We start from the raw sequence: 57,671 nt of genomic DNA on the forward strand, positions 1-57,671 counted from the left end.
GTGGTGTTCCAGGACTGCTACGGCAACAAATGGGACCTGCTGGAGCTGAGACAACTATAAGCAGAGTTGGCTTAAAAAATACGGCGTGCTGCCTATAGTCCCAGCAGCTCACCGGCCGCCCCGAACGGGGACTGCTGCCCGGCCTTTACCCGCGCCCGCACGGTTTCGAGCCGCTGCTGTACGGCGGGGCGGGCATAGAAACGCTCTTCCAGCCCGGCCCGGATGGCCTCGTGCAGCCAGTGCAGGTTTTGTTCCTGTCGCCGCCGCTGAAAGTAGCCGCTGGCCTGGGTCTGCTCCACGTACCGCTCCACCACCGCCCACACGTCGGGCACGCCGGCGCCGGTCAGGGCCGAAGACGTAGTCACCACGGGGCTCCAGCCCGACAAAGCCAGGGGGAACAGGTGCAGGGCATTCTGGTACTCGCGCCGGGCCCGGCGGGCTGCCTGCTCGTTGCCGCCGTCCGCTTTGGTGATGGTCACCGCGTCGGCCATTTCCATGATGCCTTTTTTGATGCCCTGCAGCTCGTCGCCCGCCCCAGCCAGCATCAGCAGCAGGAAAAAGTCGACCATGCCGTGCACGGCGGTTTCGCTCTGGCCCACGCCCACGGTTTCGATGAACAGCACGTCGAAGCCCGCGGCCTCACACAGAAGCATGGTTTCGCGGGTGCTGCGCGTGACGCCGCCCAGGGAACGGCCGGCCGGGGAAGGGCGGATAAAGGCGGCGGGATGGGCGGCCAGCAGGTTCATGCGGGTTTTGTCGCCCAGGATGCTGCCCCCGCTGCGCTGGCTGCTGGGGTCTACGGCCAGCACCGCGAGGCGCTTGCCCAGGCTGCCTACCAGATGCAGCCCCAGGGCCTCGATAAAGGTACTCTTGCCCACGCCCGGCACCCCCGTGATACCCACCCGGACCGAGCGGCCGGTATAAGGAAGCAGCCGGTTAAGCAACTGCTGGGTGAGGTCCTGATCGGTGGGTAACGTGCTTTCGGCCAGGGTGATGGCCCGGCTGAGCAGCACCCGGTTGCCGTTCAGGATGCCTTCGGTGTACTCGTCAACGGTGAAGCGCTTGGCCAAGGAGTAGAGGTAAAAGGAGAAGGTGGCCGGAACCGGCGGCGGATTAGAGAACGGGGCAGGCGGGAAAAAGGCCGGGCAAAGGGCTAAAACCTCCCTCCGGCTTGGCCCCGACGAATAAAATTAGCTAATTGGCTCCGTTTTAACCGTTGTAACTCTACCCCGTCCTCGTGAACTTCAAATCTACTGCCTCGCTGGCGGCTCTGCTGCTGGGCGCGCCCCTTATGCTTCGTGCCCAGAATGAGTTGAGCAACTTCACGGCCACCGGCCGGGGCGGCGTCGCCAACACGTTTGCTTCCGACTATCAGGCCATCGGCATCAACCCCGGCAACCTCGGGCGCATCGGCGGCGCTAAAGTTGCCTTTACCGTCGGGGAGTTTGGGCTCGGCGCCGGCACCCAGTCGCTGACCCGGGACCAGTTCAGGAATTTTATCTACGACTACGAGAAGGGCCTGACCCGGGACGATAAGCTTGCCCTGGCAAAAGCTTTTACGTCGGATAACGCTCTGAACGCGAATGCTGACGCCACCACCTTCGCCCTAGCCGTGGCCATTCCGAGCCTGGGTACGGTGGCCATCAGCAACCGGCAGCGCATTGCCAGCCACGTGGCCCTCAACCAGAATGCGGCCGAGATTATGTTCCTGGGCAAGAACGCGCCCATTGTTACCAACAACTTCAACCCCGACGGCACGCCTAAAAATGTCGCCACGCTGCCCCAGCTGTCTTCGGCACTCGACGGGACGGCCCTGCAGCTGGCCTGGTACAATGAGTACAACATTGCCTACGGCAACCGGGTCATCGACAAGCCCACGTTCCAGCTATCAGTAGGCGGCGGGTACCGCTATATTCAGGGCATCGGCGTCGTGGATGTGCGCATCGACGGCGGCGCGGTAGAGGCGTACAGTGCCCTGTCGCCGTTGTTCAAGATAAACTACGGCAGCCTGCAAACGAACCCTAATGCCTCGGGCTTCAACTACCGGACAAACGCTGGGGGCCTACAGCCCGTGGGCACCGGACACGGCTTCGACTTTGGCGTGGCAATGGAAGCCGGTAAGGCCTTGCGCCTGGGCCTGTCGCTCACGGATATGGGAAAGATGACCTGGGAGGGAAACCTGCTCACGGCCAACGACCAGAAGCTGCGGTATCTGGAGTCAGAGGGGGTAAACAGCTACAACTTTATCAAGGAAGCTGCTCAGCTCTTTGCCGGCGGCACGGAAAGCCTGTTTCAGTACCAGGCCCAGTCGAAGCGCACGGCCTCTTTGCCCACCAAGCTGCGGGCCGGCGCGGGCTTCCGCATCAGTGAGTACTTTGAAACCGGTCTTGACGTGACCCTGCCCATGAACAAGGTAGCTGGCAACCTCTCGTCGCCCTTCGTTGGACTCGGCGTGGACTACAAGCCGACGCGCTGGGTACGGCTGAGCAGCGGCGTGACGGCGGGCGCGGGCTACAGCGTGAGCGTGCCGCTGGGCGTCACCTTCACGGCCGGCCCTTACGAGGGCGGCATCAGCACCCGCGACCTGACCGGCCTGCTATTCACCGAGCATCCCTACATCTCCATGGCCGCCGGCTTCCTGCGTTTCAAGTTCGGCAAAGTCGAGTAGGGTCCTGTCTTTTCGGCCCTATATCCACCAAACCAAAAAGCTGATTCCGGCCCGCTGCGTACTGCAACGGGCCGGAATCAGCTTTTTGGGCTCAGGAGCCGGATGCGGGTGGGTGCGTCAGTATAGAATAGATGCTGGTTCGGGTACGCTTCCAGAAGCCTAAGCCCGTTACGTCATCACGTCAGGGCTTTACCACTTCCCGAATGAAGTTCGGAAGGCCCAGCTTGCTGCGGCGTCCCTCCAGCTTTAGTCCCATGTCGACAAACCCGCACTTGAGGCCGCTGGCATTGGGATTCTCAATCACGCCCAGGTAAGGGTTGTCTTCCCGCGCCACGTAGATGCGGCCATCGGGACCGAGCTGCAGGGAGCCAATCTTGCGGCGGCCCGGGCTGCCGACGGCCACGGCCTGGCCGCTTTTAAGGTCAATCTGCCAGATCTGCGCCTTTTCGGGCTGGCCCGTGCGGTTAATTTTGGCGTTGCTGGTGCCGTAGAGCTTGGTACCGTCGGGCGAGAACTCCACGCCATAGGCGGCTTCGTAGGGACCAAACGAACGGGGCTTGCTGACAACGCCGGTGCTGGTATTAAAGTCGAAGACCTCGAACTTGTTGTTTTCCCGCCACAATGCGGCGGCCAGCTTGGTACCGTCGGGCGAAAACTTCAGGCAGCCGATGGCGTTGCGGCCCGGGCCGGCGTTCATGCTGCCCACGTTGCTCATCAGCGGCTTGCCCACTACGCCATCGGCCGTAACGAGGTAGGACACGAAGGCATTGGAGTTCCAGCGGTGCGCCACAACCCAGACGTCGCGGCCGTTCTTGTGGCGTACGGCGGCCAGCTTTTCCGCTACCGGCGTGATGAGCAGGATGTTGGAGCGGGGCAGGTCGCCAAAGCCCCCATCCCGGGTCATGTCCACCACAGAGTAGCGCAGGCCGTTGCTGTTGCCCTCGGCGGTGGTGGTAAAAATGTAGAAGATGTTGCCGCTGCCGGGGTCGGGCACGATAAGCGCACTCTGGCTGCTCGATTTGCTGCCCATCAGGTTGCGGCCGTTCGGCATCACCTCGTGCTTACGGTTCCAGACGGTGACGCCATTGGTATAGAACAGCAGCTGACCGCCTTTGGTGGTAGCCACGGCGCAGCCTTCGTCGGTGGTAAGCTTGCCGTCGCCCAGCGCTTCTGCCGGGCCGTCGCCGAAGGTGACGCCGGCCTCACTGCCGAAGTACCAGATTGATTGCTCGCCCTGGGCCCGGGCCACGGCTGCCGGCAGGGTGAGGAGCAACGTCAGAAAAAAGAAAATTCGCTTCATACGGGGGAAGTACGCGGAATTAAGCAGGCCGCGTCCTCAAAGAAACACAAAACACAATTCCGTGCCAGAAATGCCCGTCGGTCTGCCTTACACCTCCCATTCGCCGGCCTGCAGGCGGGGCAGCAGCTCGCGTACAATCCGGTAGCTCACGCCCCACAGGTAATACTCGCCGATCCGGTAAAACGCCACCAGCAGGGGCCGGCTCTGCCCGGGCAGCAGCACCGACTCAGCCGCGTGCCGGCCGGGCAGCAGCAGCTCGGCCAGGGATACTTCGAGCACTTCTTCAATCTCCCGAGCCTGCCACTGCCACTTTTCCGGCCGGGTGATGCGGCCCAGAAACGGGCTGATCCGGAACCCGGTCGCCCGGGTTTGCACCACCGGCAGCTCCGCCAGCAGCTCCACCGCGGTAGCCGGCAAGCTGATTTCTTCTTCCGCTTCCCGCAGGGCCGTGGCCCGGGCGGAAGAATCGTTCGGATCCCGCTTCCCGCCGGGAAAAGCCAGCTCCCCGCCGTGGGCCCCGTGCATGGTACGCCGGATTAGTACCAGGATCAGCTCTCCCGCCGCATTGCGATACACAGGCACCAGAACGGATGCTTCGCGCAGTGGGATAGTCGGTTCAGAAGATGATGAGCCGGAAGTCATATGCTAAAGCTACACTTGCGCCGGAGTAGCCAGAACTGCCAGCAGCCGGGCCGGCTCGTCGACGTACAAAGCCAGGTGCGGGGCCTTTTTACGCAGGCCATACGGGCCGGACGCAGCCACGGGTTCGTGCAGGGTAAGCAGCACGTTCGGGGCAGTTACCAGGGGGCCGGCCAGGTTCAGCAGCTCCGGAAGGGCTGGCAGCTCGCGGATAGGAACAGCGCTGGCAATGGCCGCCCGGGGCAGCCTGACCCGCCACAGCAGCCCAACCCGAAGCATGAGCACCTGTTCCTGAACCAGGACCGGCCGCTGCCGCACGGCGTGCAGATGGCCCAGCACGAACAACAGGCTGTAGGCGCTCAGCCCCAGCAGCGCCCACGCCGCGCCCGGATGCCAGCGCATCACCAGCAGGTGCACCACGGTCATTTCAACTACGGATACCAGCAGCAGGGTAGCCATGATAGCCGTAAATGCCGATTCCCGATGCATGGAAAAAGAATGGGTGCTTTGGCTGGCCGGCAGCGGGGCTGGCGTCAGCCAGAACAGCAGGGCATAGCGGAACATGGCTACTTCGCTTACCACGGGGGCCAGCGCCGAGCCGAATACCGTTCGGAAGCTGCTGGCGAGGTTGTCGGTGAAGTCGGGGTAGTGGAGCCGGGCCGCCCGGTAGGCGCGCAGCACCCCCCGCAGCCGGACGAGTACCAGCACCGTGAGCAGCGGCTCGGCCACGAGCAGCAGGTTGCGCAGCCAGCCCACGTACTGCTGCCCGTCCGGAGGCAGCAGCCAGGCGGCCACGCCCAGGGAAAGTGTAAATACGACGGCGACAGTGCTAAGCGGCAGCTGGTAGCGCCGGGCCACGAAAAAGTAATACAGCGCCGGAATGCCCACCGTCAGGTCGACCGTTACGGCCAGGGCCATCACCGGGCCGCGCAGCTGGAACGCAGCGGAGTGGGTAACCAGCCATTCGGCAGCCCCCACGAGCAGGCTCAGGAAAAGGAATTGCAGCAGGTACCGGCTGCGGAAAGTGAAGGGGACCGTCATGGCTGGGCAGGAAGTGAGCGGGTTCCGCTGCATAGATAGGTACCGTTGCGCAAAACTTCCCTAAATGCCTACCGGGGCTTCGATGCTGGACCCGCTGCCGGCAGGTTCAGGGTGTAGTCGCCTTGTTCGGGTACCAGAATGGGGGGGAGCGTGCGGTGCAGCTCGAAGTAGGCGTAGCCCGCCACCAGGGACTGCCAGAACGCCGCGTGCCGGCTCAGGGGCCGCGCAGCCAGGGCTTCGGGCGTCAGGGCAAACGGAAAGATGTGCACCGGCAGGCTCTGCTGACCGGCCGCCCGGGCTTCCAGGGCCAGCAGGTACACTTCCTCGATGCCGGCGTCGGTGATGGGCAGGCACCCGATGGTGACGTTGGAGCCGTGGATGAAAATGTCCCCGCCGGGCTTGGCGCTGCCCAGCTGCCGGTCCACGGCGTTGGGGTAATCGAGCCCGAGCGACAGGTGGTAGAGGCTGCTGGGGTTGAACCGGTCGATGGTGTAGAAGCCTTCGGGCACCTGACCGTCGCCTTCGCGGCGCTTTGGGCCCAGGCTGCCCGAGCAGGCCGCCAGCGGGTAGCTTTTCAGCAGCGCAAAGCAACCCTCACCCTGGTTGCGGGCCCAGACTTCGAGGTGGGGCTCGATCTTGAATACCCGAATAAAAACTTCCAGCCGGGCCGGGTCGATATGCTGACTAACCAGGCGCCGGCGCAGCGCCGGCCAGCAGCGGGCGTAGGCCGACCGCACCCGGGGGTACATTTGCTGCTGGAGCCGGAAAGCCGGTTCGGGGGTTTGGCTGCTCAGCAGGGGCAGCAGCAGAAAGGCCAGGATCAGGCGCCGCATGGTACAGGTGGTCCGCACGCCGCGTTCGGGTTGCTACCGCAGCAAACCCAAGGGGTGCGAGAAACCAGGAAACGGACAAACCTGAATATTCTGTATACCAGTGCTGCTATATGCCGGGGTATAGGTTTAGCGGACTTGGAACGGGTAAGCTGGCAGGATAAGACCAAGCAGAAATCAGGAGTGCACGGTTGGAGTGGGTTAAGTTTTAGGAGGCTTCTGCTGCAGCGGCCCGGCGGGGCAGCGGGCTTCCGGGCCGGTAAGAGAAACCCGGGGCGTTCCTCGTTTTGCCTTATTGTACTTGTCCAGTTAGCAAATCGGCCTTTTGTTGGCTTACTTGGGGCTTCTGATTGCCTTACTACACGAGTAATACCGGCTAACTGCCGTTTTACGCTTCAAACACGAATGCCCTTACGAGAAGAATTTGAGCAGCAGGGAAACTGGCTGTTCCGGAGAAGAAGCTGGCTGCCCGTTGTGGTTTTGTACCCGTTGGCCGGAGTCCTGATGGTAGCGTACCCGGAGGCTACCTACGACCATATTACCAGCCCCACGTGGGGAATCGTCTGCCTGCTGGTGGGGCTGCTCGGCCTGGCCGTGCGGGCCCTGACCATTGGCTGCACGCCCGGCGGCACCTCGGGCCGCAACACCGACGAGGGGCAGGTGGCCGAAACGCTCAATGAAACCGGCATCTACTCCGTGGTGCGTCACCCGCTGTACCTGGGTAACTTTCTGATGTGGCTGGGACTGTTTATGATCCTGGGCGTGTGGTGGTTTGTGGCGTTGTGTACGCTGGCCTACTGGCTGTACTACGAGCGGATCATGTACGCCGAGGAAGAGTTTCTGCGCCGCACCTATTCGGCCCGGTACGAGGCCTGGGCCAGCCGCACGCCGGCTTTCGTGCCCCGCCTGACGGGCTGGCAGCCAGCCTTACTGGAGTTCTCGTGGCGCAACGTAATGAAGCGCGAGTACAACGGCCTGTTCGCCATGGTCGTTTCCTTTGTGCTTATCAACGCCATCAGCCACCTGCTGGTCGACAAGCGGTTCTACATCGATCCGCTCTGGCAGCTGGTGCTGGCCGTCGGGGCGGTGATTTTCCTGGTGCTGCGGACCCTCAAGAAGAACACCCAATTGCTGGAAGTTCCGGGCCGCTAGCCCTGGCAGGTGCCCGTTCGGCCGAACAGTGGCGGGAGTGCGGGCGTATGGAACGCGGCGGCTGCCACTGGCCGTTGGTGGACTCTTGCCATGACTACTCCGCGCGGATGGGTGCTGCTGGGCGCTCTGCTGAGCTGTATTAGCTGTTTTTGCGGATCAACCCGGGCGCAATCGGCAAGCAATCCGCTCCGGCGTTCGCCCGGGCAGCTGATGGTGGTCGGCCATGCCGGTTCGGGCTTCTTTACCCCCTTCAACCCGTTCAACCCCCTACCGCCCAGCAGCCTGCGCAGCGTGCTGCAGGCCCTGGACCGGGGTGCCGAAGGAATAGAAGTAGACCTTGAGCTGAGCCGCGACAGCGTGCCCGTCCTGTACCACGACGTGACGCTGGAAACCATGACCAAAACCGGTCGGGGCTGCGTGAGCGAGCAGACGGCCGCGGCCCTCATCCAGCTGCAGTTTCAGGGCGGCTGGCCCTACGATTGGTTTCACCGCGAAAAGATGGTGACGCTTGACACGTTGCTTGGCCGGCTGGAAAAGCGGGGTCGGCCGTTCCCGTATCTGCACCTCGACCTGCACGAAGACCTGCCCTGCCTGAGTCCGGTCCAGCGCCAGCGCCACTCGGCGGCCCTGGCCCGGCAACTGGTGGCTCTGCTGCGCCTCTACCACGTGCCGGCCGAGCGGGTGCTGGTGGTTTCCGACCAGCCGGCCACGCTGGCGCGGGTGCATCAGCTATGGCCGGCCGCGACGCTGGGCTTCGAAGTCACCCACGACTTTGAGTCCCAGCTAACCCAGGCGCTGGCGCAGAAGGTGCAGGCCGTGGTGCTGAGCCAGGACCTCACCACACCCGAAAACGTAGCCCGGGCCCACGCCGCGGGCCTGGCTGTCATCACCTTCGGAGGGCGGTCCGGTCGCCTGATGCGGCGGCTGATTGCTGCCGGGCCCGACGGCTATGAGGCCGACAACGTGCCCAAGCTCCTGAAGCTGCTGGGCCGCCCCCGGCCCCGGCGGTAGGAGAGAAGCCGGGCGAAGCGGCCCAGGCTCAGCTTGCAGGAGCGCCGGGTTCTGTGCTTCTTGAGCGATGCCTTTATCTGCCGCACCTGCTTACCTGCCCGACGTGCTGGGCCCGGACTTCGAGCAGCTCACCCTGCCTCAGCCCGACGACTACGAGGGTACGGTCCGCAGCACCCTGATCCGCCGCCGCTTTACCGGCCCGGCTTCCGACCGGGCCGTGCTGTACATCCACGGCTTCACCGACTATTTTTTTCAGCGGGAGCTGGCCCGGCAATGGGAGAAGCATGGCTACCGCTTCTATGCCCTTGACCTGCGCAAGTACGGCCGTTCCCTGCTGCCCCACCAGCGTCCCAACAACGTGCGCGACCTGACGGAATATTTTGCGGACCTCGACGCGGCCCTGGCCCGGATCGGGGAGGAAGGCGCCCGAACGGTGGTGCTGAACGGCCATTCCACCGGCGGCCTGATCACCGCATTGTACGCCCGCTCCGGTTCGCGTCGGGGGCAGGTTTCGGTACTGGTTTTAAATAGCCCGTTTCTGGAAATGAATCAGCCCTGGCTGCTGCGCAAGGTGGCTATGCCGGTTATCAGCCGGCTCGGGGCGCTCTATCCTGATTTGCCCATACCGGCCCGGCTGCCGCCCGGCTACGGCGAAAGCCTGCACCAGAGCCGGCACGGGGAGTGGGACTACAACCTGACCTGGAAGCCGATTGAGGTGTTCGCAGTGAATGCCGGCTGGCTGCGGGCCATCCGCGCCGGGCACCGGCAGGTAGCCCGGGGGCTCGGTTTGCCGCAGCCGGTACTCGTGCTGCATTCAGCGCGCACCGTGCAGCGCTATCATCCCTTCAACGACGAGTATTTCAGCGCCGACGGAGTGCTCAATGCGGAACACATCCGCACCCTGGCTCCGCAATTAGGCTCCCGCGTGACGGTGCAGGGCATCGAAGGCGGCATGCACGATCTGGTTTTGTCCCGCCCGGCCGTGCGGGAAAAGGTGTACGAGGCGATGTTCCGCTGGCTCGCAACGGTGCCCGGGTAAACAAGGGGCAAGCCAATATTGTCCTGTAGCGGGCGTTACGATGCCGACCAGTGGCCGGGAGTTAGTATCTACGCATCCGACTCATCCTTGCGGGCCCCGGGTGGTTTACTATCTTAAGGGCCTCGGCTCTTTCATGTTACACGCAGACCTGATTCGACTTTACGCAAGCGTATGCAGAATTATTATCGGGTGCTGGGGGTAGCGCCCACGGCCACGGCCGCCGAAATCCGGCTGGCGTACCAGCAGCGTAGTGCTTACCTGCAGCCTCTGGTGGCCGACCCCGCTTTCCGCACCCAGCTGGAGGACCTGAAGATCGGCTTTGAAATCCTGGCCGACCCGGGGCGGCGCTACGCCTACAACCTGCTGCTGAGCCAGGAGCCCCCGCCGCCCCCGCCCGTCCGCCGCCTCGATCCGGTGCGCCAGCTGATGCAGCGCTACGCGCCCATTGCCCGCTGGGTGAACCTGCTGTTTCTGGCCTTCTGCCTGTTGCTGGCATTGGATTGGGCTCTGCCCCTGCGCGAACACCAGGGCGAAGAAGTCGTGGGCCGCGAGGTCGTGTCGGTGTCCTCGTCGGTGTCGGACCCGCAGTCGGCGTACGACATCAAGACGCCGCACACCAGCTTTCGTCTGCACAGCGACGAAGCCTACCGCGTGCGGGAGGGAGACCGGATTACGGTGTGGAGCACGCCCATCCTGCACATTGTGCGGGAGCTCAGCGCCCCGTCCTCGCCCGATGGCCCCGAGCCCTTTCTGCCGTACAGCGGTATTATCTACAACAGCACCCTTAGCCTGATGCCCGTCTTGCTGGCCGTGGTGGCGGGTATCGGCCTGCTGCCGCGGCGCTCGGCCGAAACGCAGGTGAACACTGCCGCGGCCGGGGTGCTGCTGTTCGTGCTGACCCTGCTGGTGGTGGTGTGGTTCTGAAGGCAGGCCAGTATCCGTCTGAACCCTGAGCAGAACGAACCGTTAAACCGGTCAGCCTTTTTCAACCGATCTGACCACCGTACCGATGAATTCCAACTTCAACTATGCACCGCACCTGTACGCCCTGCTGCGTATCGTGGTCGGGCTGCTCTTTGCCATGCACGGCAGCCAGAAAATCCTGGGCTTCCCCGGCGACAAGCCTCCGGTAGAGCTGGCCTCCCAGATGGGCCTGGCGGGCATTATCGAGCTGGTGGGCGGGCTGCTCATTGCCGTGGGGCTGCTCACCCGTATATCCGCCTTTCTGTGCAGCGGCCTTATGGCTGTGGCCTACTTCATGGCTCACGCCGGGGATGGACCCCTGCCGATTCTAAACCACGGCGAGCTGGCCGTCATCTACTGCTTTGTGTTCCTCTACATTGCCGGGCGGGGCCCGGGCCCCTGGAGCATCGACAGCATGATTGGCCGCAACCGTACCGTGGATGCCAACCGGGTAGCGTAGGCCGCTGGCCTTCTTCCAAAAGCATTCCGCTGACCAGCCCCGGCTGCGTGCTGCCGCGCACGGAGTCGGGGTTCTCTGTTGCCCCAGTTCCCAGCCCGCAGTCCAGGGTTACCGCCGGCAGCTCAAATCCATTTCCCGGATTTGCGGTTATTGCAGCAGGAGGCTGATGCCGGCACATTATCCGATCCGCGCCGGCCGCCGTCCCTGTCTGAACCTATCAACCAAACCCTTGCTGACCCGCTATGTCTTTTACCTCTGCCCGCCCCGAAGATCTGCTCATTGATGCCGCCCGCCGGGGCGACGTGCCCTACCTCCAGCAACTGCTGGCCGACGGCACCGTGGATGTGAACGTTCAGAACGGCAAAGGCTTCACTGCCCTTATCGTGGCCGCCTACGACGATCAGGTGGAAGCCACCAAAGCCCTGCTCGCCGCCGGCGCCGACCCCAACGTGCAGGACGTAAGCGGCAACTCGGCCCTGATGGGCGTTTCCTTTAAAGGCTACCCCGAGGTGGCCCGCCTGCTCATTCAGCACGGCGCCGACCTCAACCAGCAGAACGGCAACGGGGGCACCGCCCTGATGTTTGCCACCCTGTTCGGCCGCCACAACATCGTGCCCATTCTGCTCGAAGCCGGCGCCGACACCACCATCCGCGACGTGCGCGGCCTGTCCGCCCGCGACCTGGCCGTGCAGCAAGGCAACGAAGAAGCCCTCAAGCTGCTGCCTCAGGAATAAGCTAGGATTTGAATAACAATGCCCGCCCGCGCTCCTCTCTGAAACGCGGACGGGCATTTTGCTTGCCTGTAAGTGAGTGTGTACAAAAGCTAGGGCAGGGGCTCCCAGGTGACGTCGGCTACGGCGGAGGTATTCGTGGAGAGGTACTCGTTGTAAAGCTGCTGGGCCGGGCCCTGTTCGGGCTCACTGCCATCGGAGTGCAAAACCAGCAGCAGGTCCTGGGCACCCAGGCCCAAGCGGGAGGTAAGCTGCTGGCGCAGGTCGTCAAACGAGTTAGAGAGTCCGTCCTGGAGCTTTACGACGGTGAGGTGCCGGCCGCCCTGCTCGACACGGGCAAAGACGCCCGCGGGTCCGGTAGAGAAAGTGTCTGAGGTCATAGCGTTAGTAGGGGTTGTTTTCTCCGGCATACGCAAGGACCGCGGGGCGGTATGGGAAAAGCACGCCGGACCAGGGGTAAGTAGTTCGCGCTGCTATTAGCAGGGGTGGGGCCTCCATATGAATACTGGCGCCTTTTGAGGTAGTAAGACTAGCCAACAGTAAAAGAGCATCTACCTGCTTAGGTAGATGCTCTAAATAATCAGCTTACTGCCTTTATACGCCGGTAAGAAGTAATGTGTAGCTGGGGAAGTTGGAAAGCGTATAAAATCTATTGCTCTTTCAGCTTCTGCAGAATCTCCTGCGCCGCTACGGCAATGACCGTTCCCGGCCCATAAACCCCAACCACGCCGGCCTGATACAGGAAGTCGTAGTCCTGGGCGGGGATGACGCCGCCGGCAATGACGAGGATGTCTTCGCGGCCAAGCTTGCGCAGCTCCTCGATCAGCTGGGGAATCAGGGTTTTGTGGCCGGCGGCCAGGGAGCTGACGCCCACCACGTGCACGTCGTTTTCGGCGGCCTGCCGGGCTACCTCGTCAGGCGTCTGGAACAGGGGTGCGATGTCCACGTCGAAGCCCACGTCGGCAAAGGAGGTGGCAATCACCTTGGAGCCCCGGTCGTGGCCGTCCTGGCCCATCTTGGCGACCATGATGCGGGGGCGGCGGCCTTCGCGGGCGGCGAAGTCGTCGGTCATCTGCCGGGTGCGGGCAAATTCCTCGTCGTAGTTCATTTCGGAAGAGTACACGCCGGAAATAGCGCGAATCGTGGCCTGGTGGCGGCCGTACACTGCTTCGAGGGCATCGGAAATCTCACCCAGCGTCGCCCGCAGGCGGGCCGCCTGCACGGCCAGGTCGAGCAGGTTATTGTTGATTGTTGATTGCTGATTGTTGGTTCCTTCCTGGGCGGCTTCGGTCAGGGCATGGAGGGCCTGTTTCACCGCATCGTTGTTCCGCCCGGCCTTGATCTGCTTGAGGCGGGCAATCTGGCTTTCGCGCACGGCGGCGTTGTCGATGTCCAGCACCTCGATCTTGATTTCCCGGGCCTGCTCCTCGTCGGTGAGGCGGTATTTGTTTACGCCGACGATAACTTCCTTGCCCGAGTCGATGCGGGCCTGCTTGCGGGCGGCGGCTTCTTCGATGCGCATCTTGGGTAGACCGGTTTCGATGGCCTTGGCCATACCGCCCAGCGCCTCCACTTCCTGAATCAGCGCCCAGGCTTTGTCGGCCAGCTCGTGGGTGAGGGTTTCCACGTAGTAGGAGCCGCCCCAGGGGTCCACCACTTTGGTAATGTCCGTCTCGTGCTGAAGGTAAAGCTGGGTGTTGCGGGCAATGCGGGCCGAGAAGTCGGTGGGCAGGGCAATGGCCTCGTCGAGGGCGTTGGTGTGCAAGCTCTGGGTGCCGCCCAAAGCCGCTGCCAGGGCTTCGACGGCGGTGCGGGCCACGTTGTTGAACGGGTCCTGCTCGGTGAGCGAGTACCCCGAGGTCTGGCAGTGGGTGCGCAAGGCCAGGCTTTTTGGGTTCTGGGGGTTAAACTGCTTCATCAGTTTGGCCCAGAGCAGGCGGCCGGCCCGGAGCTTGGCAATTTCCATGAAGTGGTTCATGCCGATGGCCCAGAAAAACGACAGGCGGGGCGCAAACTGGTCGACGTCCATGCCCACGGCGAGGCCGGCCCGCACGTACTCCAGGCCGTCGGCCAGGGTGTAGGCCAGTTCCAGGTCGGCGGTGGCCCCGGCTTCCTGCATGTGGTAACCGGAGATGCTGATGGAGTTGAACTTGGGCATGTTCCGCGCCGTGTAGGCGAAGATATCCGCAATGATGCGCATGCTCGGCGTGGGCGGGTAGATGTAGGTGTTGCGCACCATGAACTCCTTGAGGATGTCGTTCTGAATGGTGCCCGCCAGCTTCTCGGGGCTCACGCCCTGCTCCTCGGCCGCCACGATGTAGAACGCCATAATCGGCAGCACTGCCCCGTTCATGGTCATGCTCACCGACATGTGGTCCAGCGGAATCTGGTCGAACAGAATCTTCATGTCCTCTACCGAGTCGATGGCCACGCCGGCCTTGCCCACATCGCCTACCACGCGGGGGTGGTCGGAGTCGTAGCCCCGGTGCGTTGCCAGGTCGAAGGCCACGGACAAGCCCTTCTGCCCGCCAGCGAGGTTGCGACGGTAAAAGGCGTTGCTTTCCTCAGCTGTGCTGAAGCCCGCGTACTGCCTGATAGTCCAGGGGTTCTGGACGTACATTGTGGCATAGGGCCCGCGCAGGTAGGGCGCCACGCCGGCCCCGAACCCGAGGTGGTCGAGGTGGGCCGCGTCGGCGGCGGTATAGTGGCTTTTCAGCGTAATCTGCTCGGGCGTGCTGGTTTCCGTGGCCTCCGCCGGTGCGGCGGGCAGGGGAGCGGCGTTATAGGCAATCCGGGAAAAGTCGGGCTTCATTGGAGCAATTCTTAATTAGCAATTAATAATTAGTAATTAAGAATCAGGAAGAATTTCGAGCGAACAGACAGGACGTCTGGTCAGAATTCTTAATTGCTAATTCTTGATTACTAATTGATTTCACCTCCCCTGCAGGCGGGCCAGCACGTCGTCGGTGCTGTAGCCGTCGACGGTGAATTCCTGGAAGCCAAAGATGTGGACGGCTTCCTGCATCGTGGCCAGGTCGGCGGTAAGCAGGGTAGGGGGCACAAACGTGGTGTCGTCCTCGTGCACCCGGGCAATGGTGCGGGCCAGGACGCCGTACTGCTCGGGCGTGGCGTACATCAGCGTGGCCGCCTCGGGCGAGGAAAACAGCACCGACAGCGTGCCGGGCGGGTGGCTGGCCAGCAGGTCGGGGCGCTCCAGGCCGGGCAGCATCCGCAGAAAGCTCTGCATGATGAGCTGGTTGGTGTGGGGCCCCAGCAGCACTATGGCCGCGCGCTTGCGCTTCTTTTCCCGGCGCTGAAAGTGCAGGGCCGTGGCCAGGCGCAGCACCTCCGTCGGATACGCGGCCCGGGTGGTGTCGAACTCCCGGCTCCGCAGCAGCTTCTTGGGGTTGTAGTCGAAGTCTTCCTTGGGGTTCTGAAACTTGTTGGTACCCACGACCACCTGCTCGCCGGCGGCAATGCGGCTGAACTGCACCTGCGCCGACTCCTGGATCTGCTGCATCACAAAGCCGATGGCGTGGGGCAGGCCGCCTTCGGCCTCTACGCGCTGGAACAGCGCCCAACCCTCGCGGGCCAGCTGGTCGGTCAGCGTCTCGATGTAATAAGAGCCCGCGGCGGGGTCCGTAACCCGGTTCAGCAAAGCTTCCTCGCGCAGCAGCACCGGCAGGTTGCGGGCCAGGCGCTCCGAAAACTCGTTGGGGCCGTGGTAGATGCTGTCGAAGGGCGCAATGCTGATGCCCTGCACCCCGCCGAGCACCGCCGACATGGCTTCGGTGGTCGCCCGCAGCAGGTTGTTGTGCGGGTCGAGGGTAGTCTGGGTCCAGGTGGCGGTGCTGGCAAACACCGCCGGCAGGCCAGCCGCTACGGGCAGTCCGTAGGCGTCGAGTAGGGTAGCCCAGAGCTGACGCAGGGCCCGCAGCTTGGCAATTTCAAAGAAGTAGCTGGTGGCAATAGCCGTGTGCACGTGCAGGGCGGCCGCTACGTCGGCCAGGGTGACGGTCTCGTCCGGAAGCTGGTCGAGGTAGGCGGTGGCGGCGGCCAGGATAAAGGCCAGCTGCTGGGAGATGCTGCCGCCCCGGTTGGCGAAAAACGCCCCGTTTAGCGTCAGGGCCCGAAAGTCGGGCATGGCGCGAGTCAGCTCCACCACCGTGCGCAGCTCGCTTATCTGCCGGTGCAGGTCGGGGCCGTGGTCGGTGATGGGGTCGCACTGCAGAAACCCCCGCAGGGTGGGCGTTCCCGTGGCCAGCAGACGCTGCACAAACTCGCCCGACCCGCTGCTGATGGTGAAGCCCACGTAGGTGGAGGTAAGGGGCAGCAGCTGGTGGAGGTACGACACGTCGAAAGCAACCGGGTTGGCAATGACGAAGTGCGCTCCGTCGGCGCCCCGCTGCAGGGCCCGGGCAGCCCGGTCGATGGCGGCGCGGCCGGTGTGGGTGGCGCCCACTGCGTACGTCGGCACGTTGCGCCAGGCAGTGGAGGCGGGCACCTGGGGAGCGGGCAGGCTGGCCAGGTTTTCCAGGGCCTCGCGGTGGTAGAACGGCTCCACGGCAAAGCCCTCCGGCGTGTTCCAGGCCAGCGTGGCCGGGTCGGCCCCCTTCAGGTCGCGGCGGATGCGGTCCTGCCAGGTGGCGGTGGTCACGGGTTCAAACTCGGAAAACGAAACGGGAACCGGGGGAGGCGTATCGGCCATAGCTGCGGGAAGAAAATAAACCGACTATACGGGGAGAACAGGGCCTAAAGATACCGCTTCATGGTTAGAAAGACGGCCGACCGCACTGCCTCCGAAAATAAGCCAAAGCCAGCCGGGGCATTACGGCTGACCTGCCTTTCCGGGCTGCTGCGTTGAATTTTGGCGCCATGCCGCCGGAATTCTTGTCCGGGCGCCTCTTCCTGCCGGGGCCTATGCACACGAAAAAGCCCGGCTCCGGCGTTGCTCGCGGCCCCTGCCTTACCTTGTCCTTTGTCTATGCGCAACTGCTACCTGCTCATTTGCCTGCTGGCCGGGCTGCTTTGTGGCTTCACCGCCCGGGCCCAGGGCGTCCAGATTGACTCGGCGGCCCCGGTCGATTCATTGGTCGACAACATGCTCGTGGGACTGGGCATCCGGGTAGGCAATGTAAAGCTGCGGGCCGAGCGCAGCAGTATGGGCAGCTTCGTTATCGACACGCCCATTATCGGAATGCAGCGCGGGGTGCTGCTTTCCACCGGCGACGTGCACAGCATTGCCCAGGCCAACAACTCACCCGGCACCAGCGGCTTTGCTGCCGACCCTACGGTCAAGTTCAAGCCCGACAAAGACCTAGCCCGCATCTGCCGCTGCCGCCCCCGCGACCAGGTAATTCTGGAGTTCGACTTTGTGCCGGCCCATAATACCGTGTTCTTCCGGTACATATTCGCCTCTGAGGAGTACAAGGAGTACGTGGGCTCCAGCTACAACGACGCCTTTGCCTTTATCCTGACCGGCCCGAAGGTAAAGCGGCGCAACCTGGCTGTGCTGCCCGGCACCGGGCGGCCCGTCACCATCAACAACATCAACCAGCACCGCCGGTCGGAGCTGTTCCTCAACAACGACTACTTCCTGAACTACGGGATGCTGAAAAACATCAAGCAGCGGCCCCGACTGTCGATTTTCCGGCGACTGTGGAATTACCTCTTCAACCGCGCGCAGGACAACCCGGCGGGGTTTTACGTGCTGCGGGGTGAGAAGAAAAAGCTGAATCAGTCTTTGGTGAGCCGCCTGGAGTATGACGGCTTTACCCGGGTGCTGACCGCCTCGGCCTACGTGCAGCCCTGGCAGCTTTACCACCTGAAGCTGGTCGTCGGCGACGTGGGAGACGCCATCTTCGATTCGGGCGTGTTTCTGGAGCAGGGCTCTTTCCGCAGTGTGCGGGACACGCTGGAGCCGGGCTTTGCGGCGTACCGCGACCTGAGCCGGGTGATGAACTGGGACAGTATCTTCGGCCGGCTGAAACGCCCCCTGGTGCTGGCCCCGGCCGGCCCCGACTGGTCCCTGACGACCGTGGGCTTTGGGGTGGACGAGTACCGCCTGGGTCCGGCGGAATGCACCCGCCTCACGGCCCTGGCCCGCTACGCGCTTACCCATCCCGGGCAGCTGCAGATCCAGGGCTTTACTGACAACACCGGCTCGGCGGCGCATAACAAAGAGCTGTCGGAGAAACGGGCGCTGTGGGTGATGTACTACCTGGCCCGGCAGGGCGTGCCGCGCAGCCGCATGCTGTACCTGGGCCTTAGCGACGAAAAGCCCGTGGCCGCCAACGACGACGAACAGGGCCGGGCCGCCAACCGCCGGGTCGAGATTTCGCTTCTGGAAGACTAGTCCGCGCGGAAAACGGCCACTCTGAGCCCGGGAAAGCGGTGGTGCCGGTGCCTGATCCGGTTTCGGGAGCGGGTTGGTAGCCTGAATTTGAACGGCGGCGTTACCTTTGCCGTTCTGCTCTCTCAAATCCCTGCCCTCACCGTTCCTATGCACTTTCTTCGTACCCGCTCCGCAGCCCTGAGTTTGGCTCTGGCCCTGGCGCTTTCCTCGGCCTGTCAGCGGGCCGGCTACGTGGCCAAGCCCGCCCTGGCCCCCGTCACGGCCCAGCGCGTGGAAAGCTCCCTGGCCGACGACCCCCGGGCGGCGGCCACCATTGCTCCGTACCGCGAAAAAGTAACGCAGCAGATGAGCGAGGTGCTGGGCACGTCCCCGGTTCCCATTACGAAAAACAACGGGGAGTCGCCCCTGGCCAACCTGGTGGCCGACGTGCAGCGGGCCCGCGCCAGCCGGGAGCTGAAGCAGACCGTGGACCTGGGCGTGATGACCAACGGGGGCCTGCGGGCCAGTCTACCGGCCGGGCCTATCACCATGGGTTCGGTGTTTGAGCTGATGCCGTTCGAGAATGAGCTGGTGGTGCTCGACGCGCCCGGCGCCGTGGTGCAGCAGCTGTTCGACTATGGCGCCCGGGTGAAAATGGCTTTCTCGAACTCGGTTTATACCGTGGGACCCGACGGCAAAGCCAGCCAGATTCTTATCGGCGGCCAGCCCTTCGACCCTGCCAAAACCTACACCATCGCCATTTCCGACTACCTGGCCGGGGGCGGCGACCAGATGGAGTTCTTCAAAGCCATCAAGCCCCGCAGCACGGGCGTGCTGCTGCGCAATGCCATTGCCGACCACATCCGCCAGCTCACGAAAGAAGGCAAGCCGGTCGAAGCCCGGGTAGAGGGCCGCGTGAAAGGCTAATGCCTGTCCGCTCAAGCGCCCTTTCTCTGTTTAAAGCACTTTCCCACAGCAGCACCTATCCATGAAGCGCCGCGACTTTCTCCGTAACTCCCTGCTGGGCACCGCCGGCCTCACCGTACTGGGTGGTCTGGGCAGCTCTGCCGTTGCCGCCGGCAAGGCTCCCGTCAAGCTCACCATCCTGCACACCAACGACATGCACTCCCGCATCGAGCCGTTCCCGGCCTCCGACCGGCAGTTTGGCAACATGGGCGGCATGGCCCGGCGCGCCACGCTGGTTTCGCAGATCCGGGCCCAGGAGCCTAATGTGCTGCTGCTCGACTCGGGCGACATTTTTCAGGGTACGCCTTACTTCAACTTTTTCGGCGGGGAGCTGGAGTTCAAGCTGATGACGCAGATGGGCTACGACGCCTCCACGCTCGGCAACCACGACTTCGACAACGGCCTGGAAGGACTGAAAAAGCAGCTGCCCCATGCCGGCTTCCCGTTCCTGAGCGCCAACTACGACTTCTCCCAGACCATTCTGGCCGGGCAGTTCAAGCCCTACAAGGTGTTTGAGAAGCAGGGTTTGCGCATCGGCGTGTTCGGCATCGGCCTGCAGCTGGCCGGTCTGGTCAGTGACCGGAACTTCGGCGCCACCAAGTACCTCGACCCGTACCAGACCGCCAAAAACATGGTGCAGCAGCTGCGCGGCCCCGAGAAGTGCGACATGGTCATCTGCCTTTCCCACCTCGGCTACAAGTACGAAAGCGCCAAGCCCGACGACCTCAAGCTGGCCGCCCAGGTGGCCGGCATCGACCTCATCCTGGGCGGGCACACCCACACCTTCCTCGACCAGCCCGTGCCGGTGCAGGACCCGAACGGCCGCCGCACGCTCGTCAACCAGGTAGGCTGGTCGGGAATAAATCTGGGCCGGCTGGACTATATTTTTGAGCTCGGCAGTAGGCGCCCGGCGGTAGCAGCCACCACGGTGCTGCCCGTACGCGAAGTCTGAGAAATGCAAGGGGTTCGACGTTTTTTTGTCTCCTGACTTTTCCACATTTTTGCCTCCCCCTTAAAAAAACGAACGCCCTAAACCCGTGTTCGGACATTCCTGCTCTTCCACACCGTTTATTGCTTTTGCCCTGATTTATTGATGCTGAAGGATTGCCGAACCGTATGGGCCAACTGTCTTCGCATCATCAAGGCAAACATTGGTGAGCAGAGCTACCGCACGTGGTTTGAACCTATCGTGCCGGTTCAGCTCCACCAGAATGTGCTCATCATTCAGGTGCCGAGCCAGTTCTTCTATGAGTGGCTGGAAGAGCATTATGTGGACGTGCTCAAGAAGTGCATCTACCAGGAGCTGGGCCCCGAGGGGCGACTGGAGTACTCAATCGTAGTCGATCAGGGCAACGGGCAGAACAAGCCCCGGACCGTCAACATCCCGACAGCCCGCAAAGCTGAGCCGTCGCGCCCGAGCACCGACGCGGCCTACGTAGCCGCCGGCGCCCTCACGGCCTCGGCCCGCAACGTGGCCGCCGCCGCTTCGGCTCCGGCCCCGGACGTGGCAACCCTGCGCAACCCGTTCGACGCGGCCAAGGGCATCGACCGCAACTACCTCAAGTCCCAGCTCAACCACAGCTACTCGTTCGAGAACTACATCGAGGGCGACTGCAACCGCCTGGCCCGCTCGGCCGGTCTCGCCGTGGCCAACAAGCCGGGCACGACTTCCTTTAACCCGCTGATGATTTATGGCGGGGTAGGACTGGGCAAGACCCACTTGGTGCAGGCCATCGGCAACCACATCAAAAGCACCTCGCCCGACCGGTTTGTGCTCTACGTGTCGGCCGAGAAGTTCACGAACCAGTTTATCGAAAGCCTGAAAACCAACTCGGTGCAGGACTTCGCCAACTTCTACCTGCTCGTCGACATCCTGATTCTGGACGACGTGCAGTTTTTGTCGGGCAAGGACAAGACGCAGGAGATGTTCTTTCACATCTTCAACCACCTGCACCAGGCCGGCAAGCAGATCGTGATGACCTCTGACCGGCCCCCGCGCGATTTAAGCGGGCTGGAAGACCGGCTCCTGTCCCGCTTTAAGTGGGGCCTCACCGCTGACCTGCAAAGCCCCGACTTCGAGACCCGCATTGCCATCGTGCAGAACAAGATGCAGCAGGACGGCATCGACATTCCGCCCCAGGTAGTGGAGTACCTGGCCCACTCGGTGAACACCAACGTGCGCGAGCTCGAAGGCGTGCTCATCTCCCTGATTGCCCAGAGCAGCCTGAACCGCCGGGAAATCGACCTGGAGATGGCCAAGCAGGCGTTGCGCCACATCATCGAGGAAATCGAGGCCGAAGTAAACCTGGACTTCATCCAGAAAACCGTAGCCGAGTACTTTAGCATCCCGGTAGACCTGCTCAAGGCCAAGACCCGCAAAAAGGAAGTGGTGACGGCCCGGCAGGTAGCCATGTACTTCGCTAAGGAGCACACCAGCCACTCGCTGAAAAGCATTGGTATGCAGTTCGGCGGCCGCGACCACAGCACCGTTATTCACTCGGTGCAGACCGTTTCGGACCTGATTGACTCCGACAAGAGCTTCCGCAGCACCATCCAGGAGCTGCGCAAGAAGTTCGCCGGCAAGTAGAGCCACTCCGAATAAACGTTAAAAGCAGAAGCGGCAGCTCCCGGATGGAGGCTGCCGCTTCTGCTTTTCAAAACCCGGAGTTAGCGCCGGGGCTGGGGCGCGGTTTCGTTTAGCGGAATGTTGTACTGGGCGGCAAACTGGCGGATTTCGCCCCGGAAACGCTCCCGGCGCTTGGGGCCCTTTACTTCGCGCAGGCTGAGCGTGTACAGGTCGTTGGAGCGCAGGCGCAGGCGCAGCTGCATGGGAAGCAGGTCCAGAGCTTCGATGGTTTCGGCGGCAAACACCTGCTTGGGCCGGAACAGGCCGCTTTTGTGCACGATGTAGCCGGGCGTAAACTCCAGGTAGCTCTGGGTGCCGAAGATGGGCGCGTTGTGCACCAGCACATAGCCGATGTACACCAGGCTGAACACCAGGAATACGTAGTGCAGGAAGTGGTAGTCCTGCACGCCGGTGTTGGAGTAGATCAGAAACAGGGTGTAGGCCACCCACAGGCCGCCAATGGCCATTTGCCCCCAGAACGGAACTTTCGAGGTGTCAGCCGGGCGCAGCCGGATGCGGGTGGTTTTGGTAACGCGGGGCATAGAAACAGGTAGTCTGGGACAAAGTAAACGAAAAACCGGCAACGCCAGGCGCGCAGCCGGTTTTTCGGTTGTTAGTGACTAGTTGTTCGTTGCTCGTTGTCAGTTGTCAGGATTGTTCTGGCAACTGACAACTAACAACTGACAACGAACAACTCACTTCAACGTCGCCGAAGCCAGCTCCATTTCCGGCACGGCGCTCAGCAGGGCGGAGATGGGGCAGTGCAGCTTGGCATTCTCGGCCTGCTTCTGAAACTCTTCCTGGCTGATGCCGTCTACCTCGCCTTCGGTGGTCAGCGTGATTTTAGTCACTTTCGGTATTTCGCCGGAAGTGTCGAGCGTCACTTTCGACTCGGTCCGGATTTGCTTGACCTGGGCGCCGGCTTTGGTGAGCTGCCCGGTCAGGAACATGGTGTAGCAGCCGGCGTGGGCCGCGCCGATCAGCTCCTCGGGGTTGGTGCCCTTCTCGCCCTGGAACCGGGCTCCCACGGAATAGGGGGCCTTTACCGTGCCGCTTTGGGTCGAGATTTCGCCGCCGCCTTTGATGTCGCCGTTCCAGACGGCGTTTCCGCGTTGATTGATCATGGGGAGTTTGTGAGATGGTGAAGTTGTGAACGGTTGAGTATACTGCCGGAGCCGCAGCTGAGTTGGTAAGCTGTAGCTTTAGGGCCTTGCCCGCCCGTTCGTTTTCTTTCAATGAATCCACCCGTCCCATCCGACTTCAGCATCCGGGCCCGGCTTCGGCGGGTTATCATCTGGCTGGGCTGGATTGGGGTTATTTTGTTCGTGGCGAACATAGTGACAGACAACTGGACGTTTGAAACTGTAAGCCACGACCTGCTGCGGGCTTTTGATTTAGTTATGTTCGGTTTATTTGCTCTCTGGCCCATCAGCGTGTGGCTCCAGTTCAAATCCCGGCTAGGCGACACCCTGCGGGCTATTGTGGCCGGTCTTCTTGTCCTGCTGATAATTCCCTGGGGACTGCTCTGCGCCCTTTTTATGGTTACGGAAGACGACGCGCCGTGGGAAGACCAGCTAGTGCAGTATGAGTCGGCGCTTCCGCCGGTTTGTATCGTGCAACAATCCTGGAATGGCTTCGCAACCATCGACACAAAGTACCGGGTCGTGAAAATCACCCCGCTGTTCGGGTTCTGGCAGCGGGTAGAGCCGGCCGACCCGGTGCGCTATCCGGAAGTGCATTACCGCCCGCTGGGTGTGCCGGATTAGCAGGGCCCGATCGTACTTGATGCCTGCCCGGCTCACTCATTCACTATCTCGCTTATTTACTGCCTATGGGTCTGAAATCCGCTCTTGCCCGCCCGCTGGCCGCCTTTGTCAACTACCAGCAGCAGCAGTGGCTGTGCGACCCGGTAGCCACCCAACAGCGGGTGCTCGGTTCGATTGTCCGCGCTGCCGCGCCTACTTCGTTTGGGAAAGACCACGACTTCGGCGCCATCCGCACGGCGGCCGACCTGGCCTCCCGCGTACCGGTGCGCGACTACGAAGCCCTGGCTCCGTACTTCGACCGAATAAAGCAGGGCGAGGAAAACGTGCTCTGGCCCGGCAAGCCCCTGTATTTGGCCAAGACCAGCGGGACCACGTCCGGCACCAAGTACATTCCCATCACCCAGGCCAGCATCCCGAACCACATCAACGGAGCCCGCAACGCCCTGCTCAACTACGCTTACCGCACCGGCAACACCCGCTTTATCGACGGTAAGCTGATTTTCCTGTCGGGCTCCCCGGAGCTGGAAACCGTGGGCGGCATTCCCACCGGCCGGTTGTCGGGCATCGTGAACCACCACGTGCCGGCCTACCTGCGCCGTAACCAGCTGCCTTCCTACCCGACCAACTGCATCGAGGACTGGGAAACCAAGCTCGACCACATCGTGGAGGAAACCCTGCCCGAAAACCTGACCCTGATTTCCGGCATTCCGCCCTGGGTGCAGATGTATTTCGACAAGCTGGTGCAGCTGACCGGCCGGCCCGTCAAGGACATCTTCCCCCGGTTTGAGCTGTTCGTGTACGGAGGCGTCAACTTCGAGCCCTACCGCAAGAAGCTGTTCGAAACCATCGGCCGGGAAGTCGACAGTATCGAGCTGTTTCCGGCGTCGGAGGGCTTTCTGGCCTACCAGGACGAGCCGGGCAACCCCGGTCTGCTGCTCTTGCTCGACGCGGGCATCTTCTACGAGTTCATCCCCGCTGAGCGGTTTTTCGAGTCCAACCCGCCCCGCCTCACCATTGGGGAAGTGGAACTGGATCAGCAATACGCGCTGGTGCTCAGCTCCAATGCCGGCCTCTGGGGCTACAGCCTCGGCGACACGGTGCGCTTCGTGAGTCTGAACCCCTTCCGCGTGGTGGTGAGCGGGCGCATCAAACATTTTCTGTCGGCTTTCGGGGAGCACGTCATTGGGGAGGAGGTGGAGCAGACGCTACGCGAGGCCATGAGCCGGTTTCCGGAAGCCGAAGTGGTGGAGTTTACCGTTGCGCCCCGGGTCAGCGCCGACCCGGCCGAGCCGTCGCGGCACGAGTGGCTGGTGGAGTTTGCCCGCCCGCCCCACGACCTTACTACCTTTGCTGCTGCGCTCGACGAAGGCCTGCGCCGCCGCAACGCGTATTACGACGACCTGCTAACCGGCAGCATCCTGGCTCCGCTGCTCCTGACGCCGCTGCCGGCCGGCTCGTTTCAGCGCTACATGAAAAGCCTGGGCAAGCTGGGCGGACAGAACAAGGTGCCGCGCCTGAGCAATGACCGGAAGGTGGCCGATGGGCTATTAGCCTTCAATAATGTGCCCGGAGATGAGGACAGGTAGAATAGCTATTTCGGCAAGTGCAGATGACGAGGAGTGGTGCACTTTCGACGTGACCGTGACCTATGACACGATTGAAGCCCACATGCATTTTGATGCCTACACCGATGACTGGAGCGAGTTTGGCGGCAAGCTGATGAGCTTTCCAAAGAATCCGGCGGATAGTGTGGTTTTCGAAGCCGGCATAGATAGCAGCGGCTATGACTTCCTGGTTCTCAAAGCGTATTGCTATGATGCAGCCGGTCATGCGGCCGTAAGTGTCCTGCTTGACAACAACCAGGACCTGCCCCGACGGTGTCGGCTGGAATTCTCAATACCGGCGGATGCCGCCTCTATAAACCTGTTGGGAAGTATGCTATATAATTGGAAAGTCGAGCACAGCTCTGAACTACTATGGGAAGCCCAAATCAGCTAATCAAAACCCGCCTCCACGCCGCCTGCCACGCCTACGTTCAGGACCGGCTCGACGCTATCCAGGCCGCCATCGACGCGGCCCAGGAATCAGCCAACTCCGAAACCAAGAGCAGCGCCGGCGACAAGTACGAAACCGGACGGGCCATGGCCCAGAACGAGCGGGACCGGAACCTGGTGCAGCTGGCCGAAGCCCGCAAGCTGCTGGCCGAGCTTACCCGCATCGGCCCCGCCCGGCCCCACGACACAGTACACCCCGGGGCGCTGGTCCAGACCAGCCTGGGCACGTTCTACATCAGCATCAGCGCCGGCAAGCTTACCATCGACGGGCAGGACTACTTCGCCGTGTCGGCCGCCGCGCCGGTAGCCGCCGCGCTGAGCGGAAAAGCAGCCGGGGAGCAGGTCGTCTTCAATGGCAAGCCCGTGCGCGTGGAGCAGGTATGGTAAACCAGTCCCACCCAACAGGCAACAGTATTTCCAGGGCTATTTGCCACTCAATGAAAAACACGATTTTGCTAGTAGGTGTGGGCTGCCTGCTCGGTGCCTGCTCCGGTCCGGCAACTGACGTATCGGAGCAGGTCGCTGCGGTCCAGCCACCGCCCCCGGCCGTAGCGGCGCCCTCCCCGCCGGCCGACGCCTTTCTTGACCCGGCCAAGTTTCGGGTGGCCCGGCGCGACTCCTTTACCGTCGGGCCGGAAGGCGCCTACGACTACCGCGACAAGCATCTGGTGAAGCTGACGGCGGCCGATGAGCAAAAGTATCTGCAACGCAGGATCAAGCACAGTCAGCACCAGCCGTATTACTTCTACACCATCCACGAAAACGCCCCTTCCCGACAGGTCATTACCGTGCTGCGCGACGACGGAGAGTACAAGCTCGACCTGCTGCGGCTCGTGTACGATGCCGAGCACAAGCTCATCAGCAACCAGGTAGTGGCCTACTATGCTGGCGACGGGGGAGTGGGCGAGGATGCCTACGGCCGCTTCGAAACGCCCACGACGTTCCGGTTTACGGAAGTTATGCGGGAAAACACCCGCGACGACCAGGATACGATGGAGTACGAGATAGACTCGGTTGTGACGCGCTACAGCGTGAGAAACGAGCGGTTTCGGGTCAGCAAAAAGCAGAAGTTTCACCGCCATGCCATCGAGGTGGCCAAGCAGGAATAAGCTCTATCGGCAACTGCCCGGGCTTGGCGTACCTTTGCCGCCGTTCGGCTCTCCCACCTTCCGCTATGCCCACCCTTACTCCTAAGCGCGTCACCCTGCTCGGCTCCACCGGCTCCATCGGTACCCAGGCCCTCGACGTGCTCCGCGCCCATCCCGGCCGCTTCACCGTCACGGCCCTCTCGGCCCAGTCGAATGCCACCCTGCTGGTCGAGCAGGCCCGGGAGTTTAAGCCGGCCGCCGTCGTTATCGGCGACGAGCAGAAGTACGCCGAGGTAAAAGCCGCGCTGGCCGGTCAGCCCGAAACCGAGGTGCTGACCGGGGCCGCTGCCCTGGCCGACGTAGCCGGCCGCGACGACGCCGACGTGGTTTTGACCGCCATGATGGGCTACGCCGGGCTGCTGCCTACGGTGCGGGCCATCCGGGCCGGCAAAACCATTGCCCTGGCCAACAAGGAAACTCTGGTCGTGGCCGGGCAGCTGATTACCGACCTGGTGAAAAAGCATGGGGTGGGCCTTTACCCGGTCGACTCCGAGCACTCGGCCATTTTTCAGTGTTTGGTAGGAGAGGAGCGCAACCCGATTGAGAAGATTATCCTCACGGCCTCGGGCGGGCCCTTCCGGGGCCGTTCTACTGCCGACCTGGCTCAGGTGACCAAAGCCCAGGCCCTGAAGCACCCGAACTGGGACATGGGCGCCAAAATCACCATCGACTCAGCCTCGCTGATGAACAAGGGGCTGGAGGTAATTGAGGCGAAGTGGCTGTTTGGCCTGCGCGACGACCAGATCGACGTGGTGGTGCACCCGCAGAGCATCATTCACTCCCTGGTGCAGTTCGAGGATGGGTCGCTGAAGGCCCAGCTCGGTCTGCCCGATATGAAGCTGCCTATTCAGTATGCCCTGGGCTACCCCGACCGGCTGCCTTCAAGCTTTCCGCGCTTCTCGTTTCTCGACTACCCCCAGCTTACCTTTGAGCAGCCCGACGGCGGCACGTTCCGCAATTTGCCCCTGGCGTTTGAGGCCATGCGCCGGGCCGGCAACGCGCCCTGTATCCTCAACGCCGCCAACGAAATAGCCGTGGCGGCCTTTCTGCGCGACGAAATCGGGTTCCTGCAAATGTCCGACCTGGTGGAAAGCTGCCTCTCAAAGGTTTCGTACCTTGCCGAACCAACCCTGGACGACTACGTGCTGACCGACTGCGAAACGCGGGCTATGGCGCAGGAGCTGGTCAGGAAAGTTTAAATGTTGATTGTTACTTGTTGGTCGTTGCTTATTAGTCGTTCCGGGAATATGCCGGCTTGCAACAATCAACAACCGACAATCAACCTACTACCACTCATTCACTGATTTACTGTTTTGGAAGGATTAATCATGGCCGGCAACCTGTTGCTGGGCCTCTCCCTCTTGGTTGGCCTGCACGAGTTCGGGCACTACGCCGCCGCCAAGTTCTTTAAGATCCGGGTTGACAAGTTTTACATCTTCTTCGACTTCCTGTTTCCGCTGCCGGGCGTGCTCAACTTCGCCCTGTTCAAAAAGAAAATCGGCGACACCGAGTACGGCCTCGGCTGGTTTCCGCTGGGCGGCTACGTGGCCATCCACGGCATGATCGACGAAACCACCGATGCCGACCAGCTTGCCTCCGAGCCCCAGCCCAACGAGTTTCGCTCGAAGCCGGCCTGGCAGCGCCTGATCGTAATGCTGGGTGGAATCATCATGAACGTGATTACCGGCATCGTCATCTTCACGGTGCTGACCTACACCCAGGGCGAAAGCTACCTGCCGGCCTCAGAAGTGCGCTACGGCATCGTGCCCAGCAAAGTGGGCGAGGAAATCGGCTTCCGTAAGGGCGACAAAATCGTCAAGATCAACGGCCGCCCGTTCCAGGAGTTTAACGACGTGTACGACCCCAACGTGCTGCTCGGCAGCCGCAGCTACTACACCGTGGAGCGCGGCGGGCAGCTGATCGACATTCCCGTTCCGGCCGACTTCATGGACCGCATGGCCGGCAAGGACGAAACGCCGTTCGTGGCCCCGCTCGACCCGTTCGTGGTCGACGAAATCAGCCCGGGCATGCCCGCCGCCAAGGCCGGCCTCCAGCCCAACGACCGGATTCTGCGCGTCGGCAACCAGGATATTCAGTTCTTCCCCGAGCTGACCGCCGCCCTCAAGGCCAACGCCGGCAAGCCCACGCCCTTGCTCGTGCAGCGCGGCAGCGAAACCGTAACGCTCAACGCCACCATCGACGAGGACGGCAAGCTGGGTTTCCGGCCCAAGTCCCTGCTACAGTTCTCGAAGCGCGAGTACGGCTTCTTGGAGGCTATTCCGGCCGGCACCAAGCAGGCCTTCGGCATCGTCACAACCCAGGCCAAGGCCCTGGGCAAGATCTTCAAGGGCGAGGCCTCAGCCCGCAAGTCGCTGGGCGGCCCGATGGCCATTGCCCAGCAGTACGGCGGCAAGTGGGACTGGCTGCGGTTCTGGACGCTGACGGGCATGCTCTCGATGGTGCTGGCGCTGATGAACATTCTGCCCATCCCGGCCCTCGACGGCGGCCACGTGCTGTTCCTGACCTACGAGATGATTGCGGGCCGCAAGCCTTCCGACAAGTTCCTCGAAAACGCCCAAAAGGTGGGCATGGCACTTATTCTGGGTCTGATGGCGTTTGTGCTGGTCAACGACTTTCTTAAGTAGAAAGCCAAACCGGAACCGGCGGGGAGCAGACTGCACCGGCTTGGTCCGGGCGGCCTGCTCCCCGCTTTTTTTGAGCTGATAGCCGGTAGCTGATGGCTGTTACCCCTGTTTCTGGAAATCAACCAGTCACCGCCAAGTCTAGACCCGTTTACTTCTGGCCAGTTACCTGATGACTTCTCCGCTTTTTCTGCGCCGCCTTGTGCTTTCCGTTCTGCTGCTCCTGACCGGGCTGCGGGCCGGGGCGCACACCTACCACGCCAGTATCATGGACGTGCGCTACAACGCTGGCAAGCAGCAGCTGGAAGTGGCACTCAAGGTTTTCACCGATGACCTCGAAAAAGCTTTGTCCACGGGGCAGCCGGCGCCCGTTACGATCGAGCAGCTATCCAGGGACCGGCTGAATGCCCTGGCCGAAGGCTACCTGCGCCGCACGGTGCGCTTCGGTACCAAACCCGGCGAGACCCTGCCGCTACAGCTGCTGGGCGTGCAAAAGGAGTCGGACGCGCACTGGGTGTATTTCACCGTGAAGCCACCTAAGCCGGTCAAAGGCATCTACCTGCAGCACCGCCTCCTGCTCGACTCCTTTGAGGACCAGATGAACATCGTAAACCTGGAAGCCGGCGGCAAAAAGCAAAGCGCCCTGTTCCGCGCCGGCGAAGAAAGCCAGAAGCTTATGTGGTGATTTGGGAACTAGTGTAAATGAAAAAGGCCCGCTCCGAGGATTCGAAGCGGGCCTTTTTTGATGCAGCCATCTGATCTAGCAGTCATCCTTCATCTGACGTCCGCCTGCGAAGGACCTTGGCACCGATAAACGACAAGCGTCCGAACGATTAATGTACTGACGACTCGTTCTGAAGTGATAAGGTCCTTCCTTCGTCAGGATGACAATGCCATAAGCTAGAACAAAAAGGCTTGCCGCTCAAAAGACCTACTTCCAGTCGATTGCACCGGCGCCGGACTCTTTGCCGGGGTCTCCTTCGGGCTTGATCAGGCGAAACTCGACGCGGCGATTGATGCCGGCGTCTTCCTCCGTGACTTCGGGCTTCAGCGGCTGGGTGCTGCCCAACCCCATGCTTTCGATGCGGTTGGGCTTGAGCTTGCCCTTGGCCTCGATGTATTTGCGGATGGCCTCCGCCCGGTCCTGCGACAGTTTCACGTTCTCATCGGGGTTGCCGCGGCTGTCGGTGTGGCCCGTAATGCTGAGCTTGAACGTGGGGTGGTCGACCAGGAAGATGGCAATCCGGTCGAGCGTAGCCTGCATCGACGGCCGGATGTTGGCTTTGCCGGGGTCAAACTCGATGTTCTTGAAGATAAGCGGCAAGCGGTAGTCGATGGAGTTGGTGAGCAGGGACATCACCGTGTCGCCCTTCAAGGCAAACTTCTTTTCGATGCTGAAAAAGTCGTTGCTCTGAATCAGCATCACGTAGTGGGAGCCCTCAATCAGGTCGAAGTCGAACGAGCCGTCGGGGCGCAGATACTTGCTGGCCACCTCGATGCCGTTGTCGGTGTCGATGATGCTCACGATGCCCTTCATCGGTTTCTGGTCCACGGAGTCGAGCAGCGTGCCTTCCACGTGGGTCGTGGCCAGGGGCTGGGCTTCCATGGGCAGGGGAAACGAGTAGAGGTCGAGGTTCTGCATTTCCTTTTCCTCGGAGCGGGCATAGTACAGGTTCTTTGACTCCGCGTCAATCGTGAAGTAGTACTCCGAGCCTTTGCCGTTCACCAGCGGACCGATGTTGCGGGGCTCCTGCCACCGCCCTTTCACACGGTAGGTTTTGTAGATGTCGAAGTCGCCGAAGTTGAGCAGCTGCCCGCGGGAACTGAAGTACAGCACGTGGTAGAGGGGGTGGTAGTAGGGGCTGACCTCACTTTCGCGGGTATTCACCACCGGGCCCAGGTTCTCAGCCTTGGCCCACTGCCCGTTCTTGAGCTTGTAGGTGTACCAGATGTCGGACATGCCGAAGCCGCCGAGCCGGTCGGAAGCGAAGTACAGCGTGTCCTCGCCCGGCGACAGGGTGGGCTGCGAGTCCCAGGCGGCTGAGTTTACGCCGGCGCCCAGGCTTTTGGGCGTGGTCCACTTGCCGTCCTTGAAGTTCGACACGTACAGGTCGCAGTTGCCACGGCAGGTGGGGCACTCGCAGCGGGCAAAGTACAGCGTGCGGCCATCCTTCGAGAGGCAGGCCGAGCCTTCGTTGTACTGGGAGTTGATAGGCTTTGGCATGGGCACGGCATCGTTCCAGGAGATGCTGCCGTCCTTGCGGCTCATGTACAAATCCTCGTCGGCGGTGGTGTTGAGCAGGCCGCGCTGCTTGCGCTTCGAGGAGAAGATAAGCATGTTGGCCTCGGCATCGAGGGCCGGGCCGTAGTCGGGCGCCGTGGAGTTGATGGCGTCGCCCATGGTGGTATACACACCCTTGGGCGGGTGGAAGGTGGCAATGCTCTTGCGGTACTCCACAATGTCGTAGTACGTCTTGAGCGGCACGTACAGGTCGGTTTCCTTTTGCTCCAGCGAGTCGTAGTACAGCTGAATCTTGCGGATGTCCTTGCGGGTGTGCTTGAGCGCAAGGCGGTAGTAGGCCTTGGCGTTTTCCTCGTTGCCGGTACGCTCCCAGAGCTGGGCCAGGCGCCAGAGCAGGGGCGTGTCCTTGTAGAAGTTCTCGATGCCGAACTTATGCACGTAGGCGTCGAGCAGATTGCGGGCGGCCACCCAGTTGCGGCGCTTTTCAGCTTTCTGGACGGCCTTGAGCTCTTTTTTGTTTTCGTAGTACGCCAGCCGGTTGATGTTGGAAAACTCCGGGGTAGCGTCGCGGCGGGGCTTGATTTTCCCCGTCAGGCGCCGCTGCTTCATGGGTGGCAGCGTGCTCTTCTGCTGGGCAGATGCCGCGCCCAGGCCAACCAGCAGGAAGAAGGCGAGCAGCAGCGGGAGAAAATAGCGGGGCATAGAATCCAAAAATAACAAAAGCAGCCCGAAGGAGCCGCCCCAGCATCAAAAGTATAAGTTTTTCACGCATCCATTGCAGGGTTCATAATGTGGGCGTCGTCGGCCCGTCTGCCGGGGTGGCGGCCTGGGCCCCCGGAAGTATGCCGCCTTGGCCGGACCTGGAACCCAAACCCGCCCGCCCGGGGCGTGGCACAGCGCTTGCCATTCCAGTACCTTGCACCAGCAGCCCTTTTCGGGGCTCCTGTGCGGCGTATGTTAATGCCATTCTGGCACCGCCTTTCTCTTCTCCGCCTGCCTTATCATGAGCCAAGATTCTTTTTCGGGGAAACCCGCTCTATCCCCGCTATTCCTGATGTCAGATGACCCGGCCGAAGTGGTGTCCATCATTGCCGGCGACCCCGAAGGCTTTGAGCCGGGCGCCGAAACGCCCACGGAGCTGCCGCTGCTGCCGGTCCGCAATACGGTGCTCTTCCCCGGCGTGGTGCTGCCCGTGACGGTGACGCGCAAGAAAAGCATCCGCCTCGTGCGCAAAGCCTACCGTGGCAACAAGATTGTGGGCGTTGTGGCCCAGAAAAACACCCAGAGCGACGACCCCACCCTGGCCGACCTCTACGAAGTAGGCACCATGGCCCGCATCCTGAAGCTGATTGTGCTGCCCGACGGCAACACGACCATCATCATTCAGGGACAGAGCCGGTTTAAGGTGGAAGAAGGCACCCAGGACACGCCTTACCTTGCGGCCCGGGTCAGCTACCTGCCCGAAACGTTTCCCAACAAGACCTCCAAAGAGGTAAAGGGCCTGGTCGCCTCGCTCAAGGATGCGGCGGCCAAGATGCTGCGCCTCAACCCCGAGATTCCGCAGGAAGCCCAGGTGGCCCTCGACAACATCGAGTCGCCGGCCTTTCTGACCCACTTCCTGTCGTCGAACATGAACGTGGAGGTGGGCCTCAAGCAGAAGCTGCTAGAAATCAACGACGGGGCCGAGCGGGGCACGATGCTGCTGGAGATGATGCTGAAGGAGATTCAGCTGCTCGAAATAAAGCACGAAATCCAGACCAAGGTCCACACCGACATCGACCAGCAGCAGCGCGACTATTTCCTGCGCCAGCAGATCAAGGTGCTCCAGGATGAGCTGGGCCAGGACAGCCCCGACCAGGACATTGCCCGGATGCGGCAGCGCGCCAAAGACAAAAAGTGGCCCGAGGCCGTGGCCAAGCACTTCGGCAAGGAGCTCGACAAGCTCAGCCGCCTCAACCCGATGGCCGCCGAGTACCCGGTAAGCATGAACTACGTCGAGTTTCTGCTCGACCTGCCCTGGGGTGAGTATACCAAGGACAACTTCAACCTGAAGCGCACCCGCAAAATCCTTGACGCCGACCACTACGGCCTCGAAAAGGTGAAGGACCGCATCATCGAGTACCTGGCCGTGCTCCAGCTCAAGCAGGACATGAAGGCCCCCATTCTGTGCCTATACGGCCCTCCCGGCGTGGGAAAAACCTCGTTGGGCCGCTCTATTGCCCAGAGTCTGGGCCGCAAGTACGTGCGCATGAGCCTGGGCGGGGTGCGCGACGAAGCTGAAATCCGCGGGCACCGCAAAACCTACGTGGGCGCCATGCCCGGCCGCATCGTGTCGCAGATCAAGAAAGCCGGGGCCTCGAACCCGGTTATCATCCTCGACGAAATCGACAAGGTGGGCTCCGACTTCCGCGGCGACCCCAGCTCGGCCCTACTGGAAGTGCTGGACCCCGAGCAGAACGCCACCTTCACCGACAACTACCTCGAGGTAGAGTACGACCTAAGCAAAGTTCTCTTCATTGCCACCGCCAACTCCCTCGACACGATTCACCCGGCTCTGCGCGACCGGATGGAAATCATCGACCTGACCGGCTACACGCTGGAGGAGAAGACGCAGATTGCCAAAAAGCACCTTTGGCCCAAGATGCTGGCTGAGCATGGCCTCGTGCCCAAGGACGTGAGCATCACCACTCCCGCCCTGCAGCGCCTCATCGACGACTACACCCGCGAGTCGGGCGTGCGCAGCCTGGAGCGCAAGATTGCGGGCGTGGTGCGCAACATCGCCAAGCACAAGGCCATGAAGGAGGAGTACCCCGAGACGCTGGAGCCCAAGGACGTAACCCGCATTCTGGGCGCCGCCATCTTCGACCGGGACCTGTACCAGGACAATGACACTGCCGGCGTGGTCACGGGCCTGGCCTGGACCAGCGTGGGCGGCGACATCCTCTTCATCGAGAGCTTGCTGAGCCGGGGGAGGGGCAAGCTTACCTTGAGCGGGCAGCTCGGCGACGTGATGAAGGAGTCGGCCATAACCGCGCTGAGCTACCTGCGCAGCCGGGCCGAGGAGCTGGGCATCGACTACCGCCTGTTCGACCAGTACGACCTGCACATTCACTTTCCCGAAGGCGCCGTGCCCAAGGACGGGCCCAGCGCCGGCATTGCCATCTTCACCAGCATTGCCTCGGTGTTTACGCAGCGCAAGATCCGCTCCCACCTGGCCATGACCGGCGAAATCACCCTGCGTGGCAAGGTGCTGCCGGTGGGCGGCATCAAGGAAAAGATTCTGGCCGCCAAGCGGGCCGGGGTGCGCGACGTGATTCTGTGCCAGAAAAACCGCAAGGACATCGAGGAAATCCCCGCCGAGTACCTCAAGGACCTGACCGTGCACTACGCCGACCGCGTCGACGACGTGCTGAAGGTGGCCCTGCTCGACGAGCTGGTGGCCCACCCCATCAAACTGACCGTGCGCGACGAGCCCAGTCCGGCCCCGGCCGCCAGCGTAGAGGTGCAGTAGCAGGCCCGCACCCCGGCTTTTGGGCCGGGGCGCCGGGCCGGGCAGAGTAAATTGGCTGGTATCGGGTAAAGGCAATAAAATGCCTGACCCGCCTGTTTGGTACCCTGAAGCCGTGCGCGGTGGAAAGCCGTACTGCCCGGAAAAGGCCGTATCTTGGATCAATGAATAAACTGCTACGCCGCCGTCTGCTGGTTTGTGTAAGTGCCCTGGCGCTGGGCTTCGGGGTAGCCCGGCCCGCCGCCGCTCAGCTGGGTGGTCAGCAGGCGTTTTCATTTCTGAACCTGCCGCCCAGCGCCAAGCTTGCCGGGCTGGGTGCTACCAACGTCAGCTCGCGCGATGCCGACGGCACCATGCTGTACGCTAACCCGGCTTTGCTCAACGCCGAGATGGACGGCCGCCTCACCCTGGGCTTTGTGGACTTTCTGGCGGATATCAAGCAAAGCACCGCCACCTATGTGTTTAATACGCAGAAGGCGGGGCGCATTGGCGTGGGGCTGACGTACCTGAGCTACGGCAAGTTTGAGCAGCTCGACCCGGCGGGCAACAGCCTGGGCGAGTTTTCGGTCAACGACTACGCCCTGAGCGTGTCGGACGCCTACACCAGCGGCAACTTTATCCTGGGCGCTACCGCCAAGCTGGCCGTGTCGGGTATTGCTGGCAACCACTCCGTAGCCACCCTGGCCGACGTAGGCGCGCTGTTCAAGCACCCCAGCCAGGACTTTAATGTGGGCCTGACCGTGCGCAACGTGGGGTATCAGCTCAAGCCCTTCGCCGGCGCCGACCGGGAGCCGATGCCCCTGGACGTGGCCATCGGCACGTCGTTTAAGCCCGAGCACATGCCCCTGCGCATCTCCATTACCGCTCACCACCTGCAGCAGTTCGACATCGTGTACCTCGACCCCACCGTACGCGGGCAGCTCGGCGAGGACGGGGAGGAAATAAAGCCCAAGAAATCATTTGGCGACAAGCTGGCCCGGCACTTCGTAGTGGGCGGGGAATTTATCCTCGGCAAAAGCCTGAACGTGCGCCTGGGTTACAACCACATGATGCGGCGGGAGCTGCGCCTCGAAAACACGTCGGGCGGGGCCGGCCTCAGCTTTGGCCTGATGCTGCGCCTAAGCGAGTTTCAGCTCGATTACACCCGGGCCTACTACCACCCGGCCGGTGCGGCCAACTACTTTACCGTGGCCCGCAACTTGGACTCCCTGTTCAAGAAAAAAGGCGGGAACTAGCGCCGGTTCGCTGGTCAGCCCATCTGCGGCCGGCGTCCCCGCGTATGCTTGCGCGACCTTCTATCCTTTCCTATGCTCGATTCCAACACGTTTCTGACCCCGGCCCAGATTGTGGCCGAGCTTGATAAGTACATCATTGGCCAGCACGATGCCAAGCGCTACGTCGCCATTGCCCTGCGCAACCGGTGGCGCCGCCTCCACGCCCCGGCCGACATGCAGCGCGAAATCGTGCCCAACAATATCCTCATGATTGGGGCCACGGGCGTGGGAAAAACCGAAATTGCCCGGCGTCTGGCCAGTATTGCCGACGCTCCCTTCACGAAAGTCGAAGCCTCCAAGTTTACCGAAGTAGGCTACGTAGGCCGCGACGTGGAAAGCATGGTCCGCGACCTGGTGGAGCAGTCAGTGAACATGGTAAAGCAGCGCCGCAAGGAGGAAGTAAAGGTGCAGGCGGCCCAGGCTGTGGAAGACATCATCCTGGACGCGCTGATTCCGCCCGTCACCGGTAGCACTTCGCGCCCGGACGGGGCTGGGTTTGGCAGCGCCGACCCCAACGCCATGCCCGATTCCGACCACGAGCTGAATGAGCGGACCCGGGAGAAGTTCCGGCTTAAGATTCAGAGCGGGGAGCTGGATGAGCGCAAGATTGAAATCAAGGTGCAGCAGAGCACCAACCCCGGCATCGGCGTAATCGGCGGGCCCGGGGGCATGGACGAAGCCTCCTTATCCGGTCTGCAGGACATGCTCGGCAGCATGCTGCCCAAGAAAACCCGCAAGCGTAAAGTCACCATTGCCGAAGCCCGCCGCATTCTGCTCGATGAGGAAGCGGCCAAGCTGATCGACATGGACGAGGTAAAGGACGAGGCTATTCGCCACGCCGAGAATGCCGGTATTATCTTCATCGACGAAATTGACAAGGTAGCCAGCCGGGGCGGTAAAAGCGGGGGCGGCGGCCCCGACGTCAGCCGGGAGGGCGTGCAGCGCGACCTGCTGCCCATCGTGGAAGGCTCGGCCGTGAGCACCAAGTATGGCATTATCCACACCGACCACATCCTGTTCATTGCCGCCGGCGCCTTCCACGTCGCCAAGCCCAGTGACCTTATTCCCGAGCTGCAGGGCCGTTTTCCCATCCGGGTAGAGCTACAAAGCCTGACCAAAAACGACTTCTACCGGATTCTCAAGGAGCCCCGTAACGCCCTCACCAAGCAGTACGAAGCCCTGCTGCAGGCCGAAGACGTGGTGCTTTCCTTTGATGACTCCGCTCTGGAGCGCCTGGCGGAAATTGCCTTTGAGGTAAATGCGGAAGTGGAGAACATCGGGGCCCGCCGCCTGCATACGGTGATGAGCCGCCTGCTCAACGACATCTTGTTCGACGTACCGGACAAAATCGGTCCTCACGCTCGTATCCTCATCAACCGGGAGCTGGTCGATGAGCGGCTGCGCGACATGGTCGGCAACCGGGACCTGTCCCAGTACATCCTGTAGGCCCGGAAGCCGGTTGGTATTCCGACGCGAAGCGCAAAAGGTGGTCTGTCAGGCCACCTTTTGGTTTTTGGCAGGATTCCCTGAGTTCCGGAAGCAGGTGGCTGGGGCCAGCCAGGGTAGTGCTCTTCCGTCCGTTGACCCAGGCGCTGGGCAGCAGGGGAGGGGCACTGTTTCCGGCAGCCGCCGCTGATTTTCCGTAAAACCTGATTCGACTTTCGCTGCGCCATGAACTACTACATCATCACCGGAACCAGTCGGGGGCTGGGCAAGGCCCTCACTGAAGCCCTGCTGCCCCGTCCGGATACCACCGTCATCGGCATCGGGCGACGGGCCACCCTGGAGCATCCCAGCTACCAGCACGTGCCCCTCGACCTGGCCGACCTGTCGGCGGTGGAAAGCAACGTGCCGACCTTCCTGCGTAGCCTCATCGAACCCGCCAGCATTACCCTGATCAACAACGCCGGTGTGCTGGGCGAAATCGGCTACCTCGGCGAGCAGTCGAACGACCACCTGAAGCTCGTATTCCGGGTCAACACGGTAGCGCCGGCTATCCTGATGAACGCCTTTATCAGTGCCTTTGCGAGCCTGACGGTTCCCCGCCTTATCCTCAACATCAGCAGCGGGGCAGCTCAGCGGGCGGTAGACGGGTGGGCAGCCTACTCGGCGTCCAAGGCTGCTCTGGACTCTCTTTCCCGCACCGCCCAGAAAGAGCAGGACCTGCGCGCCTCCGGTATCCGGATCCGCAGCCTGTCGCCGGGCATCATCGATACTACCATGCAGGCGCACATCCGGGCAGCTGACCCGGCCAATTTCAGCGAGGCCAGTCAGTTTGCCGCTTACCACGCCCAGGGGCAGCTCGCCTCGCCCGAGTCGGTGGCTGCCCGGATTCTCGCCTGGCTGCAGCGTCCCGGGACTATATCCGACGAAGTCGTGCTGCACCTGCGCGACCTGGGCTAACCCGTCAGGCGGGAAAGGCAGCATAAAAAAAGCCCCAGCCAAGGCGGCTGGGGCTTTTTGCTCTGAAGTCAGATTGGGTTAGTTGTAACCGGGGTTCTGGGTCAGGTTGGGGTTCTGCTGGGTGTCGATCTGCGGGATCGGGAAGATTGCCTTATCCGAACCGTAGTTTACCCGGCTCGAGTTGCGCTTGTAGCGCATCAGGTCGTAGTAGCGGTGACCTTCGAAGGCCAGCTCCAAGCGACGCTCGAACAGGATGGCATCAATCAGCGCCTGCTTGTTGGCGAAGCTGGCGGCCGTGTAGTCGGCATAAGCCGGTACGTTGGGCAGCGAGCGACGACGAACCTGGTTGAGCAGGACGATGGCTGCCGCGCTAACTCCGGCATCCGTCTGAGCCAGACCTTCCGCACGGTTCAACAGCACCTCCGAGTAGCGTACGATCGGCACGTAGTCGAACGAGGAGTTGTTGTACTTCAGCGTGAAGACGTTCACAGTCGTGGTAGCCGGGAACGTGGGCGGGTCCAGTAGCAGGGTCCGGCGACGGTCCTTGCTGCGGAACTGCGTCGAGTCGATGCGGGCGTAGGGAGTCACCACAATATCACCGCGACGCAGACGGCCATAGTGCTGACCGAGAGCGTTGTTGGTGTTGGGGTTATCAGCCGAGTTCATGGCCACCGAGAAGATCGACTCGCTGGTCAGGCCGGCACCGGCAGCACCGATGGCCATGAAGGGAGTAGCGGGGCTCGGAGCCAGGGTATGACGGGCGCCGGTGATAACAGCACCTGCCATATCACGTGCCTCAGCATACTTGCCTTCGTACAGGTACACGCGCGACAACAGCGAGCGGGCGGCATCCTTCGTTGCCCGGGCCGTTCTGTCGAACGGGGTAGCGTAGGTTTCCGGCAGCGCCGTGATGGCGTCGTTCAGGTCCTTTTCGATCTGCTCATACACCTGCTTTACCGTGGAGCGGGCCAGGTTCTGCGAAGGGTCGAAGGCAGTCGTTACGTCGGGCGCAACCAGCTGCAGCGGAACCCCGGGGTGCGAAGCATCAGCCGTGAAGTTGTACGGCTGGGCAAACAGGTTTACGAGATGGAAATACACCAGCGCCCGGATGAACTTGGCTTCGCCGATGTACTGGGTTTCCAGGGCAGCAGGAGCTTTGCCGGCGTTCTTGGCAATGCCCTGTAGGAAGAAGTTAGCACCGTACAGCGTACGGTAGCCACCGGTCCAGGCATTCTGAGCGATAGCGTCGTTGGGCAGCTGGGCAAAGTTGGAAACGTTACCAAAGAAGGCGGCAACGTTCGTGTCGTCGCTGCGGATGTCGCTATAGATCAGCGCACGGCCGCCGAGGAATTCGGCGTTCTGCAGCTGGTCGTACATACCCGTAGCCGTCTTGGAGATGCGGTCAGCGTTGGCGAAGGCATCCTCTTCAGTCAGCGCGGTGGGCGGGTCCTGGGTCAGGACGTCGCAGCTGCTGGCTGTGGCGAGCAGAAAGGCCGCGAAGGCTGCATTCCGCAAAGTGGAGTTATGAATCATACGGTTGGAAAGAAGCAAAAATTAAATACCCAGGTTGATGCCGAACGTGAAGCTACGGGGAGGCGGCAGCGAGCGGCCGTCGATACCGTAGGCAATGTTGGCACCCTGACGGGTGTTAGTCGTGCTGTTGTTGGTGTTTACTTCCGGATCGAGGCCAGTATAAGCAGTGAAGTTATACAGGTTCTGAGCCAGGCCGTAAATCCGGACATTGTTCAAACCAAGACGCTTGATAAGAGGTTCCGGCAGGTTGTAGCCAAGGCTCACCTGACGCAGGCGCAGGAAGTCGCCCTTCTCTAGCCAGCGGGTCGAAGCCTGCACGGACTGCACGTCACGCAGCACGAGCTTCTGAATGTCGGTGTTCTGGCCGGGAGCCGTCCAGCGGTCCAGGATTTCCGTGCTGTTGTTCTGCAGGCTGTTGCTCAGCATGGCCTGACGGTAGCCGTTGTAAACGAGGTTGCCGCCGGAGTACTGCAGGAACACACCCAGCTCAAGGCCTTTGAAGCTGAAGGTGTTGTCGAAACCACCCGACCAGGTGGGGTAGCCCGACTTCTTCGTGTACTTGAAGTCAGCAGCGCCGATGGGGGTCGTAACCTCACCAGCGGCGTTCAGCCAGCGGCCCTGCGTAGCATTGGCGTTGGTCGTGTAAGCCGCATCGTACTGCTTGATGTTGCCATCCTTGTCGTAGAACTGGGCGTTGCCGTTGGCGGGGTTTACACCAGCCCACTGGGGCAGGAAGTATACACCCAGGCTGCTGCCCACGCTGGCGCGGTTGTTAGCGGCAATAATGTCGGTCGGGGTAGCCAGCTCAACAATGCGGTTCTTGATGATGGCCGTGTTGAAGGAAGAGCTCCAGGTGAAGCCGCTTTCCGTGCGCACGTTCACCGTGTTCAGGGTCAGTTCAACACCACGGTTGTACATCTTGCCTACGTTGCGGGCTACCGAAGCACCGGGGATACCAGTGGTGCGGAGTACCGGGGCATTCAGTACCAAGTTGTCGATGTTGTTGTTGAAGAAGTCGAAGGTCAGGTTCACGCGGCTGTCGAGCAACGAAGCATCCAGACCCAGGTCAAGCTTCTTGGACGTTTCCCACTGCAGACCGGGGTTACCCACTTGGCTGATCGAGAAACCGTTTACGTCGGCGTACTGGCCGCCGCCGATCAGGGTGCGCGAAGCGTAGGAGCCCAAGCCGTTGGAGTTACCAACCACGCCGTAGCTACCACGCAGCTTCAGGTCATTAATAACGGAGATGCCCTGCATGAAGCTTTCCTCCGAGATACGCCAGCCCAGCGAACCACCTGGGAAGTAGCCGCGCTGGTTGTCCTTACCGAATACCGACGAAGCGTCAGCACGTACCGAGAACGAAGCGTAGTACTTGTTTTCGAAGCTGTAGTTGGCGCGGCCGAAGTACGACTGGAAGCCGTTGGCGAACTCAGTGCCGCCGCCGGTCAGGGTACCGGAGTACAGACCGTCGAGGATCGACTGGAACTTGGGGTCAGCGAAGTCGTTGGCTACGCTGTAGATGCGCTTGGTTTGCGTCTCCTGGTATTCTACACCGGCCGTCAGACCGATCGTGTGCTTTTCAGCGAACGTGCGGTCGTAGTTGGCGTAGTTCTGCCAGTTGAACTGAGTCAGGGTGTTATCGTAGTCCTGTACCAGACCCTGACCAACCTGACGGCCCAGGCCGCCGAGGATGGGGCTGTTGTACTGGTCCTCGAAGTTGTTGGTATGGTCGATACCGTATTTCGTGGTCAGCTGCAGGCCTTTGATGGGCTCTACCGTGAAGTAACCGTTGCCGAGCATACGCTGCGAGGTGTTGTCGTTGCGGTTCTCGCGCAGGATGCCGGGGATGTGGTAGTACGCGTTCGGAGCATAGCTGCTCGGAATCAGGTTGTTACCGTTGCCTAGGTTGCCCAGGTTGTTCAGGTAGTAGGTGCCGTCCGGATTGTAGGCCGGTACGTTCGGGGGAGCGGTGTAGCCCGAGATGGTAGCGCCAGCCAGGGCGTTCTCGTTGTTTACACCCTGGTTGTAGGCTTTGCTGTAGCTCAGGCTGATGCCGGCCTTCAGCCACTTCTTGGGGGTCAGGTCGAGGTTCAGACGCCCGGAACCACGACGCAGGCGGTTCTGGATGATGAGGCCCTGCTGGTCGTTCCAGTCACCCGAGCCGTAGTACGAAGCGAATTCGTTACCGCCGGAAAGAGCAATCTGGTAGTTCTGCTGGGTGCCGTTACGGAAGATCTCGTTGATCCAGTCCGTCTCGTCCGGCACACCGTCGCCGTTCGTGTCGATCGTAGCTGCAATTACGGCCGGCACGCTGGTGTTGCCAACGTTGCCGGGAGCACCTACGCTACCAGCGCGGGCGTTAGCGGCCTTTTCGTTGGAGATGGTAACGAAATCGTTAGCGCCGAGAAGCTCGGGGCGGCGAACAGCCTGCTGGAAGCCGCGGTAGGTGTTCAGCGAAACGCGGTTCTGACCGTTCTTGCCACGCTTGGTGGTAATAACGATAACGCCGTTGGCAGCGCGCGAGCCGTAGATAGCTGCAGCCGAAGCGTCCTTCAACACGTCCACCGACTGAATGTCGTTGGGGTTGATATCAGCCAGCGGGTTGTAGCGGCCACCCAGTACGTTGGTCTGCTCCGCGGTATTCAGCGGTACGCCGTCCAGTACATACAGGGGCTGGGAGTTGTTGCTGATCGAGTTGGCACCGCGGATACGCACGGCAGCCTGGTCGGCAATCATACCGCTACCAATGTTGATGCTCACGCCGGCCATACGACCCTGCAGTGCCTGATCAACACTCGTTACGGGCTGAAGCAGCAGCTTCTCCTCTTTTACCTGAGCTACCGAGCCGGTAATGTCTTTGACATCCTGCGACCCGCCGTAGCCGGTTACGACTACTTCGCTCAGGGTTTTGGTGTCGGCAGCCAGACCAATGTTGATGGTGTTGTCGGTGCCGATGGTGCGCTCCTGGGTGATGAAGCCGATGGAGCTGAAAGTGAGAACGCCACCTGCTGCCGGGGCAGTGAGGCTAAACGTTCCATCGGAGTTGGTCGAAACCCCGTTCGTGGTGCCTTTTAACAGCACCGTTACACCGGGCAGGCCTTCGCCGGACTGCCGGTCGGTCACACGGCCGGAGATGTTCCGGTCCTGAGCCATTACCTGCTGTAGCAGGGTAATCATGAGCAGAGCACTCATGAATAGAAATTTTTTCATGCAGAGAAAGGTGAGTGAGAAAAGAGTAAGGAAATAAGGACCGCCAGAAGCCAGCCTTTATTTCATAAAAATAGGCAACATTCAAGCAATGCAAGAAGGAATGGTTACTTTTTTATGAACTGACGAAAAAAAAGTCTGCGTTCGTCCTCTTCTCAGGCAACCATTAGATAATTTGACTTTAAGATCATTTGCTATTTTCTATACTGAGAATTCGCCCGATTCCGGGTAGGTTAAAAATCAAAATAACCTGCTTTAAAGCGCGTTATCACCCCGTAACGCTACTTCCAGCGCTGGCCGGTTAGCCGTAACGCACTTGCACATTTGCCGGACCTTGATTTTTAAACGGCCAGGGTCCGGCGCATTTGAAACCTGCTATACTTTTTCTTCGGGGATAGCATTTTACGGAGCTTTACCTTATATCAGCGCCCGAAATCAGCGGCGGAACGGGCGTGTCAGCCACAAAAAAGCCGCTGCCCGGAAGGACAGCGGCTTTTAGTTAATCGGCTTTTGCAGCTTAGCGGAACACTGCGACGGCCGCGAAAGGCTCCCGCGACAACGTGCCGGAAGGCGATGGGAACGTGCCGGTCAGCGGAGTGAGCACGATCCGACGACCATCCTTCAGGATGTAGTCGAAGGTGAACACAATCGCATCGTTGCGAACCAGAAAGTTGTTCGTACGCGTGGGATCCTGCTCTTTGGTGGTGCTGCCGGGCTTGATCGGATATACGGTCGTCAGCGCAGCACCATTGATTCGCTCCAGATCCCGGAGCGCCTCATCACTGTTCATGGTGATGGTAGCCGGGAACGAGCTAACCTCCTTTACCAGCAAGCGGGGGCTAATCTGGGTACCACGACGGTAGCTGCGGTACACGGCAATCCGGTCAATCTCCACTTCACGCTGGTCACCCGGGTCGATCGTAAACTCGAACACCGGCCGCGTAGGGTTGGAGTTCGGGGCCGCGGCGCTTTGGCTAATGGGAAAGTAGTCTTTGCCGGGGGTAACCCGGGGAAACAGGATAGGAAGGTCTTCGGTCTCCGGCGCCGGGAGCTTGTCTTGGTCGGTGCACGAGGAGAACCCGAGCATACTCGACGCCAGCAGCGCGAGGGCAAACAGGGTCTTTTTCATAAAATAGTCAAAAGTGAGGTTTCGTGGATGCACAATGATTTATTGAACATCCCAGAAAATGCGGTCCGTCAGCACATTGGGCTGTTTGGGCGCATTAGGATTGGTCGTCAGGTCGTCCTGACGGTAAAGCAGACGGCGGGGGAAGCCACCGCTCGAAGCCGTTTCGTTGTCGTCATCGTCCTCCGTGCCACGGGCCGGATCTGCATTGCCGGGCACCTTGATACGGGGCAGGTAGGTGCGGCGGAAGTCAGTGTAGATATCCAGTCCGAAGCCAAACGAGGCAATGTACTTCTGCTCCATAATGATGGCCAGCTTGCCCTGCGCGGTAGTGGCGGCGTTGTAGGCAGCCATTTCCCGCGTCACATAGGTGTTGATGGCGGCTGCCGAAATCTGGGGCACCGGCAGCGCGGATACACCCACGCCGGCCGGGGAAGTTCCTTCGGCGGCAGCAATCTGGTTTACCTTGGCAAACGAAGCGCGGATGGCTTCTTCCAGGGCGACACCAGCGGCGGTAGCATCATTGAGTACCATCAGGCGTACTTCGGCTTCGGTGTACTTGCGGCTGAAGTACGTGAGCAGACGCTGGGCAACGAGGCCGCGGCCAAAGTCAGAGGTGGCGTTGCCGCCTTCGCCGTTGTCGAAGCGCCCGCCAATGGGGTACAGACCGGGCAGGGTGCGCACGTCGGCATCGGCGGCGGCGGCGTTGCGGCCGGTGCTGCCAAAGCGGCGCGAGATAAACAGACGGCCGCGGTTAGCAGGCTCCTGGTAGTCTACGTTGGTATTTTCAACCGTGGAGCGGTTCTGGTTAAAGAAGTAGTAAGGCAGGCGGGGGTCCCGGGGTGCCCGGGTCGTGTTGCCGGCGCTGGTACCGCGCATCCGCTCATAGAAGTGAATGCCGATGTGGTTTTCGCGGCCTACGTTTACGTAGTCGGCCAGGAAGCCAACGTTCCGGTTTTCCGGCGTGGTAGTGCTGCCGTACTTCACTTCAAAGTCGTCCTGGGCCGTCAGCAGGTCCTGGCCGAGCAGGGTCGTAACGTCGGCGCTGACGTCACGGGTTTTGCGGATCTGGTTGTAGAGCTTCAGCTTCAGGCTCCGGCCGAAACGGGACCATTTCAGGGCATTGCCACCATAGATAATGTCGTTGGATGGCGTCACTCCTCCCTTGGCCAGGTTAGCCAGGGCTTCGTCAATCAGCGAGAACAGACCCTGAATACCCAGGGTCTGGTTGCCGTTGTAGATATCGGAGTCCTTATCGAAGCGGGGAGCCCGGTTGGAAGCGCCCTGCAGCGCCTGGGAGTAGGGAATGTCGCCCCACATATCCACCATCTGGCTGACGACATAGGCTTTCTGCAGCTGGGCAATACCCAGGAACGTCCAGCTTTGCTGCGCAGTAGCCTGCCTGATGATCTGCTCGTTGTTATTGAGCATATCGGTGTACAGACCCGACCACTCGTTGTTGAACGAGTCGCCCGACTGAGAGAAAGTACCGATCGAGCGGGAGTTGGACAGCTGGCCCATCAGGGCGGCCGTCGGCTGGCTCAGGCCGTTCAGGTTAAAGCCCAGGTACGTGGCCATCGCCACCTGGGTCACCGGCAGCAGCTGCTCGTTGGTGGCCGAAATCGGGTGAATCGGGTCAACGTTGACATCGAAAAAGTCCTTGCACCCCGGTGCTGTGAGGAGCAGGCCCACCAGGCCCAGGCCGGCGGAAAGTTTACGGATTCTCATCGTATATAAAGTCGAAAAGTCAGATTAGAAGTTCACGCGCAGGTTCACGCCGTACCGGGTGGTGTTGGGCGCGTTGGTGTACTCGAAACCCTGGGCGTTGCTGGAGCCGAACGTGCTGGTTTCGGGGTCGAAGTTGGTGTACTTCGGAATGTTGGGCGAATACCACCACAGGTTGCGGCCCGACAGCGAAACCGTCACGCCGTTGAAGGGAGTTTTCTCCAGCATCGTCTTGGGCAGGCTGTAGCCAAGCGAGATTTCGCGCAGACGTACCGTGGTAGCATCGTACACCGAGAACTCGGCCGGGGCGTTGATGGCCGCCGAACCAAGACCGGGAACACCACTGAAATAGTAGTCGTTCACCGTGATGGGGGTCGTATTCGGGATGGCCACGCCGTCGCCGTTGCGGATAGGCTGGCGGGTGGCTACGTCACCCTGTACCCCTTTGATGATAACCAGCTTCTCGCGGTCCTCGGTGTCCTTCGTTACACCCCGGCCCAGCATCTGCTCCACGGTGGTCGAATAGATGTCGCCGCCCTTGCGGAAGTCAACTAGCACACTCAGGTTAAGGCCTTTGTAAGTGAAGTTGTTGATGAAGTTCATCTGGAAATCCGGGTTTGGGTTGCCGATGATCTGGGGGTTGGGGTCGTCAATCGGGCGGCCCGTTACCGGATCAATCAGCAGGTTGCCTTTCTCGTCGCGGGCGGCTACCGAGCCGTAGAACACGCCGTAGGGCTGACCCGGCTTCAGCAGGGCCTGAATAACACCCGAGCCGAAGCTGCTGCCGAACGGAATCTGGTCGATGCCTTCAGCCAGCTCCACCACAATGTTGCGGTTGCGGTAGAAGTTGTTGGTGCTGGACCAGGTGAAGTCGTTCGTTTTAATCGGAACCACGGTCAGCGAAACTTCCTGGCCCTCGTTGCTGAGCTCACCGAAGTTGGTAATCTCTGAGCCGTAGCCGGTAGCAGACGGCAGAGCCCGGGGGGCAATCTGGCTGGTGGAGCGGCGCTTGTAATAGGTGCCCGTGAAGGTTACGCGGTCCTTGAGGAAGCCCAGGTCAACCCCTACATCGATGTCGGAGGTGAACTCGGGCGTCAGGGCCGGGTTGCCGATCTGGCTGGAAATGCCCAGGCCGACGATACCGTTGAAGGGGAACTGGGTGCCCAGCTGCTGGCCGGGGTTGCCGAAGCCAGGGTTGATGATGTAGCGCGTGGGGCCGGCATCATAGGGCGAAGCATCGCGACCCACGCGGCCGTAGCCGGCACGCAGCTTCAGCAACGTCAGCCAGTTGTAGTCGAGCTTGAACGCTTCGTTGACGAGCAGCGAGCCGTTTACGCTGGGGTAAAAGAACGAGCGGCCGCTGTTGCCCAGCTCCCCGTTCTTGTTCAGCGTCGACGACCAGTCGTTACGACCCGAAACGGTTAGGAACGCAAACTCCTTATAGCCCACGGTAGCGTCACCAAGGATACCCATCAGGCGGCGCTTGGAGTAGTCGTAGCCGTTGGTGCCCTTCTGCTCGGTGTTTTCGATGTTGTCGATGCCGAACACGATGATGTTGCTGCCCTGGAAGGCAGTAAACTCAAACTTGCGCTGGTTGATGTTCTGGCCGACCGAGGCGCGCAGGCTGATGTCTTCCGTCAGGTTTTTGTCAACGGTCAGCAGCAGGGTCTGCTCCAGCTCGGTGTTCTGGATGTTGTCCTCCAGTACGTTGCCTACGCCGCCGTAGCCCAGGGAGCCGGGACGAACGGTGGTACGGCGCAGGTCGGTGTAGGTGTTCAGGCCCCCGGAGTAGCTCAGCGTCAGCCACTCCTTGAAGGCGTAGCTCATGTTCACGCTGCCCACCACGCGGTCAACCCGGGAGGTGTAGGCGTTGTTCTCGGTGCTCCAGATGGGGTTGTCAGCCTGCTGCGACAGCCAGCCGAACAGCGACTGTTTCGTAATCGGGTCGATGTAGGGCAAACCCTGCAGGTCGAGGTTACGGGGCAAGAACAGCGTCCGGGCAAAGGCCGTGGCGTTACCAACGGCGTTGTTGGCGCCCAGCTGGGGGCCGCGCTGCTCCGAGTTGGTGTAGCCGACGTTGCCGCCTACGGTGAGCTTGTTGAAAGTGCCCGAACCGCCGGCACTCACGTTGTTGCGGATAAAGAACGAGTTCGGGATAATGCCTTTGTTGTCGGCACGCGACAGAACAGCCGAGAAGCTGGTATTGTCGCCGGAGCCGGACAGGTTGATCGAGTTCTCGAATACGTGGCCGGTTTTGAAGTAGTCCTTTACGTTGTTCGGGTAAGCCTGATAGGGAATAACGGCCGTGTCCGCAATGCCTAGACCCACGTTGCCTGCCTGGGGGTGAGGAATGGTGGTCGGGGAGCCGGGGCCGCCGAAGCGGGGACCCCAGGAGCCGTTCGTAGTGAACGGGCCGGTAAAGTTCGCCCCGTTGCCGTAGGAGTTCTGGTACTCGGGCAGGCCGGCAAGCTTTTCCATGGAGTAGGAAGTGCTGTAGCCAACCTGCACGCCTTTGGCGCCGCGCTTGCCGCTGCCGGTTTTGGTAGTGATAACGATAACGCCACCAGCCGCCCGGGAACCGTAAAGGGCCGCCGCCGCCGCACCTTTCAGTACCGTGAAGGTTTCAATGTTGTTGGGGTCAATGTCGGCCGTACGGCCCGAGTAGCCGGCACCGCGCACGAGCTGGTTTTCCGACTCGGTTTGGGAGTTGTCGTACGGCACGCCGTCTACAATAAAGAGCGGCTGGTTGTTGCCCAGCATCGAGGTATTACCGCGGATGGTGATGCGGGAAGACGAACCGGGGACCCCGCTCGACGAGACAATGTTTACGCCGGGCACTTTACCGGAAATCGTGCGCAGGATGTCGGGCTCCGACTTCTGAACAACCTGCTCGGTTTTAATCGTGGAAACAGCGTAGCCAACTGCCCGCTCCTCCCGCTTTACGCCGAGGACGGTTACTTCATTGAGTTGCTTGGCATCCACCGCCATGGATACGTCGATGGCGGTGCTGGTAATTGGGCGCTCTAGGGTGGTGTAGCCCAAATACTTGAAAACGAGGGTGGTTGCATTGTCTGGCACGGCCAGAGTGTAGCGTCCGTCAGCGTTGGTGGCAGTACCAATGCTGGTGCCTTTCACCAGCACACTCACGCCGGGCAGACCGTCGTTGTTGCTGGCGTCCAGGACACGTCCGGAGATAGACCGGTTCTGGGCCAGTGCCTGGCCGAACAGAACCAATACCATCAGCAGACTGAGCAGTAAGGGTTTTTTCATGAAAAAAGGGGGGAAAAATGGAGGAATAGGCTAGGCCTTGGGGGTGGTTCTTTGTGGCTAAAAATAGGGCAATTTTTCCTGAAGGTAATAAGATAGGTCCTGCCGGAGCTTAAAAAAATAAAATGCCCGGGTCCGGCTGGTCAGCCATTACCAGCTGTTTTTCAACGGGATATCCCGATTTCAAGAAAAAAACCAGGGAGTAGCGGCTCAGAAACCTGAAGAGGGGTCTAGTCCCGACTACTCATCCGGCGGCGGAGCCAGCCCTGCTTCCTGCGAGCAGAGGGCCCTAAACAAAAAAGACCTGGCCCATCAGGACCAGGTCTTTCTTAGGATGGCGTCTACCGGTTTAGCGGTTCACCGGCGTCTTGTCAAACAAGCCGGGGATAGGCTTGGGTACGTTCGGGTTGGTGTTCACTTCACTCTGCGGGTACAGCAGACGCTGGGGCAGGCTGGGCGAAGCACTGTTCTTCTTCGGTACGCCAATCAGGTTGTCCGTCCGGCGCAGGTCGTGGAAGGGCTCCAGCTGACCAATCATCGACAGGTACTTCTCGGTCAGGATTTCCTTGAGCATCGCGGCGGCGGGCGTCTGGCCGGCTACCCGGTTCATCAGGCCACCGGCTGCGAAGTCAGCCAGTACATACGGAGCATAGGCACCCGGTCCGAACTTCGTCTCGTTCTCACGGCGAATGTTGTTGAGTGCCGCCAGAGCGCCGGCCTGGTCGCCGGTACGGTTCAGGGCTTCCGCCAGGATAGCCTGGGTCTCCACGTACGTCAGCAAGGGAGCATCGGCATCCGGTGCAAAAGCGCCGTCTACAAAGTTGGGGTCCAGCGAGTAAATCTGGTCAGCGATGTAGAAGTAAGAGAAACGGGCCGACTCATCCGTCTTGGCATTGGCCCGGGTGCGGCCACCGGCGGAGCCGACGCTGTCGAGCAGGGCCGCAGCATGGGCCCCTTCGGCCGACATGTAGCCAAACCGGTTGATGTCGATGAAGTCGTAATACGGGTTCAGGTCACCACTGACAGACGTACCGTTGTAGGGCATGATCATGTCGTTGGCGCTGCTCGTAATGCCCAGGCGCGCTTCCGAAGCAGCACGGGCGTAGTCTTTCACGTGCAGGTAGTGACGGGCCTTGAGCGAGTGCGCCGCAGCAGTCCACTTCGGTACCGATCCGCCGTAGAAGATGTCCCGGCTCCGGTCCCATACCCCGTTGAGGGGCAGGTTGATGATAGCCTGGTCGAGCAGCGTCTGGGTGGCGGCATAAACGGAAGCCTGCGAATCAAACTTGCCGGGAGTGCCGGGCCGCAGGGCCTCCGAATAGGGAACGTCGCCCCATAGAGCGGTGATCTGGCCCACAATCTGGGCTTCCACTACCTGAGCCACGCCAAGCAGGGCCCGGTTGTTTACGGCCTGTGCCTTTTCTTCTACCAGACGGGTCTGGGCCAGCGTGGTCGCATAAGCCAGGCTCCAGGCGTTGTCGTAGTCGCCGGCCGCGGTATTGTAGAGGTCCAGACCCAGGTACTGACGGTCAGCTCCCGTAAAGAAGCCACTCCAGATACCTACCTGGCGGGGAATCTCGCCGCTCATAAAGAAGCCTTCGCTGAGCTGGGCAGCGGTGAGCTGCTGATCGGCGGGAGCATCCTGCGGAGCATTGGGATTGATGTCGTTCCCGTTGATGAACTTGTCGCAGCTGCCCAAAGACAGGCCCAGGGCCGCCAGCAGCACGTATTTCGTGAGGTTTTTCATGTTGTGAGTTCTCCGATTACTAGTAGGTGAACTTAATGGAGAAAATCAGCGAGCGGGTGCTCGGGTTGTTGAAGTAATCCAGACCACGGCCATTGGATACCCCGGTCAGATTGGTCTCGGGGTCAACGCCGGTGTAGTCCGTCCACAGGTACAGGTTACGACCGGTTACAGCCAGATCGATGCTGCCCAGCTTGGTCGCATTGCGCAGCCATTCCTGGGTGATGCTGTAGTTCAGCGAAACCTCGCGCAGACGGGTGTAGCTCACGTGCTCCACGAAGGGCTTGGCCGGGCCGCCGGAGAAGCCGTTGCCCAGGCCGTTGCGGTACCACTGCTCGTCGAGGGCCACGTCGCCGGCACCGAAGTTACCAATGCGTCCGCGGAAGGTATGGTTCCCGTTTACGGCCGGATAGGCCTGCGCTACCGTCTGGCCGTTGTACAGCTTCAGGGTAGCAGCCTGGGCCGCCGATACGGTCGTTTCCTCTTCCAGCTCGCCGGAAGTACCGAAGAAGTACAGGGCGCCCTTGGTGCCGTTCCACACGTCGAAGCCGTTTACGTGGTCGATGAGCACGTTCAGCGAAAGGCCCTTGTAGGTGAACGTGTTGTTCAGACCACCACGCCAGTTCGGGTTGGGGTTGCCAATCACGCGCTCGGTGCCGCCGTCAGCCAGGGTCGGGAAGCCGTTGGTATCCACGATGTAGTTGCCGCTCTCGTTGTAGCCGAAGTCCGTTCCCCAGATTACACCGAGGGGCTGGCCTTTCACGGCGCGGGAGGAAGTGCCGGTGAAGCCGGTCAGGAAGATAGACTCAGCGCCGGCCAGTTCGGTTACCCGGTTGCGGTTCAGCGAGTAGTTGGGCGAAAGGGTCCACTGGAAGTCAGCCGTCTTGATAACGCTGGCGTCAAGGTTTACCTCAAAGCCGCGGTTCTGGATGGTGGCTACGTTACCGTTGGTGTTCTGGAAACCGGTCGAAGCGGCTACTGGTACGCCCAGGATTGCGCCTTCCGTTTCGTTGGTATAGCCCGTCAGGCCCAGGCTGATGCGGTCATCGAGGAAGCGCAGATCGACGCCACCTTCAATTTCCGTCTTGCGCTCAGGCTTCAGCAGGCTGTTGCCCTGCGTCGTGGAGCGCACGAAGCCGCCACCGTAGTTCGAGGCATCCAGCGCAGTGCCCCAGCCGTCGGCCAGAATCGTGCTGCCGGCGCCCGTGTAATACGTGCGGGTCAGGTAGGGAGTAGGCTGTACACCAACCTGGCCGTACGAAGCGCGCAGCTTACCGAAGCTCAGCACGCTGTTTTCCGACAGGGCGGCAAGTTTGGTGAACTGCCACGCTACCGAGGCAGCGGGGTAGATGAACGTGCTGTTGGCTTCCGGACCAAAGGTCGACGCCTGCTCACCACGAACCGTACCGTTCAGGAACAGCTGATCAAACAGGCCCAGGTCCACCTGGCCATAGAGGGCCGCCGTGCGCTGCTCTACCACGAGGTTGAAGGGGGTCCGGCTGGTGGCCGGGGTGTTGCTGAGCTGCGGGGGCGAGAAGGGGTTGATAAACTGCGTGGCCGTAGCGCCCACCTGGGAGCTGCGACGGGCGTTCAGGTTGTAGCCAACCAGACCGGTCAGGCTGATGTTTTCACCGAAGGTGGTCTGGGCGCGGACAATCAGGTCGTTGTTGAACTGGTTTTCCTGAATAATCTCCTCGCGCAGAGAGCCGTTGATGGCGGCGGTAGCACCCACGGGGAAGTAAGCCCGGCGGTTGTCGTTATAGGTGTCGACACCGCTCCGGTTGAGGACATTCAGCCAGGGAGTAATGTCGTAGGTCAGCTCCAGGGCACCCAGGAAGCGGTTGATGCGGCTCTGGTTGAGTACCCGCTCCAGCGTCCAGAGGGGGTTGTCGTAACCCGCCCGGGTGATGCCATCGGAAGCCGTGGCTGCACCCAGCTTGTTGCGGTACGATACCTGACGGTCGAGGTAAACGTTACCAGCTGCGTCGGTGTAGTCACCCACGTAGCGGCTGTTGTCGTAGTCGGGCGAGGTGCGCAGGCCACCGAGGTAGATACCGCTGGTGTTGGAGCCCTGCTGGGCCCGGTCGGAGCGGGTGCGGATGTAGGAAGTGTTAACCGAGGCGCGGAACTTGTCGGTCAGCTGACGGTCCACGTTTACGCGGGCCGTGGTCCGGTCATAGTCGGAGTTGAAGCGGGCAATGCCTTTCTGGTAGGTGTTGCCCAGGCTCACGTAGAAGTTGCTGCGCGTGTCGCCACCACTGATGGTGCCGATGTTGTCCCAGGTGTAGCCGTTGGTGAACGGGGCACGGCCCTGATCGTAGGTGTCCTTGCTGTTTTTGCCGCCGTGGGGGTTGGCCGCCGTGCCGTTGGCAACGGCGTAACGGCGCGTACCGTCGGGGAACGTCACGTAGCCCTGGTAGCCAGGAGCCGTGGGCGAAGTGATTTCGGTGTCCGGGCCGCCGGTGCGGTCGGCAATCTTATCACCCCACGAAGCCGAGGAAGTGTTGTTGAAGCGGCCGCCGGCACCCTGTCCGTAGGAGCGCTGCAGGGTAGGAACCCGGTTGATGCGGTCCACGCCGTAGCTGGTGCGGTAGCTTACGTTGAGCTTGCCATCGGCGCTTTTGCCGCGCTTGGTGGTAATCACGATTACGCCGTTGGCGGCGCGGGTACCCCATACGGCGCTGGCAGCAGCACCCTTCAGGATTTCCATCGAGGCAATGTCGTCGGGGTTGATGTCGTTCAGACGCGAGGACTGCACAACGCCGTCTACCTGGTTGGAAGCGGCACCGCCGTCGCTGGCCAGAATGCCTTCGTCACCTACCGACGTGTTGAAGATCGGAATACCGTCGACTACGATCAGGGGCTGCAGGTTGCCGGTGATGGTGCTGGCGCCGCGGATCTGAATGTTGGCGCTGGCACCCGGGTCGCCCGAGGTGCGGGTAATGAGTACGCCCGGCGTCTTACCCGACAAAGCGGTAATCACGCTGGTTTCGCCCGAGCGGACGAGGGCCGTACCCTGCACCGTGGATTGAGCAGTGCCCAGCTGGTCGCGGTTGGCCTCCAGGCCCAGGGCCGTGACGACAACTTCGCCGAGCTGCTTGTTATCGGGCGCCAGACCAATGTTGATGGCCGCGTCGGAGCCAATAGGGCGGTCGATAGAGGTATAGCCGATTGAGCTAAACGTGAGGGTAGTGGCCGAGGCCGGCACGCTTAACGAATACGAGCCATCGGCATTAGTGGAGGCCCCTACAGTGGTACCCTTGACCAGCACGGTCACGCCCGGCAGGCCTTGTCCCGTAGCACGGTCGGTAACCCGTCCCGAGATAGTCCGGTCCTGCGCCACTGCCTGCTGCAACAGGCAAGTGAGCAAACCAAACAGGAATAAAAGTTTTTTCATTTGAGAAAAAAGTTTGGTGAGTGATAAGAATGAAAAGGTGAACAGTGGGGGCAAGTATAGCTCAAAATGAGCAATGCCACAGAATGAGGTAATAAGTAGAATCGGCTATAGCAGTTTGGAATCCCACTTTTTCTCATCGATAGCGCGGCTGCAGTCGCAGATTAAATGCTTTTCTGCAATTCAATCTGTAAATCGTTAAAAGAGGGGCCGAGCAGGAACGTATTTTCGCAAGATTTTGGCCCTGCCGCTATAACAATCGCAATTTTAAGCTAGGTTTGGCCTAACACAGTGTTTCACTCACAAACCATTAATCACCAAATGAAAAAAATTTTATTGCTGTTTAGCCTGATGCTCTTCAGCGCCCTGTTGCAGCAGGTCGTGGCACAGGACAGAAGCATCTCGGGGCGGGTCACGGACCGCGCCACGGGACAAGGCCTGCCGGGCGTGACCGTGCTGGTCAAGGGTACCACTGTAGGGGCCTCCACCAATGCCGATGGCTCCTTCTCGCTGAGTGTACCGGCCTCGGCCACTACCCTCACGTTTAGCTCGATCGGTTACACCTCTATCGACCGCCCCATCGGCTCCGATGCCACCATCAACATTGGTCTGGCAGCTGACACCAAGCAGCTCGGCGACGTAGTGGTAACTGGTCTGGCATCGTCCATCAAGCGGGAAAACCTGGCCAACGCTGTTACCACCATCTCCGCCAAGGAGCTGACGGGCAGCACCCGGCCGGTAAGCGTGGACGCCGCTCTGAGCGGTAAGGTAGTTGGGGCCAACATCGCGCAGACCAGCGGTGCCCCCGGTGGGGGCGTGGCTGTTCAGCTGCGTGGTATCTCGACCATCAACGGCTCGTCCCAGCCCCTGTACATCATCGACGGGGTGTATGCTGTAAACGAAGCCATTGGTAACGGTGCTGGCTCGGCCGCCTTCTCGGGCGCCTCTTCCGGAACCACCCGTACCACCCAGGACAACCCCCTGAACCGCCTGGCTGACCTGAACCCCAACGACATCGAGTCGATTGAGGTACTGAAAGGCCCCAGCGCGGCTGCCATCTACGGTACCCGGGCTAACGCCGGGGTAATTATCATCCGCACCAAGCGTGGTGCCGCCGGCCAGACCCGGGTGAGCCTCACCCAGGACATCGGCTTCTCCCGGGCTATCCGCCTGCTGGGCAAAGAAGACTGGACTCCCGAGAAGATCGACAAGTTCTACAGCGGCGCGGCTGCTGCGGCCGAAAAGGCTGAGTTGGCTGCCGCCCAGTCTGCCGGTAAGATCTACGACTACGAAAAGGAAGTTTTCGGCAACACCGGCTTCCTGCGCAACACCGGCCTGAGCATCTCAGGTGGTACGGACCGCACCAAGTTCTTTGCTTCAGCCAGCACCTCAGACGAAGAGGGCATCGTGAAGAACACGGGCTTCCAGCGTAACTCGGTTCGTTTGAACCTGGACCAGAAGATCGGTCAGCGCCTGGACCTGGGTATTTCCTCGAACTACATCAACTCCAACAACCGTCGCGGCTACACCGGCAACGACAACCGGGGTATCAGCCTGGGCTACACCCTGGCCTACGTACCCAGCTATAAGGAGCTGCACAAGAATGAGCTGGGGGTTTTCCCCGATGCTCCCACCGGCGACAACCCGCTGGCCGTAGTAGAGCGGGCTATCAACGAGGAAGAAACCAACCGCTTCATCCAGACTGGTAGCGCCACGCTGCGCATCATCGACAAGGAAAACTCCTCGCTGCGCCTGACGGCTCAGGGCGGTGTTGACTTCTCCAACAGCGCTGCTATCCTGGCCCTGCCGGCCGACCTGCAGTCGTCGCGCAACTCGAACAACCCCGGTGCCGTTCGCTTTGCCCGCAACAACTTCCTCAACACCAACCTGCAGGCTTTCCTGATCTACGACTGGAAGCTGCTCGACAACAACCTGAGCCTGACCTCCCAGTTGGGTACGGTTCGTCTGGACCTGAACCAGGACCTGACTTACACCCAGGGCGTAGGCCTGGCTCCCGGCCCGCTGACTCCTAACCGTGGCTCCATTATCACGCAGGATGCCTTCCTGCAGCGTGAGTCGGACGTGGGCTTTATCGGTCAGCAGGAAATGAACTTCAAAGACCAGATCATTGCTACCGCCGGCGTACGTTTCGACAAGTCGACCCGTAACGGTGACCCCGAGAAGCTCTACGCTTTCCCCAAGGCTTCGCTGGCCGTGAACGTGGCTAACTTCGAATTCTGGACGGTTGACCAGGTAAACCAGGTGAAGCTGCGTGCTGCCTACGGTGAAACCGGTGGACCTGCTTTCTTCGGTGCTACCTTCTCGCCCCTGGGCCCGATTTCTACCGGCGGCCGTGGCGGCTTCCTGCCCTCCACGCTGGTAGGCAACGCCGGCATCGAGCCGGAGCGTGCTACCGAACTTGAGTTTGGTGCTGACCTGGGTTTCCTGGAAAACCGCGTAACGCTGGAAGCCAGCTTCTATAACAAGGAAGTAAAGAACCTGGTGAACACCTTCGTACTGGCTCCGTCAACCGGCGTTTCCTCTATCCGGGCATTCCCCGTAGGCGACCTGCGCAACCGTGGCATCGAACTGGCGTTGGGCGTAACTCCCGTGCGCTCGGATAACTTCAGCTGGACGTCCACGACCCAGTACTGGCACAACCGCTCGGAAGTAACGCGCATCACGGTGCCTACTTTCATCACCGGTACCGGCTTCGGCTCGGCCTTCGGACGCAACTACTTCAAGCTGGGCGAGTCGCCTTCGCGCTGGTACGGTGTTCCCGCAAACGCTACGACGAACCCCGATACCCCCAGCAACCTGACCCGCTACGAAGACGCTCAGCCGGACTTCCAGATGTCGTTCCTGAACTCGTTCACCG

43 protein-coding genes (2 of these 43 cut by a window edge) are annotated in these 57,671 nt (G+C 61.2%); 25 read left to right on the forward strand and 18 right to left on the reverse strand.

Annotated elements, in window-relative coordinates; genetic code table 11:
* Nucleotides 1–60, forward strand: the 3' portion of a protein-coding gene (locus LJY25_RS10925) for a VOC family protein (protein ID WP_227608372.1). Its footprint begins 336 nt before the window's first position; 60 of the gene's 396 nt are visible here — the last part of the coding sequence; its start codon lies beyond the left edge, outside the window; its stop codon occupies nucleotides 58–60.
* Nucleotides 61–92: 32 nt separating this feature from the next.
* Here the strand turns inward: LJY25_RS10925 and meaB are convergent, their stop codons facing one another.
* Nucleotides 93–1,070: a methylmalonyl Co-A mutase-associated GTPase MeaB gene (meaB, locus tag LJY25_RS10930; RefSeq protein WP_227608373.1), complete on the reverse strand. Its 978-nt coding sequence runs from the start codon at nucleotides 1,068–1,070 to the stop codon at nucleotides 93–95.
* 167 nt (nucleotides 1,071–1,237) lie between these two features.
* On the opposite strand from meaB, the gene LJY25_RS10935 reads away from it, so the two are divergent.
* Nucleotides 1,238–2,668: a DUF5723 family protein gene (locus LJY25_RS10935; protein WP_227608374.1), complete on the forward strand. Its 1,431-nt coding sequence runs from the start codon at nucleotides 1,238–1,240 to the stop codon at nucleotides 2,666–2,668.
* A 181-nt stretch (nucleotides 2,669–2,849) separates the two neighbouring features.
* Here the strand turns inward: LJY25_RS10935 and LJY25_RS10940 are convergent, their stop codons facing one another.
* The 4 genes from LJY25_RS10940 to LJY25_RS10955 all read right to left on the reverse strand — a co-directional run bounded on the left by LJY25_RS10940 (nucleotide 2,850) and on the right by LJY25_RS10955 (nucleotide 6,499).
* The gene (locus LJY25_RS10940; RefSeq protein WP_227608375.1) at nucleotides 2,850–3,968 is read right to left on the reverse strand and encodes a WD40 repeat domain-containing protein; all 1,119 of its coding nucleotides are present in this window, start codon (nucleotides 3,966–3,968) and stop codon (nucleotides 2,850–2,852) included.
* A gap of 87 nt (nucleotides 3,969–4,055) precedes the next feature.
* Nucleotides 4,056–4,610, reverse strand: coding sequence for an NUDIX hydrolase (locus LJY25_RS10945; protein WP_227608376.1), 555 nt, complete (start codon nucleotides 4,608–4,610; stop codon nucleotides 4,056–4,058).
* Nucleotides 4,611–4,619: 9 nt separating this feature from the next.
* Nucleotides 4,620–5,648 (reverse strand): hypothetical protein, encoded by a 1,029-nt coding sequence (locus LJY25_RS10950; RefSeq protein ID WP_227608377.1) that lies wholly within the window; start codon nucleotides 5,646–5,648, stop codon nucleotides 4,620–4,622.
* Nucleotides 5,649–5,716: 68 nt separating this feature from the next.
* Complete coding sequence (locus tag LJY25_RS10955) at nucleotides 5,717–6,499, reverse strand: L,D-transpeptidase family protein (RefSeq protein ID WP_227608378.1); 783 nt, start codon at nucleotides 6,497–6,499, stop codon at nucleotides 5,717–5,719.
* A gap of 384 nt (nucleotides 6,500–6,883) precedes the next feature.
* On the opposite strand from LJY25_RS10955, the gene LJY25_RS10960 reads away from it, so the two are divergent.
* From LJY25_RS10960 to LJY25_RS10985, 6 genes are all read left to right on the forward strand, one after another.
* A complete protein-coding gene (locus LJY25_RS10960; RefSeq protein WP_227608379.1) occupies nucleotides 6,884–7,630 on the forward strand; it encodes a methyltransferase family protein in 747 nt (248 codons plus the stop codon).
* A gap of 210 nt (nucleotides 7,631–7,840) precedes the next feature.
* On the forward strand, nucleotides 7,841–8,641 hold the full coding sequence (locus tag LJY25_RS10965) for a glycerophosphodiester phosphodiesterase (protein WP_227608380.1): 801 nt from the start codon (nucleotides 7,841–7,843) through the stop codon (nucleotides 8,639–8,641).
* 67 nt (nucleotides 8,642–8,708) lie between these two features.
* Nucleotides 8,709–9,680, forward strand: coding sequence for an alpha/beta hydrolase (locus LJY25_RS10970; RefSeq protein ID WP_227608381.1), 972 nt, complete (start codon nucleotides 8,709–8,711; stop codon nucleotides 9,678–9,680).
* A gap of 171 nt (nucleotides 9,681–9,851) precedes the next feature.
* Complete coding sequence (locus LJY25_RS10975) at nucleotides 9,852–10,604, forward strand: J domain-containing protein (protein ID WP_227608382.1); 753 nt, start codon at nucleotides 9,852–9,854, stop codon at nucleotides 10,602–10,604.
* A gap of 85 nt (nucleotides 10,605–10,689) precedes the next feature.
* Entirely contained in the window at nucleotides 10,690–11,103 is a 414-nt protein-coding gene (locus LJY25_RS10980; protein ID WP_227608383.1) for a DoxX family protein, read from the forward strand.
* A 242-nt stretch (nucleotides 11,104–11,345) separates the two neighbouring features.
* Nucleotides 11,346–11,837, forward strand: a complete 492-nt coding sequence (locus LJY25_RS10985) for an ankyrin repeat domain-containing protein (protein ID WP_227608384.1) — start codon at nucleotides 11,346–11,348, stop codon at nucleotides 11,835–11,837.
* An 89-nt stretch (nucleotides 11,838–11,926) separates the two neighbouring features.
* Here LJY25_RS10985 and LJY25_RS10990 read toward each other — a convergent pair whose 3' ends face one another.
* The 3 genes from LJY25_RS10990 to LJY25_RS11000 all read right to left on the reverse strand — a co-directional run bounded on the left by LJY25_RS10990 (nucleotide 11,927) and on the right by LJY25_RS11000 (nucleotide 16,542).
* The gene (locus LJY25_RS10990) at nucleotides 11,927–12,214 is read right to left on the reverse strand and encodes a hypothetical protein (RefSeq protein WP_227608385.1); all 288 of its coding nucleotides are present in this window, start codon (nucleotides 12,212–12,214) and stop codon (nucleotides 11,927–11,929) included.
* 269 nt (nucleotides 12,215–12,483) lie between these two features.
* Nucleotides 12,484–14,646: a methylmalonyl-CoA mutase gene (scpA, locus tag LJY25_RS10995; protein WP_227608386.1), complete on the reverse strand. Its 2,163-nt coding sequence runs from the start codon at nucleotides 14,644–14,646 to the stop codon at nucleotides 12,484–12,486.
* 120 nt (nucleotides 14,647–14,766) lie between these two features.
* Nucleotides 14,767–16,542 (reverse strand): methylmalonyl-CoA mutase family protein, encoded by a 1,776-nt coding sequence (locus tag LJY25_RS11000; RefSeq protein WP_227608387.1) that lies wholly within the window; start codon nucleotides 16,540–16,542, stop codon nucleotides 14,767–14,769.
* A 276-nt stretch (nucleotides 16,543–16,818) separates the two neighbouring features.
* On the opposite strand from LJY25_RS11000, the gene LJY25_RS11005 reads away from it, so the two are divergent.
* The 4 genes from LJY25_RS11005 to dnaA all read left to right on the forward strand — a co-directional run bounded on the left by LJY25_RS11005 (nucleotide 16,819) and on the right by dnaA (nucleotide 21,721).
* Entirely contained in the window at nucleotides 16,819–18,189 is a 1,371-nt protein-coding gene (locus tag LJY25_RS11005) for an OmpA family protein (RefSeq protein ID WP_227608388.1), read from the forward strand.
* A 147-nt stretch (nucleotides 18,190–18,336) separates the two neighbouring features.
* Nucleotides 18,337–19,095 (forward strand): 5'-nucleotidase C-terminal domain-containing protein, encoded by a 759-nt coding sequence (locus LJY25_RS11010; RefSeq protein ID WP_227608389.1) that lies wholly within the window; start codon nucleotides 18,337–18,339, stop codon nucleotides 19,093–19,095.
* A gap of 61 nt (nucleotides 19,096–19,156) precedes the next feature.
* Entirely contained in the window at nucleotides 19,157–20,086 is a 930-nt protein-coding gene (locus tag LJY25_RS11015) for a bifunctional metallophosphatase/5'-nucleotidase (RefSeq protein ID WP_227608390.1), read from the forward strand.
* A gap of 141 nt (nucleotides 20,087–20,227) precedes the next feature.
* Nucleotides 20,228–21,721 (forward strand): chromosomal replication initiator protein DnaA, encoded by a 1,494-nt coding sequence (dnaA, locus tag LJY25_RS11020; protein WP_227608391.1) that lies wholly within the window; start codon nucleotides 20,228–20,230, stop codon nucleotides 21,719–21,721.
* An 80-nt stretch (nucleotides 21,722–21,801) separates the two neighbouring features.
* Here dnaA and LJY25_RS11025 read toward each other — a convergent pair whose 3' ends face one another.
* Nucleotides 21,802–22,302 (reverse strand): hypothetical protein, encoded by a 501-nt coding sequence (locus LJY25_RS11025; RefSeq protein ID WP_227608392.1) that lies wholly within the window; start codon nucleotides 22,300–22,302, stop codon nucleotides 21,802–21,804.
* A gap of 153 nt (nucleotides 22,303–22,455) precedes the next feature.
* Nucleotides 22,456–22,884, reverse strand: coding sequence for an OsmC family peroxiredoxin (locus tag LJY25_RS11030; RefSeq protein ID WP_227608393.1), 429 nt, complete (start codon nucleotides 22,882–22,884; stop codon nucleotides 22,456–22,458).
* A 111-nt stretch (nucleotides 22,885–22,995) separates the two neighbouring features.
* On the opposite strand from LJY25_RS11030, the gene LJY25_RS11035 reads away from it, so the two are divergent.
* From LJY25_RS11035 to LJY25_RS11070, 8 genes are all read left to right on the forward strand, one after another.
* Complete coding sequence (locus LJY25_RS11035) at nucleotides 22,996–23,526, forward strand: hypothetical protein (RefSeq protein ID WP_227608394.1); 531 nt, start codon at nucleotides 22,996–22,998, stop codon at nucleotides 23,524–23,526.
* Between the two features lie 65 nt (nucleotides 23,527–23,591).
* Nucleotides 23,592–25,112 (forward strand): GH3 auxin-responsive promoter family protein, encoded by a 1,521-nt coding sequence (locus LJY25_RS11040; RefSeq protein ID WP_227608395.1) that lies wholly within the window; start codon nucleotides 23,592–23,594, stop codon nucleotides 25,110–25,112.
* 55 nt (nucleotides 25,113–25,167) lie between these two features.
* Nucleotides 25,168–25,524 (forward strand): hypothetical protein, encoded by a 357-nt coding sequence (locus LJY25_RS11045; RefSeq protein ID WP_227608396.1) that lies wholly within the window; start codon nucleotides 25,168–25,170, stop codon nucleotides 25,522–25,524.
* Nucleotides 25,503–25,967, forward strand: a complete 465-nt coding sequence (locus LJY25_RS11050) for a 3-oxoacyl-ACP synthase (protein WP_227608397.1) — start codon at nucleotides 25,503–25,505, stop codon at nucleotides 25,965–25,967. Before LJY25_RS11045 ends, LJY25_RS11050 begins: the two co-directional genes overlap by 22 nt.
* A 50-nt stretch (nucleotides 25,968–26,017) precedes the next feature.
* A complete protein-coding gene (locus LJY25_RS11055) occupies nucleotides 26,018–26,689 on the forward strand; it encodes a hypothetical protein (RefSeq protein ID WP_227608398.1) in 672 nt (223 codons plus the stop codon).
* Between the two features lie 65 nt (nucleotides 26,690–26,754).
* Nucleotides 26,755–27,927, forward strand: coding sequence for a 1-deoxy-D-xylulose-5-phosphate reductoisomerase (locus LJY25_RS11060; protein WP_227608399.1), 1,173 nt, complete (start codon nucleotides 26,755–26,757; stop codon nucleotides 27,925–27,927).
* Between the two features lie 129 nt (nucleotides 27,928–28,056).
* Nucleotides 28,057–29,373, forward strand: coding sequence for an RIP metalloprotease RseP (gene rseP / locus LJY25_RS11065; protein WP_227608400.1), 1,317 nt, complete (start codon nucleotides 28,057–28,059; stop codon nucleotides 29,371–29,373).
* Nucleotides 29,374–29,542: 169 nt separating this feature from the next.
* Nucleotides 29,543–30,055: a DUF6702 family protein gene (locus LJY25_RS11070; RefSeq protein WP_227608401.1), complete on the forward strand. Its 513-nt coding sequence runs from the start codon at nucleotides 29,543–29,545 to the stop codon at nucleotides 30,053–30,055.
* Nucleotides 30,056–30,301: 246 nt separating this feature from the next.
* Here the strand turns inward: LJY25_RS11070 and LJY25_RS11075 are convergent, their stop codons facing one another.
* The gene (locus LJY25_RS11075) at nucleotides 30,302–32,314 is read right to left on the reverse strand and encodes an OmpA family protein (protein ID WP_227608402.1); all 2,013 of its coding nucleotides are present in this window, start codon (nucleotides 32,312–32,314) and stop codon (nucleotides 30,302–30,304) included.
* A 352-nt stretch (nucleotides 32,315–32,666) separates the two neighbouring features.
* Here LJY25_RS11075 and lon point away from each other — a divergent pair, with 352 nt between their 5' ends.
* From lon to LJY25_RS11095, 4 genes are all read left to right on the forward strand, one after another.
* The gene (gene lon / locus LJY25_RS11080) at nucleotides 32,667–35,123 is read left to right on the forward strand and encodes an endopeptidase La (protein ID WP_227608403.1); all 2,457 of its coding nucleotides are present in this window, start codon (nucleotides 32,667–32,669) and stop codon (nucleotides 35,121–35,123) included.
* 161 nt (nucleotides 35,124–35,284) lie between these two features.
* Nucleotides 35,285–36,355: a type IX secretion system protein PorQ gene (gene porQ, locus LJY25_RS11085; protein ID WP_227608404.1), complete on the forward strand. Its 1,071-nt coding sequence runs from the start codon at nucleotides 35,285–35,287 to the stop codon at nucleotides 36,353–36,355.
* A gap of 72 nt (nucleotides 36,356–36,427) precedes the next feature.
* Nucleotides 36,428–37,840 (forward strand): ATP-dependent protease ATPase subunit HslU, encoded by a 1,413-nt coding sequence (gene hslU / locus LJY25_RS11090; RefSeq protein WP_227608405.1) that lies wholly within the window; start codon nucleotides 36,428–36,430, stop codon nucleotides 37,838–37,840.
* 225 nt (nucleotides 37,841–38,065) lie between these two features.
* Nucleotides 38,066–38,797 carry an SDR family NAD(P)-dependent oxidoreductase gene (locus tag LJY25_RS11095; RefSeq protein WP_227608406.1) on the forward strand — a complete coding sequence of 244 codons (732 nt, stop codon included), beginning with the start codon at nucleotides 38,066–38,068 and terminating at the stop codon, nucleotides 38,795–38,797.
* Between the two features lie 78 nt (nucleotides 38,798–38,875).
* On the opposite strand, the gene LJY25_RS11100 is transcribed toward LJY25_RS11095, so the two are convergent.
* The 7 genes from LJY25_RS11100 to LJY25_RS11130 all read right to left on the reverse strand — a co-directional run bounded on the left by LJY25_RS11100 (nucleotide 38,876) and on the right by LJY25_RS11130 (nucleotide 54,796).
* Entirely contained in the window at nucleotides 38,876–40,330 is a 1,455-nt protein-coding gene (locus tag LJY25_RS11100) for a RagB/SusD family nutrient uptake outer membrane protein (RefSeq protein ID WP_227608407.1), read from the reverse strand.
* A gap of 21 nt (nucleotides 40,331–40,351) precedes the next feature.
* Nucleotides 40,352–43,540: a SusC/RagA family TonB-linked outer membrane protein gene (locus tag LJY25_RS11105; RefSeq protein WP_227608408.1), complete on the reverse strand. Its 3,189-nt coding sequence runs from the start codon at nucleotides 43,538–43,540 to the stop codon at nucleotides 40,352–40,354.
* A gap of 514 nt (nucleotides 43,541–44,054) precedes the next feature.
* Nucleotides 44,055–44,666 (reverse strand): hypothetical protein, encoded by a 612-nt coding sequence (locus LJY25_RS11110; protein ID WP_227608409.1) that lies wholly within the window; start codon nucleotides 44,664–44,666, stop codon nucleotides 44,055–44,057.
* 39 nt (nucleotides 44,667–44,705) lie between these two features.
* Entirely contained in the window at nucleotides 44,706–46,391 is a 1,686-nt protein-coding gene (locus tag LJY25_RS11115) for a SusD/RagB family nutrient-binding outer membrane lipoprotein (protein ID WP_227608410.1), read from the reverse strand.
* A gap of 24 nt (nucleotides 46,392–46,415) precedes the next feature.
* Entirely contained in the window at nucleotides 46,416–49,658 is a 3,243-nt protein-coding gene (locus LJY25_RS11120) for a SusC/RagA family TonB-linked outer membrane protein (protein WP_227608411.1), read from the reverse strand.
* A gap of 346 nt (nucleotides 49,659–50,004) precedes the next feature.
* The gene (locus tag LJY25_RS11125; protein ID WP_227608412.1) at nucleotides 50,005–51,402 is read right to left on the reverse strand and encodes a SusD/RagB family nutrient-binding outer membrane lipoprotein; all 1,398 of its coding nucleotides are present in this window, start codon (nucleotides 51,400–51,402) and stop codon (nucleotides 50,005–50,007) included.
* Between the two features lie 19 nt (nucleotides 51,403–51,421).
* Nucleotides 51,422–54,796: a SusC/RagA family TonB-linked outer membrane protein gene (locus tag LJY25_RS11130; protein WP_227608413.1), complete on the reverse strand. Its 3,375-nt coding sequence runs from the start codon at nucleotides 54,794–54,796 to the stop codon at nucleotides 51,422–51,424.
* 318 nt (nucleotides 54,797–55,114) lie between these two features.
* Here LJY25_RS11130 and LJY25_RS11135 point away from each other — a divergent pair, with 318 nt between their 5' ends.
* Nucleotides 55,115–57,671, forward strand: the 5' portion of a protein-coding gene (locus tag LJY25_RS11135; protein WP_227608414.1) for a SusC/RagA family TonB-linked outer membrane protein. 452 nt of this gene lie beyond the right edge of the window; the window shows 2,557 of its 3,009 coding nt (coding positions 1–2,557); it begins with the start codon at nucleotides 55,115–55,117; the stop codon falls past the right edge of the window.

Source organism: Hymenobacter translucens (genome assembly GCF_020685205.1).
GTDB lineage: Bacteria > Bacteroidota > Bacteroidia > Cytophagales > Hymenobacteraceae > Hymenobacter > Hymenobacter translucens.

Excerpts from the sequence above, each read along its gene's own strand:
- LJY25_RS11070 (WP_227608401.1), top strand. The coding sequence starts at position 29,543 with ATGACTTCTCCGCTTTTTCTGCGCCGCCTTGTGCTTTCCGTTCTGCTG.
- LJY25_RS10940 (WP_227608375.1), bottom strand. The coding sequence starts at position 3,968 with ATGAAGCGAATTTTCTTTTTTCTGACGTTGCTCCTCACCCTGCCGGCA.
- LJY25_RS11040 (WP_227608395.1), top strand. The coding sequence starts at position 23,592 with ATGGGTCTGAAATCCGCTCTTGCCCGCCCGCTGGCCGCCTTTGTCAAC.
- LJY25_RS11060 (WP_227608399.1), top strand. The coding sequence starts at position 26,755 with ATGCCCACCCTTACTCCTAAGCGCGTCACCCTGCTCGGCTCCACCGGC.
- lon (WP_227608403.1), top strand. The coding sequence starts at position 32,667 with ATGTCAGATGACCCGGCCGAAGTGGTGTCCATCATTGCCGGCGACCCC.
- LJY25_RS11100 (WP_227608407.1), bottom strand. The coding sequence starts at position 40,330 with ATGATTCATAACTCCACTTTGCGGAATGCAGCCTTCGCGGCCTTTCTG.
- LJY25_RS10980 (WP_227608383.1), top strand. The coding sequence starts at position 10,690 with ATGAATTCCAACTTCAACTATGCACCGCACCTGTACGCCCTGCTGCGT.
- LJY25_RS11005 (WP_227608388.1), top strand. The coding sequence starts at position 16,819 with ATGCGCAACTGCTACCTGCTCATTTGCCTGCTGGCCGGGCTGCTTTGT.
- LJY25_RS10975 (WP_227608382.1), top strand. The coding sequence starts at position 9,852 with ATGCAGAATTATTATCGGGTGCTGGGGGTAGCGCCCACGGCCACGGCC.
- hslU (WP_227608405.1), top strand. The coding sequence starts at position 36,428 with ATGCTCGATTCCAACACGTTTCTGACCCCGGCCCAGATTGTGGCCGAG.
- LJY25_RS11025 (WP_227608392.1), bottom strand. The coding sequence starts at position 22,302 with ATGCCCCGCGTTACCAAAACCACCCGCATCCGGCTGCGCCCGGCTGAC.
- LJY25_RS11055 (WP_227608398.1), top strand. The coding sequence starts at position 26,018 with ATGAAAAACACGATTTTGCTAGTAGGTGTGGGCTGCCTGCTCGGTGCC.
- LJY25_RS10950 (WP_227608377.1), bottom strand. The coding sequence starts at position 5,648 with ATGACGGTCCCCTTCACTTTCCGCAGCCGGTACCTGCTGCAATTCCTT.
- LJY25_RS11110 (WP_227608409.1), bottom strand. The coding sequence starts at position 44,666 with ATGAAAAAGACCCTGTTTGCCCTCGCGCTGCTGGCGTCGAGTATGCTC.
- LJY25_RS11120 (WP_227608411.1), bottom strand. The coding sequence starts at position 49,658 with ATGAAAAAACCCTTACTGCTCAGTCTGCTGATGGTATTGGTTCTGTTC.
- LJY25_RS11130 (WP_227608413.1), bottom strand. The coding sequence starts at position 54,796 with ATGAAAAAACTTTTATTCCTGTTTGGTTTGCTCACTTGCCTGTTGCAG.
- LJY25_RS11050 (WP_227608397.1), top strand. The coding sequence starts at position 25,503 with ATGGGAAGCCCAAATCAGCTAATCAAAACCCGCCTCCACGCCGCCTGC.
- LJY25_RS10945 (WP_227608376.1), bottom strand. The coding sequence starts at position 4,610 with ATGACTTCCGGCTCATCATCTTCTGAACCGACTATCCCACTGCGCGAA.
- LJY25_RS10985 (WP_227608384.1), top strand. The coding sequence starts at position 11,346 with ATGTCTTTTACCTCTGCCCGCCCCGAAGATCTGCTCATTGATGCCGCC.
- LJY25_RS11105 (WP_227608408.1), bottom strand. The coding sequence starts at position 43,540 with ATGAAAAAATTTCTATTCATGAGTGCTCTGCTCATGATTACCCTGCTA.
- rseP (WP_227608400.1), top strand. The coding sequence starts at position 28,057 with ATGGCCGGCAACCTGTTGCTGGGCCTCTCCCTCTTGGTTGGCCTGCAC.
- LJY25_RS11125 (WP_227608412.1), bottom strand. The coding sequence starts at position 51,402 with ATGAAAAACCTCACGAAATACGTGCTGCTGGCGGCCCTGGGCCTGTCT.
- LJY25_RS11095 (WP_227608406.1), top strand. The coding sequence starts at position 38,066 with ATGAACTACTACATCATCACCGGAACCAGTCGGGGGCTGGGCAAGGCC.
- scpA (WP_227608386.1), bottom strand. The coding sequence starts at position 14,646 with ATGAAGCCCGACTTTTCCCGGATTGCCTATAACGCCGCTCCCCTGCCC.
- LJY25_RS11030 (WP_227608393.1), bottom strand. The coding sequence starts at position 22,884 with ATGATCAATCAACGCGGAAACGCCGTCTGGAACGGCGACATCAAAGGC.
- LJY25_RS10970 (WP_227608381.1), top strand. The coding sequence starts at position 8,709 with ATGCCTTTATCTGCCGCACCTGCTTACCTGCCCGACGTGCTGGGCCCG.
- LJY25_RS11115 (WP_227608410.1), bottom strand. The coding sequence starts at position 46,391 with ATGAGAATCCGTAAACTTTCCGCCGGCCTGGGCCTGGTGGGCCTGCTC.
- LJY25_RS10960 (WP_227608379.1), top strand. The coding sequence starts at position 6,884 with ATGCCCTTACGAGAAGAATTTGAGCAGCAGGGAAACTGGCTGTTCCGG.
- dnaA (WP_227608391.1), top strand. The coding sequence starts at position 20,228 with ATGCTGAAGGATTGCCGAACCGTATGGGCCAACTGTCTTCGCATCATC.
- LJY25_RS11000 (WP_227608387.1), bottom strand. The coding sequence starts at position 16,542 with ATGGCCGATACGCCTCCCCCGGTTCCCGTTTCGTTTTCCGAGTTTGAA.
- LJY25_RS11015 (WP_227608390.1), top strand. The coding sequence starts at position 19,157 with ATGAAGCGCCGCGACTTTCTCCGTAACTCCCTGCTGGGCACCGCCGGC.
- LJY25_RS11075 (WP_227608402.1), bottom strand. The coding sequence starts at position 32,314 with ATGCCCCGCTATTTTCTCCCGCTGCTGCTCGCCTTCTTCCTGCTGGTT.
- LJY25_RS11035 (WP_227608394.1), top strand. The coding sequence starts at position 22,996 with ATGAATCCACCCGTCCCATCCGACTTCAGCATCCGGGCCCGGCTTCGG.
- porQ (WP_227608404.1), top strand. The coding sequence starts at position 35,285 with ATGAATAAACTGCTACGCCGCCGTCTGCTGGTTTGTGTAAGTGCCCTG.
- LJY25_RS10990 (WP_227608385.1), bottom strand. The coding sequence starts at position 12,214 with ATGACCTCAGACACTTTCTCTACCGGACCCGCGGGCGTCTTTGCCCGT.
- LJY25_RS10965 (WP_227608380.1), top strand. The coding sequence starts at position 7,841 with ATGGTGGTCGGCCATGCCGGTTCGGGCTTCTTTACCCCCTTCAACCCG.
- LJY25_RS11010 (WP_227608389.1), top strand. The coding sequence starts at position 18,337 with ATGCACTTTCTTCGTACCCGCTCCGCAGCCCTGAGTTTGGCTCTGGCC.